This is a genomic window from Flavobacterium sp. WG21 (assembly GCF_000335775.1).
GTDB classification, from domain to species: Bacteria; Bacteroidota; Bacteroidia; order Flavobacteriales; family Flavobacteriaceae; genus Flavobacterium; species Flavobacterium tructae.
Window position 1 is genome coordinate 1 of the sequence record NZ_AMYW01000026.1, and the last position, 56,978, is coordinate 56,978.

The following is a 56,978-nucleotide window of genomic DNA, read 5'->3' on the forward strand; positions in this document are numbered from 1 at the left end:
TGCTACTACAGTGAAAGTTTATAAGAAAGTAAATAATAAATGGGTTTGGTATCTGAACTTTCCAATTACTTAAAGTTAATATTTTTAAGTAGCGATAAAGATTATGCAAAATAGTTATGCTTGTACTGATTTTGGTATTGCTGTTGGTAAATTAGGAGGGATTAATCTTCCTTCAACAAAGGCCTCTAGTTTTACTTTTAATGGTACATCTCCAGGGAATTTAGGCGAAGATGTTAGAAATGGTAATTTTCTAAATACGACAAAAACGACAACTAAAAGCAATGCTCCACAGAGAAAAGGAGATTGTAATTGATAATTTAAACTATAACAAATGAAATGTCTAAGTTTAGTACTAGTTCTGTTTCTTGGTTATTCGGTAGATTCATATGGTCAAGAGAATAATGAAATAAAGCTGATAAGAGATTTTTATAAAGCATTATATATTAATGATATTGATCCGGAAGAAATAGTTGCTAGATATATTAAATGTTCTGATGCAGATCAATGCAAGAAAGGTGTATATATGGTGATGGACTTTCGTAATCTGGCTAATGAAGAAAAGGGAAATTTCTTTTTATTAAAAAAAGATATAATGGAAAATAATTTTTTTATCTCGTCTTATAATTCTTTTCCTGAGACTGCTAAAATTAAATTCAAAAATCTAGTAGAAGACAAAAGGAAGGAAATTTATAAAGTTGATCTAAGGAATGGTGCTCCTCAGTATTTTTTAATCGAAAAAGATAAAATAGTGTCTTTTTTTGGGTTCCAAAAAGCTGGTTCCGAAGATTATACTTTTATAGTTTTTTAGTAATGTAATATTGTAGAAAGAGAATTTCGTCAAAAAAGAAAGGAGGTTGCTAAATGAAAATAAATAAATGTATGTTTTTAGTTGTCGTGTTATTATTAAAAACACCGACTATTGCATGTCAGAATAAAATAAATGAGACTGACATGGTAACTAATTTTGTGAAATCTGTTTTTTTTGAAGAGAGATCGACGAGATTTATTGCAGATAATTTTATCTGTTTTGAAACAGTAAACTCTGATGTAAAGTATTCTTTAGATGACCGAATAGAGATACTTAGTAAACATTTGAAAAAGATAAAAGAAGATAAAAAAGTGCTCTTAAATTCAGAAGATTTTTATGTGGTAGGCTATAAAGACTATAAGCATGATAAAGTTTTTTTTTCTAGAGATACTGATAAAATTTTTATTTTAATAAGTAAAAATAAACCAGTTGAATATTTCTATTTAATAGATGGCAGAATACTCTCTTTTGATTATATTCTTAAAGGAGATGAGGGGGTGTTTATAACATATTAAATTCTTATTTATAAGTTTCTTAACCTGTTCGTTAATTCGAACAGGTTTTTTGGTGAAGAAAAGAACTTTCTAAGTTAATTTATTTGTTATAATTTTTTTCCTACATTTGCAAAAATGGATTTGTGTGAAGGATATTAAAAAATTTGCCATTGTTTTAATTGTTTTAGGGCTTCCGATTTTGGTAACTCATTGGCTTTTAGTAAAAAAGAAAGAAAAGGAAAAAACGGAGAAATCTATTGCTGTTGACAAAGAAAAAGTTTGGTTGGAACAGTATCAGTCAACGGTAAAAATTGATTCTTCATTGAGAAGGCAGCATTATCATTGGGACAATAGCACACCAGAAAAACTTTTGAAAAGGACTCTGAAATAATTACTGCACCCTAAACTTCTCCCGATACTCAATAGGTTTCATGCCTACCATTTTATAAAAAACTTTCCTAAAGGCTTTCGGATCATTATAGCCCGTTTTCTCAATAATTTCAGAAATCGAAAGCTGCGTTTGTTCCAGATATTTCTTTGAACTTTCAACTCTTATATTTTGCAGGTATTCAATAGGTGGGATGCCGGTAACCTGTTTGAAACGACGCGTCATATTTCGGGTACTGGTAGGAATGTCTTTGGTGATTTCTTCCAGTTTTTCGATTGTATGATACTGACTTTCTATTTTTTGCTGCAGCATGGCAACCAAAGTATCATTGTGCAAATGATTGGGTCTAAAGGTGCTGAAATAACTCTGTTTGTATCGGTTTAAATCAATCGAAAAAATCTTTGCAATCTGAACTGCAATCTCATTTCCACAGTATTTCTGAACCAAAAGAATCAACAGGTGAAACGTTGAGGTAGAGCCTCCGCTGGTATACAAACTACCGTCGGCCGTTAAAGTTTCTTCGGGTTTCAATTTTACAAGTGGGAACGCTTTGGTAAAAGCACTGCAGGCATCGACATGAGTTGTGGCCAACTTTTCGTTAAGCAAACCGGATGCGGCAAATAAAAAGGCACCCGTACAAAAACTGGCCAGCTCGGCACCGGATTGATGGTGCTTTTTTAGCCATGGAATAAAGTTTTTGTTTTTTGCGATCATTTCGCTCATATTATCCGTAGTAAAAGCCGGAATCAGGATAAGTTCAAGGATTGTTGTTGAATCTTCAACCGGATTTACTTTATAGCCGAACAAATTTGCTTCTTTGATCTGTTCTGTCAATTGAAATACCATAATCTCAAAAGGCTTTTCGTCTTCTTTAGCAAGTTTGTTGGCGGTTTCAAAAACTTCTAAAATAGCTGCTATACTTAGTAATTTATAGTCGTGCGGAACAATTAATCCTACTTTCTTAGTCATGATTGCATTGGTTTTTGGAAAAATGATAGGTTACAAAAGTAAGTATTTTGTCTTAAATGACCCTAAAAATGACTTTTAATGTAACTTAAAGCTAATGCTAAAAAACTAAATTTGCTTTAAATAATTTGTAATTTTATAAAGAAACATCTTTGATTTTAGTAAATAAACAATGATAACCGTACAAAACATAATTAAGGAGGCCATAGACAAAGTCTGGGAGTTTTGGACAACACCAGAACATATTGTAAAGTGGAATTTCCCTTCGGAAGATTGGCATACTATTCAGGTTGAAAATGATTTGCGAGTTGACGGAAAATTCAAATATACGATGGCTGCGAAAGACGGAACTGCCACTTTTGATTTTGAAGGAGTTTATACGAGGGTGGAAACTTTTTCAGAAATAGAGTATCAACTATCTGATAACAGAACCGGAAGTGTTCATTTTGAAGCAAGTAGTGATAAAGTCATTCTCACCGAAATATTTCAACCCGAAACAGAGAATCCTGAAGAAATGCAGCAGCAATGGTGTCAGGCCGTGATTGACTGTTTTAAAGAGTATGTTGAAAATAACTAAATAAAAAACGAAACAAGAACCAATTTTAAAAGTATAACTAAAAAAAAGAAATAAAATGATAACAGTACAAAACACGATTAATGCATCAGTAGACAAAGTTTGGGAATTTTGGACAGCACCGGAACACATTACAAAATGGAATTTTGCTTCTCCGGACTGGCATACACCTCATGCTGAAAATGATCTGAGAGTTGGAGGGAAATTTACATCGACTATGGCTGCAAAAGACGGCAGTATGAGTTTTGATTTTGGAGGGGAGTACACTGTAGTAGAGCAGAATAAAGCTATTGAATACATTTTAGAAGATGGAAGAAAGGTTGAAATTACTTTTAAAGAAACACCAAGCGGAGTTGAGGTAATTGAAAAATTTGATCCCGAAACAGAAAACCCTGAAGAAATGCAGCGCGGAGGCTGGCAAGCCATCATGGATAATTTTAAAAGTTATACCGAAAGTAATTAGTTTTTTTAGGCTCAAAGGTTCAAAGAAGCAAAGTGACAAAGGTGATGACTGACATCACAGAGATAGAATTTAATTTTAAAAAGAGTTAGAATGACAAAACAAATTTGGCTGAATTTGCCGGTAAAAGAGGTGGCAAAATCAAAGGCTTTTTTTTCGGAAATAGGATTCTCTTTTAATGAAGAACACGACACACCAAAGTCAACTTGTATGGTGATTGGAGAAGGAAAATTTGTAGTAATGCTTTTTGAAGAAAAATTGTTTGCCAGTTTTTCTCATAATCAACTGACAGATACTAAGACAAGTACAGAAGTTCTGATCTCGATTGATGCTGAAAGTACTGCTGAAGTAGATGAACTGGCAAAGAAAGTTAAAGAAGCCGGAGGAACTGTTTTTGCTCCACCGTCAGAAAGTCAGGGATGGATGTACGGCTGTGGCTTTGCAGATCTAGACGGTCATCGTTGGAACATATTATTTATGGATTTTAGTAAACTATCATAGTATGGAAACTTTAGAATTTAAAATCAGAATTAAAGCCCCGGTACAAAAAGTCTGGGCAGTTTTATGGGACGAGGAAACGTATAAGAAGTGGACGGGATCTTTTTGCGAAGGTTCATACGCCATAAGTGAATGGAATCAGGGCGATAAAATACATTTCTTGTCTCCAAACGGAGAAGGAATGAATAGTGTCATTGAAACGAAAATTCCGAACGAGTATATGGCTTTTAAACATATAGGCGAAATCAAAGACTTTAAAGAATTGCCTCTTGACGAAGAAACCAAAAAGTGGACAGGTGCCATGGAAACGTATCGATTAACAGCCGATGACGAATTTACTGATTTGGTAGCGCAGGTAGATGTAGTGGAAAAATACATCGATTATTTTAAGGAAGCATTTCCAAAAGGGCTGGAGACCGCTAAAGAACTCTCAGAAAAATAAAAACAAACAACAAACAAAAAAACAAATATCATGGCAACAGCAGTAAACCCTTATTTAATTTTTAACGGAAATTGTGAAGAAGCATTTCTGTTTTATCAATCCGTTTTTGGAGGAGAATTTCCATTTCTTGGAAGATTTAATGAAATGCCGGCAGGTGAAGAAGGATGTGGTCCGGTATCTGAAAAAGATGCTAATCGAATCATGCACGTTTCATTGCCAATTGGAAACACCATTCTGATGGGAAGTGATAGCAGTGAGCAATCCGGAGACGTAACTTTTGGAGGGAATTTCTCCATCTCTATAAATGTGGACAGTGCAGCAGAAGGAGACCGTATTTTTAACGGACTTTCAGCAGGAGGAACTGTTTATATGCCAATGGCAAAAACCTTTTGGGGAGCTTATTTTGGAATGTTCAAAGATAAGTTTGATGTAAGCTGGATGGTAAACTTTGATGAAAACCAGGCAGGTTAAAAACAACTTCTTATATTTTATCACCATACAAAAGATTTCAGGGATTCACCATTTTAATCCTTGAAATCTGTGATAAAAAAACAATTCAGAGATTGAAAAAGTTAGGTTATTCCAATCCCTGAACATTATTGTTAAATTACTCCAAAAAGCACAGTATTAGGTGCTTTTTCTCTTTAAAAAACAAGCAATATCCTTTTTTATCAACATTAGATTGTCGATTTTTGTCGCTTCGTAAAATCAATAAACATAAAATGGCAACAGAAGATAAAGAGATTATTTTATTAAAAGTTTCAGGACATGATAAAATAGGAGTAACAGCAGGTTTAACCGCTGTATTGGCAACTTACGATGCAAATATTTTAGATATTGGTCAGGCCGATATTCATGATACACTTTCTCTGGGAATTTTATTCGAAATTCAGGCAGGTTCCTCTTCCGGCCCCGTTTTAAAAGATTTATTGTTCAAAGCTTATGAATTAGAAATTAAAGTAAAATTTATTCCAATTTCTATCGAGGATTACGAAAAGTGGGTGAAATCACAATCCAAACAACGTTATATCATCAATATTTTGGGCGAAAAACTAGCCGCTTCTCAATTGGCTGCCGTAACCAAAATAATGTCAGCCCAAAATCTGAATATTGATTCTATTATAAGATTAACAGGAAGAACTTCTATTGTAGATCTGGAAGAATACCCTCGTTCCTGCATACAATTGTCCGTGACCGGAGAGATCGTTAATAAGATTGACATGACAGCAAGTTTTATGGAAATTTCCAGAACGTTAAATGTGGATATATCCTTTCAGGAAGATAATATTTACAGACGAAACAGGCGTTTGGTTTGCTTCGATATGGACTCTACTTTAATTCAGACTGAAGTGATCGACGAACTGGCCGAGCTGAACGGAGTAGGAGATCAGGTTAGAGCCATCACAGAATCAGCAATGAATGGAGAGATTGATTTCAACGAAAGTTTCAAACAGCGTATGGCATTGCTCGAAGGATTGAGCGAAGATGTTTTGCAGAATGTAGCCGTCAATTTACCGATTACAAAAGGAGCGCATCGCTTAATGAAAGCCCTGAAATATTATGGATACAAAACTGCAATTTTGTCTGGAGGATTTACCTATTTTGGAGAGTATCTTCAAAAAGAATTAGGCATCGATTACGTTCATGCCAATAAATTAGAGATAAAAGACGGTAAACTTACCGGAAAATATATAGGCGATATTGTAGACGGCCAAAAGAAAGCCGAATACCTAAAAGCAATCGCCGACAAAGAAGGAATTCACATCAACCAGACCATTGCGGTTGGAGATGGCGCCAATGATTTACCAATGATCAATTTAGCAGGTTTAGGAATCGCTTTTCATGCCAAACCAAAAGTAAAAGAAAATGCAGCAACGTCAATTTCAAGTCTGGGTCTTGACGGAGTTTTATATTTATTAGGATACCATGACAGGTATATCGATATGATGTAAATCTATTTTCGGGCTGAGCGAAGTCGAAGCCCTTTTAATGCCGAAAAGAACTTTGATTTCGCTCATTTTAGTCAGGCTGAGCGAAGTCGAAGCTATGGACATGCCCCACTGAAAAAGTAGGTCGGGCTATCCGTTGCGCACGAGCGAAGTGAACTGACGTGAAAATCCTTTTGTATCAGCCACTGCAGACACAAAAGGATTTTCACTTCTATCCCTCATGCGATCAGGCAATAGTATTGGGGCTTATTTCTCTCTGGATTTCAATTCAGTCTGGATGTCTTTTAAAGTCTTAAAACTGAAAATAAGTAGTGGCAGCAAGGCAATAGGGACAATTTGAACAGCACTGAATCCTTTTAAAAAAGCAAGATAAATGTTAGAGATAAATAATAAAAGTAAAAGGATGGTAAATGCATAAGCGGCTGATTTTGAAATTTTCTCGCTTTTAACTAAATCTTCAGTAGTCATTTCGCTGTATTTTTTGGTGCTCATTTTATGTTGGTTTTTGGTTAATTGAATAGTGTATTTTGAGATTTCAAGTTGTAGGGCTGTTTAGGTTCCACCCTTTTTTAGTTAAATAATTTTTACATTTTAAGCAAAAGGCGGTTTCTTTATCTAAATGATTTTTTCCTTCAGCATCTCTCATTAAGCATGTTTTTACAGGACAATGAGGCAAGCCTTCGGTGTGACCTAACTCATGCAAAACAACTTTATAGAATTGTACTTCTTTGTTTCTTTTGCTCAGTCTAAAATCAGAAACCACACAGGATTTGCCTGGATGATAGCCTAGACCCATAACGCCCCAATCCTTGTTTTTACCTTTGGTAACGCTAATGTCGCAGTTTGATAAACCCACAATTACGGTATCTTGACCAACATTGTTTTTGATGGTTTTAATAATACTATCAGCCCTATATCTGTTTCTGGGTTTGTAGTAAGAGTTTTTTGGAAAAGGTATATTTTTCCTTAAAATAATATTAGGGTTAATCGTTTTGATTTTATTGAAGACACTTTTTGCTTGTTCAATATTGAAATCTCCTAAAGGTTGAATAACGATTATTTTTTGATGTTGCTCTTTTGTATTGGTACAAGAAATAAAAATAAAAAGTAGAATCAGAATGGCATTTTTCATTTTGTAGATTCTAAGCGCGTTAATTCGATATTCTTAATGGCTCCCAGAGGGGCAACTTTGATGGCATTGTTTTTTGGAGTCAGATAAAAATAGTAAGCACTATTCACATCGATCAAAAAAATAGTTTCTGTTTCTCCTGTGTTAAAGGTGAGTTTTTGTTCGTATTGCAGTTTATTCGACTTAATTTTTTCTGCGATTTTGTACCCTTCACCAATTCCTAAACCAAGGAAAAAACTTAACAGTCCAATTCCAATGGAAATTAAAAAAAAATGTTTCAGCTTGCTCTTGATCTCTATGTCTGAGAATTTATCGCCATCCGGTTTGGTGCCGATTATTTTTTTTGCCCAGCTTTTATTGCGATGCTTGTAGCATAAGCTGATAAAAAGTAAGATAAAAACGGCGAAAACAATTAGACTTAAAAGGATAATTGGATTCGCAGTTAAATCAGCAATGGGGCTGACAAGAATATCCATAATGGTCGAATATTTCAGAATGTTTATTTTCAATTGGAAAAAGAAAACGCATTCTTTTAAAATTCCCAGCACGACGAGAAAAAGATAACCTATTGGAAGTAAATTCTGGATTTTTTCTATTGATTTCATTCGAATTAACACGGTCTTTGGTTAAGGTCCTTATAAAAATTACATCTCTTTCAGTTGCTCCAGATAATCCCTCTGATTCGAAAGTCTTGGAATTTTATGTTGTCCGCCTAATTTGTCCCGCTCTTTTAGCCAGTCGTAAAACAGGTTCTCACGTGCCACGTTAATCACCAGAGGATTTAAAGTCATATTGTTGTGACGTTTGGCTTCGTAATCCGAATTTAAAGTTTGTAGTGTTTCGTCCAGGACCTTTTGGAAAAGCCCCACATCAGCAGGTTTCTTCTTAAACTCAATCATCCATTCGTGGGCCCCTTTTTCCTTGTCCTGCATAAAAATAGGCGCAACGGTGTAATCGATCACTTCGGTGTGAGTAAGCTGGCAGGCTTTGGCAATCGCCTGATCGGTATTTTCGACCATTAATTCTTCGCCGAACACATTAATATGGTGTTTCGTTCTGCCCGTCACTCTGATTCTGTAAGGGTTTAGAGAAGTAAAACGAACCGTATCTCCAATCAAATAACGCCATAAACCGGAATTCGTCGTAATGACAATCGCATAGTTTTTGTTTAACTCAACATCAGCCAGACGAATTACTTTTTGGTTTGGAGTGCCAAACGTATCCATCGATATGAATTCATAGAAAATGCCATAATCCAGCATCAGCAATAAATCACTCGAATTGTTTAAATCCTGAATGGCAAAAAAGCCTTCAGAAGCATTGTATATTTCGTAGTACCTGAAATCTTTGCTTGGTAAAATATTTTTGTATTGCTCTTTATAAGGAGAGAAGCTTACGCCCCCATGGAAATACACTTCCAGATTAGGCCAGATATCCAAAAGACTTTCTTTCCCCGTATTTTCTAAAACTTTATTCATTAAAACCAGCATCCATGACGGAACACCCGCAAAACTGGTTACATTTTCGTTTTTTGTTTCATTTATAATCGCAGCAATTTTAGATTCCCATTCGCTCATCAGAGAAGTTTTACTGCTTGGAGTACTGCTAAACTCGGCCCAGATAGGCATGTTTTCAATCAGAATAGCGGATAAATCTCCAAAGAACGTATTGTTGTTCTCGTAGATCTGAGAACTTCCGCCCAGACGAAGACTTTTACCCAGAAACAATTCCGAATCCTCATTGTTGTTGAGGTACAAACAAAGCAAATCTTTACTTCCTTTATAATGACAATCCTCAAGAGCTTCATTACTCACAGGAATGAATTTACTTTTGGCATTCGTAGTTCCGCTCGATTTAGCAAACCATTTTATTGGCGTTTCCCAAAATACATTCTGTTCCCCCTGACGCGTACGTTCAATCAATGGCTGAAGTTCCTCATAGGTAGCAATCGGTACCCTTTCAGCAAAAGTCTGATAAGAATTAATCGATTCAAAATCATACTGTTTCCCTATAATAGTGTTTTCTGAAGCGGTCAGCAAATTGTGCAACAGTTCTTCCTGAACTTCATTCGGATATTTTAGAAAAAGTTCTATTTGATGTATCCTTTGTTTTAGGACCCACGAAGCGAAAGAGTTGATTATTGATAAGGGCATGGGTGAAATTTATATTTTAGATTGCTGATTGTAGATTTTAGATTTTACAATTCGCGTAAAATCAGGAACCTTAAAATTTGAATATCGAAAGACAAATAGTAACTTTGCCGTTGTATCAAAAATAGTGTTTTTTTGTAAAAAATAACATGCTATTTTTATTAAACATTCCGGTTCGGCTGAATTTTAACTCTTAAAATTCAGAATTCAGACCGACAAATCTAAAATCTACAATCAGCAATCTAAATTCTAATGACATATCAAGGCGTACTTACAAAAATGCAAACTGAAATGGGGGCTCCAATTCAGTATTATTTGGTATTTGAAGACAGTTTTTTAAACATGAATCAATTACTGAACAAAGAAATTGAGATTAATTTCGTCGGGTTTGAATGTCTGAATTGCCACAAGAAGAAAAAGATCTACCGTCAGGGATTTTGTTATGAGTGCTTTTACTCAAGCCCTGCTGTTGGGGATTGGATTATGCGACCGGAACTCAGTACCGCACACTTAGGAATTGCTGACCGTGATTTGGAATACGAACAGAAAGTACAGCTTCAGCCTCATGTGGTATATCTGGCTTTGGCAAGTGAAGTAAAAGTTGGAGTAACGCGTAAAACTCAAGTTCCAACACGCTGGATCGATCAGGGAGCCACACAGGCTATTGCGATTGTTGAGGTTCCAAACCGATATTTAGCCGGAATTACAGAGGTGGCATTAAAAGACCACTATACCGACAAAACAAACTGGAGAAAGATGCTTCAAAATACAGGTGAAAGTTTCGATCTGCTGGCTGAAAAGGCAAAAGTAGAAAGTTTGATTCCGGCAGAAGTACAGGAATATTTTTATACCCAAAAAAATGATCTGTATGAACTACAGTATCCGGTTTTAAATTATCCGACTAAAGTAACCAGTCTGAATCTGGATAAAACCCCGTCATTTCAGGGGAAATTAACCGGAATTAAAGGGCAATATTTAATCTTTGAGAACGGAACTGTTTTTAATGTAAGAGGTTCGGAAGGTTATGTGGTTAGTATTGCAGTTTAACATTTAAAGGAAGAAAAGCGCTTTGTAAGGAATTGTTTATTAGTATTTTAGTATATTTATAATACAGTTTTAGTAAAATTGTAATTTGAATGTTGAAACATTTGATTACAATTTTATAATAATTATTTATTAGAAGATTTTAATTTTAAATCTAAAGAGAACCTAGTTTAGCAAAAAGCGAAATGAAAGTTTTTTTTTGAATTTCCAAGGACAAATATTTAATTAATAAATGAATTATAAAGATGAGTGTTTTAAAACGAATAAATGTGGTCAGGCGCAGCGTAATGCACCGTCTCACTAAGAACATTGGAAAGCCAAGATCAGAGCAGCATATTGTTTTAGTGGATAAAACAGAAATTAGGCGGGTCCTGATTTGCAGGCCAAATGCCAGACTCGGAAACTTATTATTGATTACGCCGCTTGTTCAGGAAGTCAACGATATGTTTCCAAATTGTAAAGTCGATTTGTTTGTTAAGGGAGCTTTAGCTCTGGTAATTTTTGGTAATTATCAAAACATCAACAAGGTAATTGGTTTACCTAAAAAACCGTTCAAAAGCTTATTGGAATACCTGAATGTCTGGATTTCAATAAAAACACAAAAATACGATGTTGCGATCAACGTAGATCAAAACTCTTCTTCAGGACGTTTAGCAGTCCAATTCTCTAATGCTAAATATAAATTTTACGGAGATTTAAATGATGAATCTCAACTTGTAAAAAAAGACTACGATCATATTGCGAAATATCCCGTTTATAACTTCCGAAATTATTTAACGAAACTTGGATTAGCAAAAAGCAACAAAATAATAGCCCCGATTGACCTTAAACTATCTTCTGCCGAAATTGCTAACGGAAAGAAAATTTTAAATGACTTAGTGCCTGATTCTAAAAGAACCATCTGTATTTTTACGTATGCGACAGGAGCAAAATGCTTGTCGGAAGAGTGGTGGGAGAACTTTTACGGGCAACTTAAAGAGGAATATAAAGACTATAATATTGTCGAGATCCTACCAGTAGAAAATGTTTCGCAAATTGCATTTCAGGCACCTACATTTTACAGTAAAGATATCCGCGAAATAGGGTCGGTAATTGCCAATACTGATTTGTTTATTGGAGCTGATAGTGGAATCATGCATTTAGCCAGTGCCGTTCAGACTCCAACGATTGGGCTTTTCTCGGTTTCAAACCTTAAAAAATATGAACCTTACGACAATTGCAGTATTGGAATAGATATTAATTTGCATACTAAAAAGGATTATGTGAAAATCATAAACTCCATCCTGAACAATGGAAAACTTAATACTATAGGACAAGCAATTTAAATGATAAGAAACAAAAAAAAGGCATCCGTAGATGCCCTTTTTTTTTGTTTAGTTTTTCTTCTTAAACAAGCCATTGATTAAGTCACTGGCTTTTTTAGTAACCTCCTGAGTTTTTTGCTCTTTTTCGGTAGCAGCAGCTTTAGTGGTATCTTTAGCTTTCGTGTTTTTATTGATAAAATCATTAAGAGCCGAAGTTCCTTTTTGAGTCAGCTTGTCTCTTTGCTGATTCGCAACCTGCGAAGCCAGACTGGTCACAGCACTTTTCATATCCGTTGATACTTTTGGGTGCGAAAAATTACCTGTAAGCACAGCATTTATTGGAATGTTTTGCAGTTTTGCAGCATCTGAAGGTGACATTTTAGCAAGGAAGGCATTGGCTTCATTTCCTAAGTATTTTGCCGGAACATCTAATTTTAAATTATAGTTCATCGTTTGATCGAAACCATGAGTTCCGCCAATTGTAATTTTAATGTCCTGATACTTGATGTCAAATGGTTTTACGCTCACTTTTCCGTTATCAAACGTTAGAGCCGCTTTAATATCATTCAGGTTTATTTTATTAGGATCAATAAATTTCAGGTTAGAAGTTAAGGCATTTATAACGGTTGAATTTTTAGAATTTACAGTAGTTGAAAGCAGCTGTCCTAAAAGATCTCCCGAGATTGATTTTAGATCCGGAGTCAATTCCTTGTCGTCTAAGTTTCCGTTTAATTTTATAGTCGAGTTTAATTTTCCGTTGATGATTCCTGCCAAAGGAGCAATTTTTTTCATCATGTCTAATTGCGTAAAAGTTTGCGCAATATCCACCTGATTGAAACCTAAATTCATATCAAAAGTAGGCACTTTTGTTTTGGTAGAAACAGCTCCGTTAAGGCCAATTGTTCCCCCAAAAATAAAGGTTTTAAAGTTTTCTAAAGTAGCTTTTTCGTCCTTAACGATTAATCGTCCCGAAACGTCTTTTAGTTTCAGATTGTCATATAAAACCGTTGTAGCTTTAGCATTTAAAGTACAATTTAAAAACGCCGGAATCTTCATCGCTTCAGTAGGTTTTGCAGCTGCTTTTTCTGTAGCAGGAGTTCCTGAAGTCATAAAATCATTCACTGCCAGCTGATTTGAACTCATATTGAAGTTTCCTCTTAGTTCTTGTTTTTTGAACATGAAACCATAGAAATTTTCCAGCACTCCGTTAATGCTTAAATCACTTTTTCCGGTTGTGGCGTCAAATTTTTTCAGGTTTATGGTACTCGGATTAAACTCGACCAATGCCGTACTGATGTTCATCGATTTATTGTTTTCGTCCGTATATTTAAATCCGGACAAACTCATGGTTCCGGCATTTTTGATATTCTGGTATTGACTTTTTTCAACAGAAGCCATATCAAATTGTGTAGTCACATCAGCTTTTAAAATACCGGCAAGAGGTTTGTCCATTTTAATTGGATACGCTTTAGAAAGATTTGCCAAATTGATGGTTCCTTTCAAGGCCGCGTTCACGATAGGGTTTTGCGTGATGTTTTTGATATTAGCTTTGGCGTTAAAAACATCCTGATCGATTCGGAAGGAAAGTTTATCCAGATTAACATAAGTATCATTCAGGATTCCCGTTTCGTTGATGATTTTCGTGTCAATTACAATATTTTGAACCGATTTTGGAAGGTTTGGATATTGAAACGAAGCATTGTTAGAAGCAATTGCCACATTAAACTTAGGAACAGTAGTCTCGGTTAATTCACCTTTAGCAAAACCGGCTACAGTAAAATCTCCGGTAGTTTTTACACCCTCCAGACTTGAAGCATACGCAGAAGGAATCAGTCCTAAGAAATTCGTAAAGGATGAAGTGGGAGTCTTAAATTTCAGATCATAAATTTGTCCGGCATCCACCATCTGAATAAACCCGTCAAACTCCAAAGGCAATTGATTGATTAAAGCTTTATTCTCTTTAAAGGTATATTTGCTTTTTTCAAGGTCAATTCCCAATACAGCGTCTAAAGTCAGTTTTACATTTTTCATGTAATTGATCTTATCCATATCCAAAGAAACATTAGCAACAGATTTTGTTGTTAAATCTAATTTTGAATTGGTGAAATCGCCCGTTCCTTCATGGTTCAAACTGTCAATTACCATTTTTATTTTAGATCCCTGATCGATGTATCTGAAAGTGAAATTTTCGATTTTATAATTTTGAATTTTCAGCGAAAGCGGTTTGCTTTTGTCGTCTTTCACGTCCTTTTCTTTATCTTTTAGGGCAATATCAAAATTACCAACACCGTCTTTGTTGAAAATAATATTCACCAGACCATTGGTAGAGCTGATTCCCTGTATGTTTAAAGGCTCTTCTTTTCCTTTGAAAAGTTCCTTAATGCTCATTTTTAAGTTTAGCTCGCCTAATGAAACCAAAGTATCTCCTTCAAATGGAGCTTTATTGATGATCACCAGTTTTTCGATTCCCACAGTGGCATTTGGAAAGTTTTTGAACAAACTTAAATCGGCATCTGTAAAACTTACCTTGGCATCAACACTTTTGTTGATGGCTTCTGAGATTTTAGCTTTTATTTGATCTTTAAAGAAATACGGAATGGCAAATAAGGCCGCTACAAGGACTACAAGAACTATAGCTGTTATTTTTAAAATTTTCTTTACCATATAAATAAATTTGAGGGGTTAAATTGCAAACTGATTGCTGCAAAAATAGTTTTTTTTGATGGAGTTCATAAATAAAGTTTTTGTTAAACCTAAGAATATACTTCTGTTTGTCCCAAACAAAAATCCGCCTGAATATAAGTTCAAACGGATTTTTAATGTTTTTATGATTGCCGATTATTTTTTAATGAAAGAAATAATCTTAGTGGCCATGATTTCTGAGATAGGCAGACTCTCATTTTTATAGCTTTCCAGATTGGCCTGATGATCTCCATCGATAATTTTCATGACATGATTCATTTTATCAACGATCAAAAGTTCAGCATTTTTATTGGCCTTCGATAAGAGTTCAGCATCTTTTACGGTCACCTGTAAATCCTGATTTCCCTGAACGATCAAAATAGGAACATTTAGTTTTTTGATTTCGTTTTGCGGATTGTATTTGAACCAGGAAACTAAATACGGCTGAATGCTTGGTCTGAAAAGAGCATTAAGCATTGGGTCTACTTTTTTTACTGTAAATCCGCTTTTCAGACTATCAATAATCGGGAAGGTTAATTCCTCTACTTGTTTGTTTTGTTTGGAAGCAATTTGCGATTTGATCAATTGGTCGGCAGATTCTCCAGCACCTGCAATTGAGATAAACTTATTGGCTTTTGCTCCGGCAATCATTCCAATCAGAGAGCCTTCGCTGTGGCCAATTACAATTACTTCAGAGAAACGGCTGTCTTGTTTTAACAGATTGATCCAGCTTTTGGCATCTTCGGTGTAATTCTCAAATACAAGAGTTTGTTCTGAGATAGCAGCCGGTTTACTTTCTGCAATTCCTCTTTTGTCGTATCGTAATGATGCAATTCCGTTTTTTGCCAGCACTTCCGCAAGCATTTTCAGAGAATTGTTTTTCATCATCGGATTGTTTCCGTTACGATCCGTAGGCCCTGAACCTGAAATGAGTAAAGCTACCGGGCACCTTTTTTCTAAATTCGGAGTGGTCAACGTACCAAAAAGCTGATCGATGTTGATTTTTAAAACAATGGGAGTTTCTGTAAAAGCAACTTCGGTTTTATTCTGAGCATTCACAAAATTCAGCAACAGAATAGCAGCAAGGGCAAATAAATTCTTCATTTTTAAAAGGAAGTTATTTAATGTTTATTCCGAATGGAAGCATGGCCTGAACTCCTTTTTGTTTTTGAAGTCTTTTTACCTGCTCAATAAGCATATAATTTTCTTCTCCGATTTCTTCCTTAATAAAAGCTTCTTTTGATTGCGCAAATGGCAGATTGGAAAGAAGGTCATTGAATGTTTTTTCGTATTCAGGATAGTTTTGTGTACTGTACGTTTTGATCTTTGCAATTTTTGCAGCTTCAGCAATAGCATCATTCAAACCTCCAATCTGATCTACTAATCCAATTTTTAAAGCTTCACTTCCTGACCAGACTCTTCCTTGTGCGATCGAGTCTACCTGTGCAAAAGTCATTTTTCGGCCTTCTGCAACGTGTGTTACAAAGGTTTTGTAAATATGCTCAACTCCTTCTAAAGTAAAGGCTTTAAATTTTTCGTCAACAGGTACAAACGGACTGTAATTTGCGGAGTTTTCATGTGTTTTTACCTGCTCTGTGTTGATTCCTAATTTATGAGCTAAAGGAGTGAAGTTAGGCAGTACTCCAAAAACACCTATAGAACCAGTAATCGTATTGCTTTCTGCAAAAATTTTGTTGGCGTTGCAGGCAATGTAGTAACCGCCTGATGCGGCATAATTCCCCATAGAAACCACAACCGGTTTTACTTTTTTGGTTATCTCGATTTCTCTCCAGATCAGGTCAGAAGTTAAAGCACTTCCTCCTGGACTGTCTATTCTCAGAACGATTGCTTTTACATCTTCATTTTTGCGCGCCTCCTGTAAAGAACGTCGCATAGAACCTTCACCAATTACATTAACATCTCCTTCGCCGCCTTGTATTTCACCCTGTGCATAAATTATAGCAATTTGATCAGTAGCAGTATTGGTCAGGGCAGTTGTAATGTTGTTTTGAGTATAATCTAAAATCGAAATTTTATTGTAATCGTCATCTCCCGTTACTTTTAGCGCTTTTTTAATCGCGTTATGGTACACATCTTCATAAGCAATAACATCTACCAGTTTTTGTGCTTTTGCCATTTCCGGAGTTCTGGCCAGTAATCCATTGGCGATTTCATTTAGTTTCGGCAGCGGAATATTTCTGCTTTTTGAAATATCAGTCGTAACCGTAGTCCAGATGGAGTTTAAAAGAGCAGTTACCTGTTCTCTGTTGGCATCACTCATTTTATTTTCCAGAAAAGGTTCAACGGCACTTTTGTATTTTCCGTGGCGAATCACTTCCATGTGAATGCCTGATTTTTCCTGAAAATCTTTGAAGAACATCACCTCAGACGAAAGACCTTTAAAATCTAAATCTCCGGCAGGATTCAAATAAATAGTATTGGCTACAGAATTTAGATAATATTCTTTTTGCGAGTACGTATTGGCATAAGCCCAAACAAACTTTCCTGATTTTTTGAAACTTTCAAGCGCATTTCTCAAATCTTTGTATTGTGCCAGACCTAAAGAAGACTCATCATTTAAAATAGAAATTCCTTTAATGTTATCATCGGTTTTCGCCGCTTCAATAGCATTGATTACATCTGTTAAACCGATGCCTTTTTTATCCGAAAAAACAGTTACCCACGGGTCTTTATATTTTCCGGCATAATCGTTTTGAATTTGTTTTAAATTTAATTCAATAACAGAATCACTTTTCACAGAAACAGCGTCGTCTCCTCCAAAAATTGCTCCAATAAGAATGACCCCAAAAAAGAAGAGGATAATAAATACAAAAATACCAATAACAGTGGCAATTACATTTCCTAAAAACTTCATAAGTATATTTTTTTTAATAAGTATCGAAAAAGGTTGGTTTGTTACAAAAGTAATCTAAAAACAAATTAATTCGAATGGTAAATTGGATGAAATGGTTGTGGCTTCTGCATTTTTAACGCATTAAATTAAAGATAAGATATTTTGTAAGATAAATATAGTTTGAGTTCGGAATATTTTATATTTGAGGAAACCAAATACTTAAATATGAAAGATAAAATAATTTTGTGGAGTCTTTTTTTCTTGGGCTTTTATGCCGGGGCTCAAAAAAATGCAAACTAAAAAAGTGGTCGTCGATAAACTGACAAAGCTTCCTCTGGAAAAAGTAAATATTTACAATCAAAAGGACAATTCAATAACGAATGAGGAAGGTGTTTTTTCTTTTATTTCCGATCAGGATGAATTGAATTTTAGTTTGATTGGATATGAAAATCTGAAACTCAGCTTTGCCGAAATAAACAAACAGGATACGATCTTTTTGCAAAGTAAAACCATTGAACTTGATGAAGTAGTGGTGGGAGAAGAAATGGCTATAATGAAAAAAGTATATGCCAAAATGAAAGAGAATTACATATTCGAACCGTACAATGAAAACTTCTTCTTGCGATGTGTCTTGAAACGAAATGATGAATTGGAAAGATTACAGGATATTTATGGTAAAGTATCGAGAAAAAGCATCTTTAAATCAAAAACACAACCGGACAATAAATGTGAAGTTGAGATTCTGAATATGAGGAAAGTTGGAATAAAAGATAAGGCTGATTTTGTGTATTTCGAATTTCAGAGTTTCGAAAAATTATTTGACATAAATGCTATGATCTCTATCAAAACGGAAGATTTCGAACTTACTAAGGAAAAAAATGTAGCCGGTGATTTTTTTAAAATTAGTTTTATCAAAAAGTCAGAAAATACAATTGCACAAAAAACCAGTGGTTATTTTATAATTAATAAGAATGACTATGCTATTGTAGAAACCTATTTTGATCTTTATGATAATGGAGAAAAAGTACCGTTTCAAAAAAAGGACAAAGTAGAATATCGAACCACCAGTTTTAAAACCACTTCAAATTATAAGAAGAGTGCCAGCACCAATAAGTATTATTTGAATAATGCAAAATCGGATGTTAGGGTGGAATTACTTGTAAGTGAAAAAAATATAAAAGCGTTTTATGATTACAGTACCAATTTTTTTGTAACCAATAGTTTTATTACCGAAAAAGCAAAGTCAAATTTGTCGATGGATAAGGATATTTTTAAAGTGAAATTTCCTTACTCAGAACAATTTTGGAAAAGCCAGAACCAACTACCCTTAACAAGCGATTTAAGTGCTTTTTTGAAGAGGGTTTCAGAAAACAAAGAGAACAAGAAAGAGTTTGAAATAGTTGGAAACTTCTAGCTCTTGAATCAAATAATGTAGTTAATTCTAAAATAGTTTTAGTTAATTTGCATTAATTATGAAGTCACAGCATCAAATCGTTTTATCAATAGGCAGCAATCAGGGAAACAGGTTAACAAACATCGAAACGTGTATCGATTTGATACATAAAGAAGTGGGGACTGTAATCAGGGTTTCAAAACTGTATGAAACTCCTGCCTGGGGGTTTGAGAGTGATGCTTTTTATAATTGTGCATTGGTTTTGCATACCTATTTATCGGCGCAAAAAGTATTAAGTCAGGTTCTGAAAGTAGAAAAAAAATTAGGCCGAATCAGATCTGAGCAACAAGGGTATCAGTCCCGAATTATCGACATTGATCTGATTACTTACGATGATGAAGTTATTGCGTCCGAAAAATTGCAGATTCCACATCCGTTAATGCAAAACAGAAAGTTTGTTCTGCTTCCTATGCAGGATTTAGGTGTAGACTGGGAACATCCTGTTTTTCAAAAATCCATTACAGAATTAATTGCACTCTCGCCAGACGATAGTGTTTGTGAAGTAGTTCAGGAATTGAAAAATCCGATACGCGAAATTGCGTTGGAGAACTTCAACTACATTGCCTTCGAAGGAAATATTGGGGCAGGGAAAACCACTTTGGTGCAAAAAATAGCGGAGGATTTTAATGCAAAAATGGTTTTAGAACGTTTTGCCGATAATCCTTTTTTGCCAAAATTTTACAAAGATCAGAACAGGTACGCTTTTCCGTTGGAAATGTCTTTTCTGGCAGACCGTTATCAGCAGTTATCAGATGATCTGGCACAATTTGATTTGTTTAAAGATTTTATTGTAGCCGATTATCATATCTTTAAATCCTTGATTTTTGCTAAAATTACCCTTGCCGAAGACGAGTATCGATTGTATCGAAACTTGTTTGATATTATCTATAAAGAAATGCCAAAACCGGATTTGTATGTTTATTTGTATCAGAATTCTGAAAGGCTGCTGCAAAACATCAAGAAACGCGGACGCAACTACGAACAGAATATTGAGGCAGGTTATCTGGATAAAATCAATAATGGTTATTTAGAATATATTAAATCCCAAACTGATTTAAACGTGTTGATTATTGATGTTTCTGATCGTGATTTCGTGAAAAATCATAAAGATTACCTTTTTATCTTGGACGAAATCCAGAAGAAGATTTTTAATTAGAAAATTAGATAATGGGGCAATTATCACATTATCTAATTATCTAAATTGACGCATTATCTATTTGGGCCAGTTTAATTTTTGAAATAAATCCCAAACCACAATTCCCGCGCTTACGGCAATATTTAAAGAGTGTTTGGTGCCTAATTGTGGAATTTCGATACAGCCATCACAAAGCGCAACTGCTTCCTGAGCAACTCCGTAAACCTCATTGCCAAAAACCAATGCATACTTCTGATTTTTCTCCGTTTTAAAATCCTGAAGGAAAATAGAGCTTTCCACCTGTTCGATGGCAAGTGTCAGTACATTTTCTTTTTTAAGATTTTCGATTACTTCCAATACATTTTCGTGATGTTCCCATGCAACAGTCTCAGTCGCGCCAAGAGCCGTTTTGTGAATTTCTTTATTGGGTGGAGTGGCGGTAATACCACACAGGATTATTTTTTCAATTAAAAATGCATCAGCGGTCCTGAACACAGATCCAATATTGTGCAGACTGCGAATATCATCTAAAACTAAAATCAAAGGAGTTTTGTCTGATTTTTTAAAATCCTCTATTGATTTACGGTCCAGTTCGCTATTTTCAAGTTTTCTCATAGGTTTATTCAGGTCATAAAAAAAGCTTCCAAAGTTAAGGAAGCTTTTTGAATTATTCTATTTTACTTTTTAGATTAGCTTTTTACCGGATCTGGTAAAACAGTACCTTTAATAGTAAGTACTTTTGTTGGTTGTCCTTCAGCATTAGAAGTTACAGTTACAGTTTTTGTAAAAGCACCAACTCTGTCAGTAGCATATTTTACACCAATAATACCTTTAGCACCAGGAGCGATTGGCTCTTTTGGAGTTGTTGGTACTGTACAACCGCAAGATCCAGTTGTGTTTGTGATGATAAGAGGTTTAGTTCCATTGTTTACAAAAACAAATTCACGTTTCCCATCTGCATTATGAGCAATAGTTCCATAATCAATGGTTTCTGTTTCGAAAGCCATTCCTGCACCTTCTACTTTGGCAATTTTTCCTTTTTTATTGCTTTGAGCATTAGAAGCTGTAATTCCAACTACAGCTAACATAGCGATTAAAATTATTTTTTTCATCTTTTTAGAGTCTTTTTTAATTAAGACAAATCTATGTAAAATTCTTATATCTCAACTTAAAAAAAGCTTAAAATATTTTAATTTTTGCACTACTTCGATATTCCTTCAAAATGTCATAAATTCGCTGTCTTAATTTTTTCATTTAAAATACAATAATTTGGCAGCGAAAGAGAAAGTGGTTAAAGAGACACCTTTAATGAAACAATACAATGAAATCAAGAGAAAATATCCTGATGCCTGTTTGCTTTTTAGAGTAGGAGACTTTTATGAAACCTTTGGAGAAGATGCTATTAGAGCCTCAAAAATTCTGGGAATAACATTAACCAAAAGAGGCGCCGGTTCTGATACAGAAACCGCTTTGGCCGGTTTTCCGCATCACTCTGTCAATACGTATTTGCCAAAATTAGTCAAAGCCGGACTTCGTGTGGCGATCTGTGATCAGCTGGAGGATCCAAAAATGACTAAAACTATTGTGAAAAGAGGTGTTACTGAATTGGTAACTCCCGGAGTTTCTTTAAACGACGAAGTTTTACAATCTAAATCAAATAACTTTTTAGCATCAGTTTATTTTGCTAACAAAAATATCGGAGTTTCCTTTTTGGATGTTTCTACAGGAGAGTTTTTAACGGCTCAGGGAAATGCAGAGTACATCGACAAATTGCTGCAAAACTTCAACCCGAGTGAGGTTTTGGTCCCGAAACAGAATAAAAGTGACTTTAAAGATGCTTTTGGAGATGATTTTCATAGCTTTTATTTAGAAGACTGGATTTATAAGGAAGATTATGCTCTGGAAACGCTGACGAAGCACTTTCAGACCTCTTCCTTAAAAGGTTTTGGAGTAGAAGAATTAAGAGAAGGAATTATTGCTTCCGGAGCAATTTTGTACTATCTGTCAGAAACGCAGCACAATCGTGTGCAGCATATTACAGCGATTCAGCGTATTGCCGAAGATGCTTATGTCTGGATGGATCGTTTTACCATTAGAAACTTAGAATTGTATCACAGTTATAATCCAAATGCGGTTACCCTTTTGGATGTGATTGACAGAACGCTTTCGCCAATGGGAGGGCGTTTGTTGAAACGCTGGCTGGCTTTGCCTTTGAAAGACAGTGGTAGGATAAAAAGCCGTCATGATGTGGTTTCTTATTTAAGGGCCAATTCAGAGGTTTTGCAAAGTATCCAGTATCAAATCAAGCAAATCTCAGATTTAGAGCGTTTGATTTCTAAAATAGCAACAGGAAAAGTCTCACCACGTGAGATTGTATATCTGAAAGAATCGTTGGATGCGATTATTCCAATTAAAACCCTGGCACTTGAAAGTCCGCAGGAAGCGGTGAAGGTAATAGGAGATAGTCTGCATGCCTGTGATTTGTTAAGAGAAAAGATTAAAAATACTTTAAATCAGGATGCGCCTGTCGCGGTGGCTAAAGGAAATGCTATTGCAAAAGGAATCAGTGAAGAGCTGGATGATTTGCGTGCTATTTCTACTTCCGGAAAAGAATATTTGGAGGGAATTGAAAAAAGAGAATCGGAGCGTACCGGAATTTCTTCGCTTAAGATCTCGTTCAATAATGTTTTTGGTTACTATATTGAAGTTAGAAACACACACAAAGATAAAGTTCCTGAAGAGTGGATTCGTAAACAGACGTTGGTTAATGCAGAGCGATATATTACCGAGGAATTAAAAGAATATGAAACTAAAATTCTGGGAGCAGAAGAGAAGATCTACAAGATAGAAACAGAGCTTTTTGAGCAATTGGTGATCTGGATTGGAACTTATATCAAGCCAGTACAGATGAATGCTAATTTGGTGGCACAGCTGGACTGTTTGTGTTCGTTTACACAATTGGCTATAGAGAATCAATATGTATGTCCTGAAATTGATGAAACGTTTGAGTTAGAGATCAAAAACGGACGTCATCCGGTTATTGAAAAGCAATTGCCGGTTGGAACGCCTTATATTGCTAATGATGTTTATTTAGACAGAGAGACGCAGCAGCTAATTATGATTACCGGTCCTAACATGTCCGGTAAGTCTGCTATTTTGAGACAAACGGCTTTAATTGTATTGTTGGCTCAAATGGGAAGTTTTGTTCCTGCTGATAGTGTAAGAATGGGAATTGTAGATAAGATTTTTACCAGAGTAGGTGCTTCGGATAATATTTCGATGGGAGAATCTACTTTTATGGTAGAGATGAATGAGACCGCTTCTATTTTGAATAACATCTCAGATCGCAGTTTGGTACTTCTGGATGAAATTGGAAGAGGAACCAGTACATATGACGGGATTTCGATTGCCTGGGCGATTGCCGAATTTTTACACGAACACCCGGGAAGACCTAAGACTTTGTTTGCAACGCATTATCATGAATTGAATGAAATGACAGAATCGTTGCCAAGAATTCAAAATTATAATGTTGCGGTAAAAGAGTTAAAAGACAACGTGCTTTTTATTCGTAAACTGGTAAAAGGAGGAAGTGCTCATAGTTTTGGAATTCATGTAGCAAAAATGGCCGGAATGCCTCAGATTGTAATTTTGAAGGCGCAAAAGATGTTGAAAAAACTGGAGAAAAACCACTCAAGTGAAGCGTTAAATGGTGTAAAGTCTGAAAATGATGAAATGCAGATGAGTTTCTTTAATTTAGACGATCCTTTGCTGGAGGAGATAAAAGAAGAAATTTTGGGGCTTGATATTAATGCGATCACACCGGTTGAAGCATTGATGAAACTCAATGAGATTAAAAGAATGTTAGTACGAAAATAAATTTCATATTTAAAGTTTAGGTTATCAGAAAGTTATAAAATAAGTAGATTTTTTTTTCAAAAAACGCTTGTGTAATTGAATAAATGTCCTAAATTTGCACTCGCAATACAGAACAAATCAAGTGTTGCAGTTCTTAATTAGAATTTGAAATGCGAAAATAGCTCAGTTGGTAGAGCGCGACCTTGCCAAGGTCGAGGTCGCGGGTTCGAGCCCCGTTTTTCGCTCTATATCATCTAATGCTCGGATGGTGAAATTGGTAGACACGCTGGACTTAAAATCCAGTGAACAGCAATGTTCGTGCGGGTTCAAGTCCCGCTCTGAGTACTAAAGCCTCTTCTTTTGAAGAGGCTTTTTTTATGGTGTAAATCCAGAAGTTCTAAAATAAATCTGCGAAGCAGATTTATTTTAGAGAATCTAAGAATCTAAGAATCTAAGAATCTAAGAATCTAAGAATCTAAGAATCTAAGAATCTAAGAATCTAAGAATCTAAGAATCTAAGAATCTAAGAATCTAAGAATCTAAGAATCTAAGAATCTAAGAATCTAAGAATCTAAGAATCTAAGAATCTGAAATCAATAATCTAAAATTTAAAATCTAAAATAATAATATGGGTGCCTTTGTAATTAGTAAACGTTTTAATGATGAATATAAATTCGTATTTACTTCGAGAAAGGGCAAGGTGATATTTACGAGTCTTAGTTATGAATTGAGGTTTGAGTGCGAAGAAGATATCGAGAAGTTTAAGGTGAATATTGAGATAGCTCGGTTTTTAAAGTTTAAAGGAGCTGGGGGAAGGTATTTTTTTAAATTGATGTTGGGAGAGCTTCATTTTGCTACAAGTCGAAAATACACAACGGAATTGCTTTTGCAGAAAGGAATCAAGGAAATTGTGACTTATGCTTCTAGAGCTGAGATTTTGGATTTTTCCTCAAGTGAATCTATTTTTGAAGATGAAGTTGTGGGTGAGGAAGTGGAAGTGGAGGATTAGGAAATAAAAGAGTGTCTTTTGTTTTCTAGGTTTTGGTAATTGTATAAAGGCCTGGTGAGTTTTGAAGACTTATCAGGTCTTTTTTTATAGTGTGTGTTGTGGTTTTGTTTTTGTTGATTATAAGGCATAAAAAAAAGCTATCTGCAAAGAGATAGCTTTTTATTTTTTTGAGTAATTTAGAATTACTTTTTAGCAGGAGCAGCAGCTTCTTCAACTTTTGCAGCAGCAGAGTCAACTTTTGCAGCAGCAGAATCAACAGTTGCAGCAGCAGAATCAACTACAGCAGCAGCAGAATCAACAGCAACAGCAGTAGAATCTACAGCTTCAGTAGCTGCAGCGTCAGCTTTTTTACAAGATACAACAGTTAAAACAGCAACAACAGCTAAACTTAAAAATACTTTTTTCATCTTACTTTATTATAAAAGGTTAATTATTAATTCGTGGCAAAGATATAAATTTTTAATATGTAAAATATTTTTTATTTTTTTTAAAATATTTTCATTGCTCACGATTATCTTATTTATCAAACAATGTGCCAAATTAATAATAATATGTTAAATTATGGTATATTTTGTCTAAATTATTTTTTATTGAAGATTCAATAAGAGAATTGGGGGTTTTTACACTCTTGGTTGCAGTTTGTTTTGTGTTTTTTAGAATATTAGGTAGTGCTGAAAAAAAACAAAAGAGCTTAAATAAGCCCTTTTGTGTGTAATGTTGTTTCTGAATCACGTGCGATTCGTATAAAAAGGTTACGCGACGATATTCATGATGCTGTTTGTAGCTCCTTTATTGTTCTGAATATACGATTTGCAAATTTGACTCTTTTCTTCTAAAAACGCTTTGTCCTGAAGCAAACGATCAAGAGTTTGCTTTAATTCCTGATTATTCGAGATGACAAGGCATCCCTTGAGCGCTACCAGTTCAGTTGCTTCGGCAAAATTCGAGTAGTTGGGACCAATTACAATTGGAATTCCAAAAGTAGCAGGTTCTAATATATTATGGATTCCGGGATTTCCAAATCCGCCGCCAACATAAGCAATTGTCCCGTAACTGTAAATTTTAGTCAGTAATCCAATAGTGTCTATAATAAAGACATTGTAACTAGATAAATCGGCATTTTCTTTTTCAGAGAATAATATTGTTGATTTAGTAATTTGCGCTTTCAGGCTTGAGATCTGATCACTCTTAATGTTGTGAGGTGCAATGATGAATTTTACATCTTCGGATGCCTGGTTGATGTATTCTGCTAATAATACTTCATCTTTAGGCCAAGAGCTGCCTATAATGATGGTTGGGGTATTGTTTTTGAATTTTTCGATAAAATCCAAAGTGTTGTCTCTTTCTAAAATAGCATTTACACGATCAAAACGAGTGTCTCCTGAAACAATAACATTGTCAAAGCCAATACTCTTTATTTTTTCTTTTGAATTTTCGTTCTGAACAAAAAAGTAAGTGAATGCTTTTAATGCTTTTCTGTAAAAACCACCGTACCATTTAAAAAACATCTGATTGTCTCTGAAAATTCCGGAAATTAAATAGGTCGGGGTTTGGCTTTTCTCTAATTCATTTAAGTAATTCAGCCAAAATTCATATTTTATGAAAAATGCCAACTCAGGATGAGCAAGCTTTAAGAATTTCTTGGCGTTGCTTTTAGTGTCCAGTGGAAGGTACAGTGTAACAGCTGCGGTGGTATTGTTTTTTCGGACTTCGTAGCCTGAGGGAGAGAAAAAGGTAACGATGATTTTGTGCGCAGGGTATTTTTCTTTGATTTTTTCGATTACCGGAAGGCCTTGTTCGTATTCACCAAGCGAGGCCGAATGAAACCAGATGGTTTTATCTGAAGGCTTTATCTTTTCTTCAAGAATCGTGAAAACATTTTTACGACCTTCGACAAAAAGCTTAATTTTCGGACTAAAAAGTGCTACAATTTTCAGAAAAAAGCCAGCAATAGAAATAACTAAATTATAGAGAAAAAGCATCTGTTTGTTTTTGTGGCTAAATTACGGTTCTTTCGATTATTTTCATTGGTTTGAAGGTATTAAATAACTATTTTTGTTCCTCCTTTTAGAGACGCTGAATGAAATGCAAGTCTTTAATTTTAAAATATATTGAAAATGAAAAAAATTCAAATGGTTGACCTAAAAAGTCAATACGAAAAAATAAAAACTACAGTTGATGCCTCTATTCAGGAGGTCTTGGATACCAATACTTACATAAATGGCCCTTTAGTACACCAGTTTCAAAAAAATCTGGAAGACTATCTGGGGGCAAAACACGTGATTCCGTGTGCAAACGGAACCGATGCTTTGCAAATTGCCATGATGGGATTAGATTTGAAACCGGGCGATGAGGTAATTACGGCCGATTTTACTTTTGCAGCTACTGTTGAGGTAATTGCTTTGCTACAATTGACGCCGGTTTTAGTAGATGTTGATGTTGTAAATATGAACATCGATATTGAAGCGCTTAAAAAAGCAATTACACCAAAAACAAAAGCAATTGTTCCGGTACATTTATTTGGACGTGCAGCAAACATGGATGCTATTATGGAAATTGCTGCCGAACATAATTTATATGTAATCGAGGACAATGCACAGGCAATTGGAGCAGATTATATTTCTAAATCAGGAGCAAAAAGCAAAGTTGGAGTAATTGGTCATGTAGCGGCAACTTCATTTTTCCCGTCTAAAAATTTAGGCTGTTATGGAGATGGAGGAGCAATTTTTACAAACGATGATAAACTGGCGCACATCATTCGCGGGATCGTAAATCACGGAATGTACGAGCGTTACCACCATGATGTTGTAGGAGTGAATTCACGTTTGGATAGTATTCAGGCCGGAGTTCTAAATGCAAAATTGCCATTGTTAGACGAGTACAATGCAGCACGTCGTTTAGCAGCAACAAAATACAATGCAGCTTTTGCCGGAAACACACATATTATTACACCGGAATTTGATGCAAGCCAAAATGATCATGTTTTTCATCAATATGTATTGAGAATTATTGATGCAGATCGTAATGCTTTGATGGAGCATTTATTGGATAAAGGAATTCCGTGTGCGATTTATTATCCGATTCCGTTGCATTCACAAAAAGCTTATGCTGATTCTCGTTACAAAGAAGAGCAGTTTCCGGTGACCAACCAATTGGTAAAGGAAGTAATTGCTTTGCCAATGCATACAGAACTGGATGATGAGCAAATTAAATTTATAACCGATTCTGTTTTGGAATTTTTGAATAAATAATAAAGATTAAACCAAATAAACAACAGCACAAAATAACCACAAAATGAAAGTATTAGTAACAGGAGGATTAGGATTTATTGGTTCTCACACCGTTGTAGAATTGCAAAATGAAGGTTTTGAAGTAGTCATTATTGACAACCTTTCCAATTCTACAGAAGATGTTTTAAAAGGAATTACGTCCATTACAGGAAAAACACCTTTGTTCGAAAAGTTGGATTTAAGAGAAAAAGCGTCGGTTCGGGAATTTTTTAAAAAGCATAACGATGTTACCGGAGTAATTCATTTTGCGGCTTCAAAAGCAGTTGGTGAAAGTGTTGAAAATCCATTGTTGTACTATGAAAACAATATTGCTTCATTAGTATATTTATTGCAGGAATTGCAGCAAAAACCTGAAGCGAGTTTTATTTTTAGCTCGTCTTGTACCGTTTATGGTCAGGCCGAAAAAATGCCAATTACTGAAGATGCTCCGGTACAGGCGGCGATTTCGCCTTACGGAAATACGAAACAGATAGGCGAAGAAATTATTACGGATACCGCTAAAGTAACCAATATCAGTGCAATTTTATTGCGTTATTTTAACCCGGTTGGAGCTCATGCAACGACTGAGATTGGCGAATTACCAATTGGTGTTCCTCAAAATTTAGTACCTTTCATTACACAAACAGGTGTAGGACTGCGTCAGGAATTATCGGTTTTTGGAGATGATTATCCAACTCCTGATGGTACGGCAGTTCGTGATTATATTCACGTAGTAGATTTGGCAAAAGCGCACGTAATTGCCTTACAGCGTTTGTTGGCTAAAAAGAATTTACAAAAAGTAGAAACTTTCAATCTAGGAACCGGAAAAGGAAGTTCGGTTTTAGAAGTGATTCATAGTTTCGAAAAAGTAAGCGATAAAAAATTACCTTATAAAATTATGCCGCGTCGTGAAGGTGATATTACAGAAGCTTACGCAAATACAGATAAAGCAAATAATGTTTTAGGCTGGAAAGCCCAATTAAGTTTAGACGAGGCCATGGCAAGTGCCTGGAAATGGGAACAGAAAGTTCGTTCTTAACTTTTTTTAGACCAAAATAAAATATAAGAAAAGCCCAGATAATCTGAAAAATTATTTGGGCTTTTTGTTTTTGGCTTAATTTATTTTTTAAATTTGTAAGAATAAATTGTAGGAATTATGCAAAAGAAAAAAGAAGAAGTTAGAGCTAGCAAGGTGGAAGAGCCTGCTGTAGAATATGAAGTTCAAAAATCTAAATTTAAAGGAATTGATCAGGAAACTTTTGATTTTGATGCCGAGTTTGCAAAAGGACTGACTTCAGAGGAATTTAAAGCTGAAATGTTTAAGAGAATTCAAGCTTATCCGTGGAAAAAGTAATTTTTGAAAAAGAAGTTCTTGACTATTTTGATGATTTAGTTTTTGCACTTTTTAAAGAGGAGTATTTTGGTTTTCCTGAATCAGCTCAGAATTATGTAGATAAGATAGTTGTTTTATTATTTCAGATATTTCGAGTTTTCCTCACAAGAAAACACCAAAATTACTCCAATATTTAGGTTCAAATTATATTTTTTACAAACCCAATGCCAAGCCAACCTGGTATATCTTCTTTGAAAAAAGAAATCAAAATTATTTGATAACCGGAATTGTAAATAATTACAGTGCAGAAGCAAAAGGGTTATAAAAAACAAAATCCTCATAAACAATCTTGTTCATGAGGATTTTTTTTATGGAGTGAGTAACTGAAAACTGTTACTGAGACTAAATACTAATTATGCATTCGCAGTAACCGCTTCTTTGTCAATTTTGTTGATCAAACCTGCTAACACTTTTCCCGGACCAACTTCAGTGAATAAAGTAGCGCCGTCAGCGATCATTTGCTGAACAGATTGTGTCCATTTTACCGGAGCAGTCAATTGTATGATTAAGTTCTTTTTGATTTCGTTTGCATCCGAAACAGCATTTGCGGTTACGTTTTGGTAAACCGGACAAACAGGAGTTGAGAATGTAGTGGCTTCAATTGCAGCAGCTAATTCTTCTCTTGCTGGTTCCATCATCGGAGAGTGAAATGCTCCTCCAACAGGTAAAATTAAAGCACGTTTTGCGCCGGCAGCTTTCATGGCTTCGCAAGCTTTTTCAACAGCTGAAGTTTCTCCAGAAATTACCAATTGTCCCGGACAGTTGTAATTTGCCGCAACAACGATTCCATCAATAGAAGCACAAACTTCTTCTACAATATTATCAGCTAAACCTAAAACCGCAGCCATTGTTGATGGAGTGATTTCACAAGCTTTTTGCATAGCTAAAGCACGTTGAGAAACTAATTTAAGACCGTCTTCAAAAGACAAAGTTCCGTTGGCAACCAAGGCTGAAAATTCTCCTAAAGAATGTCCTGCAACCATTTCTGGTTTAAAATCGTCTCCTAAAGTTTTAGCTAAAATAACGGAATGTAAAAATACCGCAGGCTGTGTAACTTTAGTTTCTTTTAGTTCTTCGGCAGTACCTTCGAACATGATATCTGTAATTCTAAAACCTAAAATTTCATTAGCTTTTTCGAACAATTCTTTGGCTAAAGCCGATGTTTCATATAAGTCCTTGCCCATTCCTGTAAATTGTGCGCCCTGACCCGGAAATACGTATGCTTTCATTTGTCTAATTTAAAGATTGAATTTTTTTGAATTGAAAATTAGTTTCAATTGAAAGGCAAAAGTAGCATTTTTTTACTTCGTATAATCCTTAAACATGTAAATCCATGCTAATCTTGAAAATCGAAGATTGAAAGAAGTGAGCAGGGTAATGACGACAGCGATAATCGGAATGATTCTTAAATCGAAATTCTTTTCGAAGAAAAATTGTGCAATACAGTACGTTGCAATTCCCTGAGCGACTGTTAATCCGTAGTTTACATACATAGCGCCAAAGAAATAACCAGGCTCTTTTTGAAACTTATAATTACAGTGACTGCAAAATTCGTTCATCTTTGGAAGGCCAAAAGTGAAAAAAATATTTTTATCTGTAAAAACCTTTCCTTTATGACAAATGGGACATTCGTTGCTTAAAATATGAGTTAATGCACTTGACATGATCTTGTTGTTTTTTATTTATACAAAGGTAATTCAGAACAGGATTAAAGTCTTTTTTATATCTTCGCTACTTATAGCACAATAAAGACATTTATTATGATATCGCCTACCTTAAACGAATTTGTAAACGAAAAACAGGATTGGGCGATCGCATATATGACCAGTAAAAAATAAATTCTACTTATATGAAAAAATACCCGGTTTATAGTGTTCAGAATTTTAGCTGTAATGATATTCATCGTGATTTTTATGTCAATACCTTCAAAGAGCATTTAAAAAGTCACAGTTTTGTAGAAGAACCACACCGGCATGATTCATATTTGATGGTGTTTTTTACGAAAGGCTCGGGACAGCACGAAGTTGATTTTGATCAGTTTGAAATCAAAAAAGGAAGCTTGTTTGTGCTGCAGCCGGGACAAATGCATCATTGGAGTTTATCTGAAGATGTTGAGGGCTTTGTGATTATTTTTTCGCAGGAGTTGTATAATTTATATTTCGGACAGAAAAAAATCAACGAATATAATTTTTACCATTCGATTCACAATCGGCCGGAAATGGTTTTTGAAGAAAAAGGAATTACTAAAATCCGTCCTTATTTTGACTTATTAATTCAGGAAAGTACTCAGGAGGGGCGATATCAACTGGATAAAATGTTGAATTTGCTGGATTGTATTCATATTGAAATAGCCCGCAAATACAACGAAACCTATTCGCATCAGGCGCATTCGTATAACATTAAAATTGACAAGTTTGAAATGCTTTTGGAGCACTATTTCAAACAAGAAAAATTACCGTCTTTTTATGCTGAAAAGTTAAGTATTACTTTAAAACATTTAAACCGTATCTGCAATGAAATTCTGCAAAAAACGGCCACAGAAGTGATTACGGACCGAGTGATTCTTGAAATTAAAAGAATGTTGATTGACAAACAATTAGCGGTTAACGAAGTAGCGTTTAAAGTAGGCTACGAAGATTATTCGTATTTCTCCAGATTCTTCAAAAAACAAACCGGACTATCGCCAACGGAATTTAGGAATAAGAAGTAAAAAAGAGTTGGGCTTCGACTTCGTTCGGCCTGACACTTGAGCTTTAAAGTTATCAAATGTCAGGCTGAGCGAAGTCGAAGCCTCGTCCCTACAAACAAAGCCCTGCAGATGCAGGACTTAATAACCAATCAATTAAATTCTGGGATATTGAATTAAGCTTGTTTTGCAAACTGTAATTCAATGTTTAATTTTACTTCTTCTCCAACCAGAACACCGCCGGTTTCAAGAGCTGAGTTCCAGTTTAGGCCCCAATCTTTACGGTTTATTTTTCCTTCGATATTTAATCCGACTTTTGTGTTTCCCCATGGATCAGTCATAGTTCCGCTAAACTCTACCGGAAAAGTCACTGATTTTGAGATACCTTTAATGTTTAGATCTCCGGTTAATTCATAGCTCCCTTCATTGATTTTTTTGAAAGAAGAACCTTTGAAAGTTAGTTTTGGATGATTCTCAGCATCAAAGAAATCACCACTTCTTAAGTGATTGTCTCTGTCTGTATTTGCAGTGTCAATAGAAGTAATATCTCCTGAAAATTCGATTGCAGCATTCTCGAAGTTGTCTCCTTCTGTGTTGATTGTTGCATCGTAAGTTCCAAATTTACCTGAAACATTTGTAAACATCATATGTTTAACTTTAAAACCAATTTCTGAATGTGTTGGGTCTATTGACCATTTTGTAGTTGTCATAATTTTATCTTTTAAATAATTAATTTCATTTTGATAGGACAAAGTTACGGTGGTAGTGAGCGTAAGGGACTTAACCTAGATTAAGAAATAAAAAATGCGATGACTTTTTGAGTATCGCATCTTTTATTGTTGCTCTGAGTTCCCCGGTTAGAGAGAAGAGTCTTCGGTTTTTTTGCCAAGGATTAAAGGATTTTTATGGATTGGTACGTTTCAATTCAGAAAAAATCTCTTTCATCTGTCGTAAGAAAATTAGCTTTTGTCATTCATGTAAAAGCTCAATGCTCCCGATGGGCATTTGTGAATGGTTGAAATAATTTTTTCTGTTGTAGAGCCTTCAGGAATGATCCATGGTTTTTCTTTTGGGTGAAAAACATCGGGATTGTTTTTTACACAATTGGCAGAATGAATGCATTTTCCGGACTGCCATACAATGGTTACTTCTCCATTGCTATATTCTTTCGTAAGGTCATTTGGATTCATGATTGAAAATTTTAGCGGTTAATTTTAGTTTTAAATTCAGACCAATTTTCTATTAATAAATTTAATACTTCTTTTTGATTTTTTTGTGCTTTGAGAAAAAAAAGAAACGATAACATGCTGTGATACAGAATGGTTATCGTTTCTTTTGAAGTGTATGTGATGTGTCTTACAAATTAGTAATTCATAGGAACTTCCATCAGCAGGAATTCGGCCTCAGTGTTGGCTTTGATGTTTAAAGTTTCAAAATCAGAGATTCCCATTGCATCACGAGTGTTCAATTCCTGACCGTTTATCGTTACATTTCCTTTTAAGATAAAAACGTAGACTCCGTTTCCTTCTTTTTTTAATTTATAAGTTGTAGCGATTCCGGAATCGAAATTTCCCATATGAAACCAGGCATCTTGATGGATCCAGACTCCTTCATCATCAGCATTTGGAGATAAAACCTGAGACAGTTTGTTGTGTCTGTCGGCAACATCTAAAGTGATTTGTTGGTAACGCGGCGTTACATTTCTTTGGTTAGGAAATAACCAGATTTGTAACAACTTAGTCTGTTGATCAGCATTTGGATTGAATTCACTATGTTGGATTCCGGTTCCGGCACTCATCACCTGAATGTCACCATTTTTAATGATTTCGGTATTCCCCATGCTGTCTTTGTGTGCTAAATCACCTTCTAACGGAATGGTAATGATTTCCATATTATCGTGAGGATGAGTTCCAAAACCCATTCCGCCTGCAATAGTATCGTCATTCAGAACGCGAAGCGCTCCAAATTGAATTCTTTCTGGGTTGTACCAGCTCGCAAAGCTAAAACTGTGATAGGCATTAAGCCATCCGTGATTTGCATTTCCTCTTGTTTCTGCTTTGTGTATTACTATATTTTCCATGATGATAATTGTTTTGTTATTTTTTATAGTACAAATTTACGATCAACATGCCTGAAAAGCACTTAATGTAGATTAAGAAAAGGTTCTTAGGTTCTGAGTTGCTAAGGGGCTAAGGTTTTTAGTTGCAAAGGGACAAAGGTACAGAGGGTTTTGCGACGACTGAGATTGGCTTGATTTCCGTGTTTATGATCTAAACATTCTAATAATCAAATAGTTAAATGATCTAAGGATTCAATAATCCAACAATCCAACGATCTAAGAAGTCTAACAATCTAAAAAAAGACTAGCTGTATTGCGAAATAAACTGCTGTACAACAGCATCTGTATTCTCGTGGCGTTTTTTCTTTTCCAATGCGATAGGCGGAGCGGCTCTTTCGAGGCAGTCTTTTACATCACAGGTTTCGCAGGTGACCCCTACAATTCGTTTGACAAGTGGTTTTCCTTCGATGAATTTGAATTTCTTTTTCATGGTTGGATTAATTAAAATACCAACCGAAATACTGCGTATGTTGTCTTTGATGAAAGGATCTTTTGTGGCCGATGAAAAAACCAGATATTCATTTCCGCTATGGATATAACTTGAGATCTGAGCATCAAAAAAGTGTGGTTTGTTTTGTTTTATAGCTTCGTCTATGGTTTTTACCGAAACCCATCTTCTGCAATAATGCTCGTTGGTTTCGTTTGCATGTGGTTCTTGTTGATTGGTAATGTGTAATTCCTTTTTGATTTGGTAAAAATCAGAACCAATTTTATGCGACATTCTTAAAAAGAATAAGTTCTTTAAATGGAAATCTTTTGGGAGTAAATTGGTTAATCTTTGATAAAAAGATTCCGGTGAAACTTCAAAACTTTCGATCAGCGTTACAAATTCTTCTGGATTTGGCTTTTCGTTATTTAAAAAGTCATTGATTCTATTTACTAACAACTGTCTTGGCAGTAGTAAAGCACCTGCGAAATAAGAAGCATAGAAATTATGCAATACCTGGTCAAAGTTTTCAAACTTGATCCAGCTGAACGTCAGTAAACGATCGGATAAGTTCAGATAATTATAAGCAATTTCTTTGGCCAGAATAAAAGCTTTTTGCGGATCGTCGATTTCTGTTGAAAGTAAGAGGGTTTTGCTTTTTGGTACGTAGATGGAACGCAGATCTTCTAAGGCTTCCTGATCAGTGAAGGCAATTTCTTTTATGGTGTAGTCAAATTCCTCTTTAAGAATGGCTTCCAGTTCTTTAATAGTGATCTTAGAGTCTAAATTAATTTGAAAGGACTTAGAAAAAGCAATGACCTTCTCTTCTAAATCTTCAAAATAATTACTGTGAGCCTCCTGATACGAGCGTAAGGCAGCCAGGAAAAAACTCTCTCTGCTCAGATTGTAATGCTGGGCAATTTCGATAATGGTGCTGATAAACGCATTGACCTTGGCAGGGGCATTGGCAATAATATCAATTAAATCTGCTTCCTGAATGCCAAAAAGCTCCAGAGGAATCTCTTTTAAAATTCCTGATTTTAAGATTTCTCCAATCGGGGCGAGGTTATTATCGAGTTTTAGCGAAACCATTTGGTCGTAAGTGACGTCCAGATGTTCGCATAAAAGCAAAATTTTATCGGTTTTGGGATATTTTTTTCCTTTCTCAATCTCGTTCAAATACGATTTTGAAAGATTGGTCAGTTTCGCCAAACCAAAAAGAGAGAGGTTTTTCTGAGTACGAACCTGCTTCAGTTTTAGCCCAAAAATCAGCTTTATATAGTCTTTTTCGATATCCATAATATCAAATGTAAGTAATCTAAAAATAATCGCCAAAAAAAGTTTTTTATAAATTTAGCGAACGTTCGCTTGTTTTGTAAAAAACTTTTTTTCTAATATTGTGGTGTAGAAAATATTAACGGTCAGATTGTTATAATAGAAAAGATCTTTTATTAGCAAAAAATGACGAATAATGAAGAACTAATCAAAAGCAACAGCGATGAAAAACCAATTAGAGATTACCGAGACGGCTATGGAGTTTTTGGCCGAAAAGAAGCTTTCTTATCCAAAGATCTGGACAGAAGAGGCAATTGTTTTTATAACCGAACTGCATCGAAAATTCGATTCGCAACGAAAATTATTGTTACTGCAACGCGAACAAAAACAAACCGCTTTTGATCAGGGAGTCATGCCGTCTTTTCCTTCAGAAACCAAAACCGTCAGAGAAAGTAATTGGGTGGCAGGAGAAATTCCAAAAGATTTACAGGATCGTAGAGTTGAGATTACGGGACCGGTTGATCGCAAAATGATTATCAATGCGTTGAATTCAGGAGCGAAAACTTTTATGGCGGATTTTGAAGACAGTACTTCTCCGACCTGGCAAAATTTAATGGACGGACAAGTGAATTTGATTGATGCGGTTAACAAGACGATTTCTTATACCGATTTGATTAAGCATAAATCGTATCACCTGAATGAAAAGATTGCGACATTGATTGTGCGCCCACGTGGATTGCATTTACCGGAAAAACATCTTTCGATTGATGGGAATGCGGTTTCAGGTTCTTTAGTAGACTTTGGTTTGTATGTTTTTCATAATCATAAGAGACTTTTAGAAAATAACTCAGGACCTTATTTCTACATTCCAAAATTGGAACATTATCTGGAAGCACACTGGTGGAATACCGTAATCGATTTTACCGAAGATTATTTGAAGTTAGAAAGAGGGACGATCAAGGTTACTGTTTTAATTGAAACCATCACAGCAAGTTTTCAGCTGGACGAAATTATTTTTGAATTGAAGGAGCATATTGTGGGATTGAACTGTGGGCGTTGGGATTATATTTTCTCTTACATTAAAAAATTCCGCAAGCATTCCAAGTTTATTGTTCCGGACCGTGATCAGGTCAATATGACTTCGCCTTTTATGAACGCTTATTCGAATTTGGTGATTCAAAGGTGCCATAAACGGGGTATTCATGCCATCGGAGGGATGGCTGCTCAAATTCCGATTAAAAATAATGAGGAGGCAAATGCAATTGCTTTCGCAAAGGTAAAAACCGATAAAGAACGTGAAGTAAAGAATGGTCACGATGGAACGTGGGTAGCGCATCCGGATTTGGTTGCTCTGGCTAAAAATGTTTTCGATGCCGGAATGCCAACTCCCAATCAAATTCATGTTAAAAAAGAATATCGCAAAATAACAGAAGCAGATTTGATAGAGCCGCCAATTGGAATTATAACAGAAAATGGGGTTCGTAAAAACATTAATGTTGGGGTTTTGTATTTGGCTTCATGGCTGAACGGACAAGGCGCCGCAGCCTTACACAATTTGATGGAGGATGCTGCTACGGCCGAGATTTCAAGATCGCAATTGTGGCAGTGGCTTCAGAATAAGGTGACTTTGGATAACGGACAAATACTGAATCTGACGTATTATCATGAGTTGGCTTTAGATGAATTCAAAAAAATTAAAGACGAGCTGGGAGAGGAAAATTACGAAAACCGTCAATTCCCGTTAGCGGAGAAAGTTTTGGAAAGACTGGTTGTAAATCCCGATTTCGTTGATTTTTTAACCCTTCCATGTTACAAATATTTATAACAAACGTTGCGCTGATCATTAAAAATCTGCGTGAAAAATAAACCTTTTACAAGTCACAGTCAGAACTGTAAACTGCGACTGCAAACTATTTACTTACTAACTAACTTAACTTATATTTTTATGAAAACAACAGAAGACAGAATTCAGGAATTGATTAACGATTGGATCACAAACCCAAGATGGAAAGGTGTTGAACGTCCGTATACCGCTACTGAGGTGGTTACGCTTCAGGGCTCTTATCATATTGAGCATTCTATTGCTAAAATGGGGGCGGAGAAATTATGGAGAAAGTTAAAAAGTCAGGATTATGTTGCTGGTTTAGGTGCTTTAACAGGAAATCAGGCGATTCAGGAAGTCGATGCTGGTTTAGAAGCGATTTATTTGAGTGGCTGGCAAGTGGCTGCCGATGCAAATCTGGCAGGAGAAATGTATCCTGACCAATCGCTTTACCCTGTGAATAGTGTACCGATGGTAGTTAAAAAAATTAATAGTGCCTTGTTGAGAGCTGATCAGATTCAGGTGGTAAACCAGGTTGAAGATAAAAAAGATTATTTGGTTCCGATTGTAGCCGATGCAGAAGCCGGTTTTGGCGGAAATTTAAACGCTTTCGAATTGATGAAATCGATGATTGAAGCGGGTGCTTCTGGTGTTCATTTTGAAGATCAGTTGAGTTCTGCTAAAAAATGCGGGCATTTGGGCGGGAAGGTTTTAGTACCTACTCAGGAAGCGATCAACAAACTGATTGCGGCTCGTTTGGCTGCTGATGTTATGGGAGTTTCGACATTAATTGTAGCCAGAACAGATGCGGATGCAGCTAATTTGCTAACCAGCGATGCCGATCCGAGAGATGCAAAATTTATTACCGGAGAAAAGACCAATGAAGGTTTTTTCTATGTAAACAGCGGAATCGATCAGGGAATTGCAAGAGGTTTGAGTTATGCTCCTTATGCTGATTTGATCTGGATGGAAACTAGTAATCCTGATTTGGTTTATGCCAAGAAGTTTGCAGACGCAATGAAAAAAGAGTTTCCGGGTAAAATGTTGGCCTATAATTGTTCTCCGTCTTTCAACTGGGCGGCAAAATTATCAGTAGCAGAAATGGAAACTTTCAGAGAGGATCTGGCGGCTATGGGGTATAAATTTCAGTTCATTACTCTGGCAGGATTCCATGCTTTAAATACCAGTATGTTCGAATTGTCTAAAGCGTATAAAGAACGTGGTATGGCAGGATATTCTGAATTGCAGGAAAGAGAATTTGCTTTGCAGCAAAATGGATTCAGAGCAGTAAAACATCAGGCTTTTGTAGGGACTTCTTATTTTGATGCGGTTCAAAATACGGTAACAATAGGAAGGTCTTCCACTACTGCAATGAAGCATTCAACAGAGGTTGAACAGTTTTAATTCTTTGTTTTTACCATTAAGATATTAAGAAAGTTAAGCTTTATGTTCTTAAAAAATAAGAAAGATTAAGTCTAGCTTAATGTATCTTAATATCTTAATGGTTTAATTTTACTTTTTTAAAAGCCTTGCTTTCATTTTGCTGAAAAATTCAGGTGTGACGCCAATAAAAGAAGCAATTTGTTTTTGAGGTACTTTATGAACCAATGTGCCATATTTTGCACAAAATTTTTCAAAGCGTTCTTCTGCCGTCAGACTTAAATTATCCATTAAGCGTTGTTGATTGGCTACCAGAGAATTTTCAATTAAAATTCTGAAAAAACGTTCTAATTTAGGAATATCAAGATACAGTTGCTCTTGATTTTCTTTGGATAAAGAAACGACTTCCGCATCTTCTAAAACTTCTATAAAAAGTTCTCCCGGTTTCTGTGAAAAATAGCTGTACATGTCACTCATCCACCAGCCCTGACAAGCAAATGCCAGAACATGCTCGACAATATTATCATTGATGTTGAAGCTTCTTAGAATTCCCGAATTTACAAAATACGAATGGGTACACACTTCGCCGGCATTCAGTAAAATGGTTTTCGCCTTGTAAAAATGGGTTTCTGTTTTGGATAAAAAATGAGCCTGCTCTTCGGGAGTCAATGAAACGTGTTTGGCTATATTTTCAAGAATTAATGCCATTATTTTTCTTTTATCAGTGTGAAAGAGCTTACTTTAAAGCGATCATTCTCTACTTTTCCAATAACTGAAGCTTTGCGAACGGCATTGCAAAAACCATCTTCTGCATGTGCATCACCATGTTCGTCAATTGTTGTTCCGTCTACAAAATACGTTTTACCGTCAATGCGAACGGCTAAATCACAGCTTTTGCCTTTCATTCCAAATTGACATTCACCACAAGCGGTTTCTACAATTACAGGTTTTTCATTTGTTTTCTTATCCTGAGCCTGAGTTGAAATTCCGGTAAGCAGGAACAGTGCAAATAATGCGTTTTTCATTTTTTAAGAGTTTACGGTTATTAGTTTTGAAGTTGTTTTGGCACGTTCTGTAATTTCGTCGATTGGTGTTGTTAGGGTATCATGACTTAAAACAACTCCCATTCGACGGTAAGGTCTTGAGGTTGGCTTTCCGAAAATTCTGAAATCAGTTTTAGGTAAAGCTGCTACTTTTTCAATTCCGGTAAAAGTTGGATTTGTCGAGTCTTCTGAGGCCAGAATCACGGCACTTGCACCGGCTTTTTCAAGAGTGATTTCGAAGATTGGCAAGCTTAAAATAGCTCGCAAATGCAATTCGAATTCATTAAAATTTTGTGTTCCGGCAAGAGTTACCATTCCGGTATCGTGTGGGCGTGGGGAGAGTTCTGAGAAATAAACACCCTCGTTGGTTAAGAAAAATTCAACACCAAAAAGGCCTGCTCCTCCCAGGGCTTCGGTAATTTTTTCAGCCATGTCCTGCGCTTCATATAAATCGGCATCAGAAATTTTTGCAGGCTGCCAGCTCTCCTGATAATCCCCGCGTTCCTGACGGTGTCCGATTGGAGCGCAAAAAAGTGTTGGATTGTTATTTTGAGTAATAGTTAAAAGTGTAATCTCAGAATTGAAATCTACAAAAGCTTCTACGATAACTTCGATGACATCACCACGTGAACCTGCAACGGCATATTGCCAGGCTTTTTCAATATCTTCTTCCGTTTTGATAGTAGATTGTCCTTTTCCGGAAGAAGACATTAAAGGTTTTACTACGCAGGGAATTCCAACTTCCTGAACGGCTTTTTGAAGTTCTTCTGCCGAAGTTGCATATTGGTATTTTGCGGTTTTTAATCCCAGTTCTTTCGAAGCGAGATCGCGAATCGCTTTTCGATTCATGGTAAAGTTGGCTGCTTTCGCAGATGGAACAACAGTAATGCCTTGTTTTTCGTAATCGTAAAAACGTTCTGTTCGGATAGCTTCTATTTCAGGAACGATAAAGTCGGGCTGGTGTTTGGCTACGATTCGGTCCAGTGCTTCGCCGTCGAGCATGTTGATGACTTCGAAGCTGTGTGCTACCTGCATGGCCGGAGCATTTTCGTAATTATCGACAGCAATTACAGTTTGTCCGATTCGTTGAGCGGCAATGACAAATTCTTTGCCCAGTTCACCCGAACCTAGGAGTAGTATTTTCATTTTGGATTAATTGTGTTGTTGGAGAAGTAAAAGTAGCGAAAAAAGAGTTTAACCGCAAAGTTCGCAAAGAATTACGCAAAAGACGCTAAGGTTTTGTTTTTTAGATAAACTAACCATGTAGTTTGTCGTTTCGAGTCTCGTTCTTCGAAACGACAGTATGAGGTAATTGTGCTCTTAAAAGTTCTTGTTAGCTCTTTTGCGTGAGGGATAGAAGTGGAAAGCCCGCAGCCTGACGAAGGAAGTGCGAGGACTTGCAGCGGATAGCCCGACCCGGAGGGACACGCCCAAAATAAAAAACCGATACTTCTTTTGAAAGTATCGGTTTGTATATTAATGAAAATGATCTTCTTCTATTTCGAATTCTGCATCTTTTTCCCAGATTTCCATTTCACAAGGTTTGCAGTTGAATTTCAGTTTGTATTCTAATTCTCCTTGTTTTAAAACCAGAGGTTCTTTTACCTTAACACCTGCTATATCTTTTTGGTGTATCGGACATTTCTTTAATTCGTATTTGATGCAATACTTAGTGGTCATCACACGAGATTTTCCCGGATCCCATTGTAGTTCGAATGCTTTTTCAATTTCGGTAACGCCATGACGCTCGTAGAATTTACGGGCTGTTTTGTTGGAAACATTGTACATGAAATCCAATTTAGTTTCCGGATAAGGATGTGATGTTTTAACTAACTGGTGTTCTTCACGTTTGTAATTGGCCAGACGAATTTCAGTCAACTGATCGTAAACGGTTCTTCTCATTTCGTTGATTTTTGAAATAGGAAGGAACCAGTTTTGAGAGAACATTACATTAATTTCATCGGCGGTGTAAGGTGTGAAACCTGTTTTTGCCAATTGTGTTTTAATGTTCTCTTCGATAGATTCGCCGGTTTTAGTTTGCTCTTTCGCATGCTCCAGAGTAACAGTGCTTACATTACCGTCTTCATCCGTTGCGATTAGTTCAAAACCGTTTTCTGTTTCGGTAAGTAATAAAGTGGTGCTCAATTTACGAACGGCACTGTCTTCTCTTTCTACAATTTTGATAAAAGCGGCGTCATTATTTCTGTAAATAAAAGTTCCGTCTTTTACTTCTTTTAAAACGTTTGGATAAATTTTCCCGTTTTCGGCTTTGTTTACATAGATTCCGTCAGCTTCATTGTTTTCATTGATGAAACAAAGTCCGTCACCGTTGTTGAGTAATTCACCATTTTCGATTTCGTAGGCGTTTCCAACCGTTCGGATTAATTTACCAATATATTGACCTTTTGATTTTGGGCTTTCCCAAGAACCAATGGAACTGTGTCTTTCGTTTACGAAATAATCCGTATAACCACGGTTGAAAGTTCTGCTTAAAGAAGAATCAAAAGTATAGGTACATGTTCCTGATGATGCTTTCATATACTTATCACTTCCGGCGCCTTCTAAATAGCTGTCTAGTTTTTGACGTAAATAAGAAACGTTGTTTTTAACGTAAACGACATCTTTTAAGCGGCCTTCGATTTTGAAAGAAACGATTCCGGCTTCAATTAGATTCGGAATCTGATCTGAAATGTCTAAATCTTTGATCGAAAGCAAGTGACTGTTTCTGATTAGGGTTTCTCCGTTTCCATCGATTAAGTTGTAAGGTAAACGGCAGTTTTGTGCGCAGGAACCTCGATTGGCACTGCGTTCTCCGTTGGCTACACTCATGTAACAGTTTCCGCTAAAGGATACGCATAAAGCTCCGGTTACGAAAAATTCTAATTCAACATCAGCTTCGTCGTATATCGTTTTAATTTGATGCAGGTTCAATTCACGGGCTAAAACCACACGTTTGATTCCGGCATCTTTAAGGAATTTAATTTTATCAGCATCACGATTATTGGCTTGTGTGCTGGCGTGAAGTACGATAGGAGGTAAGTCCATTTCCATGATTGCCATATCCTGAATAATCAGGGCATCAACACCAATGTCGTACAATTCCCAGATCATTGAACGGCAAGTTTCTAGTTCGTTGTCGTACAAAATGGTATTCATAACCACAAAAACCTGAGCATTGAACAGGTGTGCATATTGTACCAGTGCCGCTACATCTTCGATAGAATTGTTGGCGTTTGAACGTGCTCCAAATTGTGGTGCACCAATATAAACAGCATCGGCGCCACTGTTTATGGCTGCCATTCCTCCAATTAAATCCCTGGCAGGAGCTAATATTTCAATCTTCTTCTTCATTTTAAGTACTTTAGGCTTTTGTGGTATTCACGCAAAAAAGTTTGCAAAGTTCTTATAAATATTTCGAGTTTGCTAATGCTGAAGTGACTTTTTTTGAAATAGTTAGGTTATATGGAATGATGATAAATGGAGTTTTTATTTAACGGGTTCGTAAATAAGCTGTATTACACCCGATTTAAAAATATTGGTGGTCAGTAACTTTAATTCTAATCTTTCTTTTAAGTCTTCAAATAGTGGTTTTCCGCTTCCCAGAGCTATTGGATGAACTGATATTCTATAGGTATCAATAAGATTGAATTGAATAAAAGTTTTAATAAGGCTCGCCCCGCCATATAACCAGATATCTTTTCCCGATTGTTTTTTGATTTCGTTTGCCTTAGTTGCGATGTCAGAATTGATAAAAGAGGCATTGTCGTCTTCTCTGTTTTGACTGGAAAAAACATATTTGTTCTTTGCATGTACTTCTTTCCAGAGTGACTTTTCAGCAGGACTTGCATTTTCATCCGGCTGATAATTTCCCCACATATCATAGCTCACTCTGCCATAAAAAATGGTGTCTATACTGGATAAGAATCCATCAAAATTCATATCATCATCCATGATGCACCAATCTGTTTCTCCGTTGGGACCTTCAATAAAACCATCTAAAGTTACAGCCAGATCTAAAATTATTTTTTTCATTTGGGAATGTTTTTCTGTTAAGCGTAACTGTAAAAATAATCTAAAAAATAATGCTCGTTAGAAAAAAGGATACCATAAAATTTGAACAACTACTGTTTTTTGTTTTGTAACCTAAAGTGGAGTGATATCGTCAAAAGAAGAATCAACCCTTAATTAGATTATCAGATGAGAGTAATTTTTAGAATTTTTATTGTCTCCTTTCTATTTTTTCATTCTTTTGTTTTTGCTCAGAATTTAGAAACAAAAATAGACGGTTTGTTAACGGCTAAATTTAAACCTGAAAATCCCGGGGCTGTTTTTCTGGCGGTTAAAAAAGGAAAAGTAGTGTATCGAAAAGCTTTTGGAATGGCCAATTTAGAAATGAATGTTCAAATGAAACCCGAGTCTGTTTTTGAAATCGGGTCGATGACCAAGCAATTTACGGCTGTTGCTGTTTTGATGTTAGCAGAGCTGGGGAAGCTTAAACTTGATGACGAAATCACGAAATTTATTCCCGATTACCCAACGAACGGTAATGTAATAACAGTTCATCATTTGCTAACACATACTTCCGGAATTAAAGATTTTACCGGTATGAAAGCTGTAAAAGATATAGCCCGACGAGATTTGTCGCCAAAAGAATTAGTTGATTTCTTTAAGAGTGAACCGGTTGATTTTAAACCCGGGGAACAGTATAAGTATTGCAATTCCGGCTATGTTCTTTTGGGATATATCATTGAAATTGCATCAGGTCAGACGTATGAAGAATTTGTAACGCAACATATTTTTAAGAAAATAGGGATGGAAAATACCTATTACGCGAGCCATGATAAAATGATTAAAAACAGGGCTTCCGGTTATCGGGACAGGAATGGTTTTAGTAATGCCAATTATATCAGTTTCTCTATTCCGTATGCTTCGGGATCGATTATGTCAAACGTCGATGATTTATGGAAGTGGCAAAATGCAGTAAAGAGTAATGCCTTATTGAGCCCTGCTTTCACAGTAAAAGCTTTTACGAATTATCAGTTGAACAACAAAACGAATATAGATTACGGCTACGGCTGGCATTTAGAAAAAGTAAAAAATAAAATGGTGCATGAGCATGGTGGAAGCATTTTTGGATTTAAATCGATGGGGATTTACGAACCGACAGAACAGGTTTATGTAGTAGGGTTAAGTAATTGCGATTGCAATTCGCCGACTGCAATTACAAAAGAGATCGCTTCGCTTTTAATCGACTAGATAAAAAAAAGGGTGTTTTCGGAAAGAAAACACCCTTTTGGTTATTGTTTGTATGGCATTATGCAGTCAAAGCTTCTTTGATTCTGCGCAAAGCTTCTTTTAAAATATCGTCGCTTGTAGCATAAGAGAAACGGATACAATTTGGGTTTCCAAAAGCATCACCTGTTACCGTTGCTACATTAGCCTCAGCCAATAAATACATAGAAACATCGTTTGCATCTTTAATTTCGGTTCCTCTTAATGTTTTTCCGAAGAAAGAAGATACATCAGGGAAAACGTAGAAAGCTCCTTCCGGAACGTTGATTTTTACACCAGGAATTTCTTTAAGCAATCCAACAACTAAATCTCTACGAGTGTGGAAAGCCTGAACCATGTGGTTTAATACACTTGGATCGGCTTCTACAGCTGTAATTGTGGCACGTTGTGCTACAGAATTTGCACCAGAAGTTACTTGTCCCTGGATTTTTACGCACGCTTTTGCAATGAATTCAGGAGCTCCGATATAACCAATTCTGTATCCTGTCATAGCAAATGCTTTTGCAACTCCGTTTACAGTGATCGTTTTTTCTAACATTCCAGGAATTGATCCGATGCTGCAGAAAGTCCCTGAGAAATTGATGTGCTCATAAATTTCGTCTGAAACTACATAAATATTTGGATGTTTTTCCAACACTTTTGCAAGCGCTGTTAATTCTTCTCTGCTGTATACAGATCCGGATGGGTTGCAAGGAGAAGAGAACCACATCATTTTTGTTTTTGGTGTGATGGCAGCTTCTAATTGCTCAGGCGTCATTTTGAAATCAGTATCTACAGAAGTAGGAACTTCAACCGGAACTCCGCCTGAAAGTTTTACGATTTCAAAGTAAGAAACCCAGTAAGGTGCCGGTAAAATAACTTCGTCACCATCGTTTAACATTACTTGGGCAATATTGTATAAAGATTGTTTTGCACCTGTAGAAACCACAATTTGAGATGGTTTGTATTCTAATGCATTGTCTCTTTTGAATTTTTTGCAGATTGCTTCTCTCAATTCTAAATAACCTTCTACCGGAGAATAAGTACTGTAGTTTTCGTCTACTGCTTTTTTAACTGCTTCTTTAATGAAATCCGGCGTATTGAAATCCGGTTCTCCTAAACTTAAACTGATAATGTCTTTTCCCTGTGCTTTTAATTCGCGTGCTAAAGCAGCCATTGCTAAAGTTTGTGATGTCGCTAAGTTGTTGATTCTGTCTGAAAGAATATGATTCATTATAAAATTTTTGAATGTCTTTAATTTCAACTTTAATTAAAGACGGTTAATGATTAATAGTTTCTTATTTTATGCTAGCTCGGGTTTTATTCCAAGATCTCTTAAGTGTCTGTAATGTGCTAATACAGCTCCTCTCATCGTTTTGAATTCATGATAAGGCAAGTTGCATTCGATGGCCGTTTGTTTTACAATTTCGGCAATTTTTCCGTAGTGAATATGACTGATATTTGGAAAAATGTGATGCTCGATCTGGTGGTTTAATCCTCCGGTAAACCAGTTGACAACTTTGTTTTTTGGTGCAAAATTAGCGGTGGTGTACAACTGATGAATTGCCCAGGTGTTTTCTATTTCCCCGTCTTCATTCGGAACAGGATTTGAAGTTTCTTCTACTACGTGTGCCAATTGAAAAACGATACTTAAAATTAATCCGGCTGTGTAATGCATTACGAAAAACCCGATCACGACTTTCCACCATATTACCCCCAAAATCATTGGTAAAGCGATCCAGATTAAAATATAAATTATTTTTGTGATCACAAGAACGGTCCATAATTTGGTCGGACTTTGCGGCGCTCCGTAAGATAATTTTCTTTTAATATAGTCTTTCATTTGCTTGAAATCGGTTGTTAAGGCCCAATTGAAAGTCAATAGTCCATATAAGAAAAAAGAATAGTAATGTTGAAATTTATGAAAACGACGCCATTCTGCGTTTTGTGTAAAGCGGATAATTCTTCCGGCATCCAGATCTTCATCATGACCGTGAATGTTTGTATACGTATGGTGAAGTACGTTATGCTGAACCTGCCAGTTGTGAACATTTCCGGCTAGGACATAAATACTTCCTCCCATGATTTTATTGATCCATGATTTAGAAGAGTACGACCCGTGATTTCCATCGTGCATGACATTCATACCAATTCCGGCCATACCAACTCCCATAAGGATATTTAGGAGCAATTGTGCCCAGAAAGGCATGTTAAGCGTTAATATTAAAAAATAGGGCGTTAAAAAAACGGCGAAAAGAATAATGGCTTTTAAATGCAGCTTCCAGTTTCCTGTTTTCTGAATATTGTTCTCTTTGAAGTAATTGTTTACTCGTGAGTTAAGCGTTCTGAAGAACTTCAGATTGTCTTGCTTCGCAAATGTAGGCGCAGTGTTATTCATAATTATTTTAAATAGGTTTCAAAGGTAATTATTATAAATTTTCAATTTGCAAAATTGAGTTAAATATTTCAATCGTAAAGTACTACTTTTGTTAAAAAAATTAGAGCAATGGATGAGATATTGAAATATTTTCCGGATTTGACTGAACTTCAAATCCAGCAATTTCAAAAGTTAGACTTTTTATACCACGACTGGAATGAAAAAATCAATGTTATTTCAAGAAAAGATATTGATGCCTTATATACAAAACACATTTTGCACTCGCTTGGAATTGCTAAAATTATGAAGTTTGAACCAGGGGCAACAGTTTTGGATGTAGGTACCGGAGGTGGTTTTCCCGGAATTCCGTTGGCCATTCTTTTTCCTGAAACCCGTTTTTATCTGATTGATGTCATAGCAAAAAAAATTAAGGTGGTTCAGGGAGTTGTAGACGCATTAGAATTGAAAAATGTTAAAGCAGAACAAAAGCGTGCTGAATTGGTAAAAGGTGATTTTGATTTTATTGTAAGTCGTGCCGTAACCAATATGCCGGATTTTGTTTCGTGGGTAAAAGGTAAAATAAAGAAGCAGCATAAACACACTTTGAAAAACGGAATTCTATATTTAAAAGGAGGAGACTTAACAGAAGAATTGGCAGCTTTTCCAAAAGCTACTTTATATGATTTGTCGACTATTTTTGAAGATGAATTCTTTGAAACTAAAAAAGTGGTCCATTTGCCTTTAAAGTTTACTGTTTAGAAGCTATAAAAGAACCCAATAATGTTTGTCTGTTTTCAGAGCATTATTGGGTTTTGTATTTAAAATAGTATTAGTACATCATAATTAGGAAACTTTTTGTGATAGTTGAAGAAACGGATTGCTTTTTTGATCTGAATTTTGGATGTATTTATTCACCGCTTTTTCTGATGCCATAATGGTATATCGAAATTTAGGATTAAAGAAAAAATCGCGGCAAATTACAGATTCGTTATGAGAATCGTATACCTTTTCATCCGTTCCATCAAGATCTTCATTTGCATATGGACACGGATACAAATAAGTTAATTGTATAATGGTATTGTTGAACCAATTGTCAAAAACGTTTTTCTTAGGCGTTATATGACGGGCAAGCAGTACCAGTCCTAAAATTTCATTTTGTAAAAAGTAAGATCCTTTTCTATATCTTACATCGATCATTCTCACGGTCATATGTGCTACCCATAATGGACCGTTTATAGGGCCTGAAGCCGGGATGTCAAAATTAGTGTCAAATAATAAAGGACTTGATAACTCCGGATCTTTAATTGAGCACCAAAGTGCTTCGATGCGTTTTTCGGTATCAGTGATACTTGTATTATGGCCTATAAAACGCCAGTAGATCCACTCCAGTAAAGCAGCACTAAGTCCTACCGTTGCTTTATGATTAATATTTAACAATGTAGTTTCGAGTTCTTTGTATTCATCCAGAGGATCTAAGAACTTTTCCATCTTCTTCTTATTCCATTTGAAATCAATTGGATGCCCAATATGTTTTGATTTTAGAATAATCTGCGGAGCATTTTTCAAGCTTTTCATAAGTCAATTGTTGATTTTTTTTAGTTGATTCCTTTGTTAAAACTGGATTGTATAGTAATTGTTTATGAAGTTTATTTCTCGGTTTTTTGTGGTTAAGATTTATGTTTTTTCTTGAGGTTATACTGCAAATTTATGTTGGGTTTTTCTTTTTTAATGTAACGTCAGGACATATAAATAACATGATAAGACAAAGCTTTAATTTATAATTGTTTTAAATAAACATGAAAGAAAAAACATATGTTTTTTGTTGATCGCTGGTTTGTTTTGTAAGTAAAAACATGTTTACTCAATTTTTTTATGAAATTAAAAAAAAACAGATAAAAGCCTGGTCTGATTTAAGATCCGGTTTTTATCTGTTTTATGTGTTAATTTAGGAAAGAACGTCATTTGTCTACAGTTATCTTTCGCTTATGTACTTTTATTTGCTCAATCTCTGTTAGTGGAATATCTTTACTACAGCATAACAATTTTTGGCTCGAGAATAATGGTAAAATTATCTGCATATTGGAAAATTCAGTTCATTGGGTGGATGGCAACCTCTTTGTATTGGGGAGTTTCGGCTTTTTTTGGCAGTAGTTTTATGTGGACAATTGGCATAGCTGATTTTGTATTAGATGTATTTATTGGTATTTCATTAACGCATCTTTACAGAAATTTTGCTTTGAAAAGAGGTTGGAATAAGTTCAGTCTGAAAAAATTGGTTCCAAGAATGGTGTTGAGTGTTCTTATACTTTCTGTGTTGTACATGCTTTTGATTGTGGGGAAACTTTACCTTGTGCGACTATTTATTTTAAAAAGCACATCAATTTCATTCATTTCGTTTTTACAATCCACGCAGTTGCAGGTTTTTATTACTGGTACCAGACTAATGTCTATTTGGGTGCTGGCTTATCATTTGTATCATTATTCAAGATTAGAGATTGAAACCGTAAAAGAAAATGCGAGATTGTCTATTATATTAAAAGAAGCACAATTGAATAATCTGAGTACACAGCTTAATCCACATTTCTTTTTTAATTCACTGAACAGTATTAAATTTTTGGTGTTAGAAGATCCGCATTCGGCACGACGGGCGATTGACCTTTTATCTGATTTGCTTCGGAATTCTTTAAATAATAATATAGGAAATTTAGTAGCCTTAAGCGATGAAATCAGTCTGGTTAGGGATTATTTGGAGTTGGAAAAAATACGATTTGAAGAACGTCTACAGGTACAAATTGAAGTAGATAGCAATCTATCTGATCATTTAGTTTTACCTTTAAGTATTCAGGCACTGGTGGAGAATGCCATAAAACATGGAATTGAAAAAAGAAAAGAAGGAGGAGCTGTTACCGTAAAAGTAGAGCAGGAGGACAATTTTATAAAAATCAGTGTTCAAAATTCGGGGAAGCTTCATAAAGAGATTAAAGATTTTTCAGGTATTGGATTGACTAATCTGAAAGAGAGATTGCTGTTGCAATACAAAGGAAGAGCTTCTTTTGAAATTAAAGAAATGGAGAGTGAAACCGTTTTGGCAACTATTTTATTCCCATCAGAATGAGAAAGATAAAAGTTATAATAGTAGACGATGAACGTTTGTCCAGAGAAGAACTAAAAAGGGCACTAAAACCGCATGAAGATTTTGTTCTTGTAGGAGAAGCAGGAAATGCTGATGAAGCCAAAAGTCTGATTGAAGCCAAAATGCCGGATCTGATCTTTTTAGACATTCAGATGCCTGAAAAATCCGGTTTCGATTTACTGGAATCTCTCGATAATGCACCGGCAGTACTTTTTACAACGGCTTATAATGAATATGCTGTGCGGGCTTTCGAAGTAAATGCTTTAGATTATTTAATGAAACCGATTAGGGAAGAACGTTTTGCAAAAGCAATTGATAAAATAAGAAATACTTTATCCGGAAAGTATTCTTTGGGAGATGTTGCAGTAAAAGACCGTAAGATTTTCATTAAAGATGGAGAGAAAAGATTCTTTATTCAGCTGGATGAAATTTATCTGATCGAATCTCTTGAAAATTATACCAGACTTTTTTTTCAGGATAAAAAAGCTCTTCAGAGACGTTCCCTTCGCCAATGGGAAGAAATGCTGGATGCGAATGTTTTTTTTAGAATAAACAGAACCGAAATTATAAACCTTAATCACATTCGGGAAGTTAACAGAACCGCTAGCGGCAAACTGGAAGTAACGTTAAAAACGGGAGAATTCTTAGAAGTTTCAAACCGTCAGGCCGTTAAGTTTAAAAATCTCAATGGGATTTAATTAAAAAAAGAAAAACTCATTCTTTTTAAATCGCTATAGCAAAAGAAGAGGTAATACAAATGAAGCCGTTTTTAGAGGTACTGAAAACAGCGGGACGCAGTGTGTTGTTTTTGGATTAAAATTCCGGAAAAATAAAACCCAGATCTGACATGACTGATTCGTTTAAAATTACAACAGAACTACTTAAATCAAATAACTCAATGAGACTAATTTTAAAATTGGTGTTTTTTATTTTTTCAGTAATCAACACCTATGCACAACAGACAAGTGTGACAAGATCAAAAGATCTGGAAAGCGCTTATGACATTCAGGATAGTGTGATGATTAAAACCAGAGACGGTGCTTTAATATCAGCAATCGTTGTTCGGAAAAAGGGAGATTTAACTCCCAAGCCGGTTATCTATCAGCATACCATTTATGCCAGAGAAAAAGGCAGAGATCTCAAATCTTTAAAAGCAGCGGCAGATAAGGATTATATAGGGGTCATGTCGTATTCACGCGGGAAACGATTTAGTCCTGATGAAATAACGCCTTATGAAAACGAGACGAATGATACTTATGATGTTATCGACTGGATTAGTAAACAGGAGTGGTGCAACGGAAGTGTCGGGATGTATGGCGGAAGTTATAACGGGTTTACGCAATGGGCAGCGTGTAAAAAAATGCACCCTGCACTTAAAACGATAGTTCCGTATGTCGCTTCCAGACCGGGAATGGGGTTGCCTATGGAAAATAACGTTTTTATAAATCCTAATTATGAATGGGCATTTTACGTTGGAAATAACAAATATCTGGATACGGTTGCGGGAAACGACAGACAGCGCTTCAGGAATATGCAGTTTAAGTGGTGGGAAACCGGTGTGGCTTACAAAAAAATGGATAGCATTGACGGCAGCCCGAACCAGTCCTTTCAAAAGTGGATCAAACACCCGTCATTTGACGAATACTGGCAGAAAATGGCGCCATACGGAAAAGAATTTTCTCAGATAAATATTCCGGTTTTAGCCATTGATGGTTACTATAATGATTCTCAAAATTCAGGATTGTATTATTTGAGAGAATTGGAGAAATACAATCCTAAAGCCGATTCTTATTTAATCATTGGCCCGTACGGTCATTTTGGTGCGCAAGTAGGGGGTGATGCTGTTCTGAATGGTTACAAAGTGGATGAGGTGGCTCTAATTAATACCTATAAAATAACCTATCAATGGTTTGATTATATTTTGAAAGGTAAACCCAAACCGGCAATTTTAAAAGACAGAATCAATTATGAGGTAATGGGAGCTAATGAGTGGAGAAGTGCTCCGTCTATTGCTAAAATGAGTAATAGTTTGCTAACGTTGTATCTCACCAATGATCCGGTAGAGAAAGGAAAATTTTACTCGTTGAATGCCTTAAAACCTGCTAAAAAAAGTTATTTGCCGCAGGAAGTTGATTTTGCAGACCGACAAACCATTAATAACGATTATTATCCCGATCCCATTATTGATAACGAAGTAGATACGTCCAATGGGTATGTTTTTATAAGCGAACCTTTTAGTCAGTCGATAGTGGTAAATGGAGCATTTTTGGGAGAAATAAAGGCCAGCATCAATAAAAAAGACATGGATATTGGAGTTACCTTGTTTGAAGTAACGCCAGACGGAAAATATTTTGAGCTGTCTTATTTTATAGGAAGGGCAAGTTATGCGAAGGATATTACGAAAAGAAATTTGCTTCAGTCCAATAAAATAGAAAGTATTCCTTTTTCAAACACTCGTGTGGTGAGTAAACAATTGGGTAAAGGAAGCAGATTGTTGATTACTTTGAATGTAAACAAAAATGCTTTTTCGGAATTGAATTATGGGACGGGGAAGGAGGTCAGCAGCGAAACAATTAAAGATGCCAAAGAACCTTTGAAAATCAAATGGTACAACGATAGTTTTGTACAGATTCCAATTTGGAAATAAAACAAAGAATCCCAATCTTATTTGTTTTAAGATTGGGATTCTTTTATTTCAGTAAAGCGGTATCTAAATGATGTAACCAATTTTCTTTGTAGCTATTTCCTATTGGTATTGCTACTGTATTTATTTCAACTTCATTCTTAGAATAAGCGGTTAGTTTTTTGATCTGAATGATATAAGAACGGTGAACACGCACAAAATTGGAATCTAATTGTTTCTCAAAAACAGAAATATTCTGCTTAATATGATGTGATTTTCCGTTTTCGAGATGAATGGTAATATAGTCTTTCAGGCTTTCAATAAATAAGATTTCATCAAATACAATTTTAATATTTCTGCTTCCGCTGGTTACAAAAACATGATTTTCAGAGTCTGATTTTGTTTCCTTTTTTAATGGCTGTACTTGTTTGAATTTTTCTATCGAGACAAAAAAACGATCAAAAGTGATAGGTTTTAAGAGATAATCAATGACATTAAGTTCATAACCTTCTATGGCATATTCCCGATAAGCCGTTGTGAAAATTACCTTAGGCGGATTTTTTAATTTCTTTAAAAATTCATTGCCTTTTAAGAGTGGCATTTCTATATCTAAAAAAATCAAATCGACTGTGTTTGTTTCTAAAAAAGTATAAGCATTCAGTGCGTTTTCGAAAGAATCGATTAGTTCGAAATTTTGAAAATTCACTAAATGAGAAGCAATTAATTCTCTTGCCAAAGGTTCGTCGTCAATGATTATGCATTTGTATTTCATTAAAAAAAGAATATTTTTTAGAAAATCTAATTTATGGGTTTTGAATAAGCTTTGGTTATAGCTCTAAAAAAATCTTAGGAGTTTTCATTTTGTAAGCTTAAAATTAAATGTTGAGGTAAAGTTTAACAGCATAAGTAATTTGCGTTTCTTCAATTTCTAATTGATGTTTTTTAGGATATAATAAATCCAATTGTTTGCGAACATTGACTAAACCAATTTTAGATTTATCCGAAGTTTTACCAAAATCGTTTTTAGGTTTTGTGTTGTCAATGCTAAAAATGATTTGTTGTTTTTTGCTTTCTAAATGCAAAGAAATTATTGCTTTTTCAGTTTCGTTAATTACACCATGTTTAAAGGCATTTTCGATAAAAGTTAATAGAATTAAAGGAGATATCTTATTGCTCACTTCAATGTTTTTTGTAAATGAAATAGTCAGTCTGTTTTCGCTGTAGCGTAATTTTTCCAGACCAATATAATTTTCAATTAACGTAATTTCTTTTTCGATCGATACATAATCTTCGTTACAGCGATATAAAACAAAATCTAAAATTTCAGATAATTTAGCGATAACTTCCGGTGCTTTATTATCTTTTTTTAAGGTTAAAGTGTAGAGATTGTTCAATGTATTAAAGAGGAAATGTGGATTCAGTTGATTTTTTAGGATCTTCAGTTCCATTGATTTTTTTTCTTCTTCTAATTTTAAAAGCCGTTGTTGTTTGCGGTTAAAACTTATAAAGCCTAAAATAATAACAGGATAGGTAAGGAATGAGAATTCTCTCAGCATCAATTTAACTGAAGTTAATCTTTCAATAACGGTCATTTTATGACCAGGCCAGTAATCAAAGAAACCCGGGAATTTTGGTTCGAGATAATAAAATTTTAAAATCATTAAAAGGGCAAAAACGAAATAAAGCCAGCCTAATGCGGAAACTGTAAAAAGTAAATATTTCTTTTTGTTTAATGTCTGAGGAATAATCCAATAAATCAGACCATACCCAACAGCTGCCTGTGCTACAATTTTCCAGGAATATATAAATAGAAAAGCATAAGAATCTTCGTTATCAGCTTTATTCGAAAAATAAAAAAATAAAAAGAAAATCCAGTAAAAACAATGAAGTGCTGCTCTTTTTAAATCAATTTGTTTGATGAAATTCATTAGCATATTTTAAATAGGAGCAAGATAACAAAATATAGAAATAAGCTCTGTTTAGGACTATAAATAATGAGATTTTGCCCTCAATAACAGCATTTCAGCATACGAATACAACAGAATTGAATTATTCATTATTTGATTGCTAAAACAGCCTTTTCAGTTGCGCTTGTAATTATCAGAAGTTCTTGCAATTATATTCGCTTAAAAATAATTATGATCAAATTTATCCTTGTATTGATTCTATTTCTAAGCAACATGTTGAAATAAAATCTCCTTAAAATAATAAACGGACCTAAAACGAAATGAAAAAAATGATTAAACACACAATTGGTATTCTGATTTTAATAAGTTCTTTAAACTTATTTTCGCAGGAAAAAAAACAAGAAATTAAATACAACGAGACTTCTAAAGTAATCAGGCCTGATTTGTTTGCAGACTTAGGCGAAACTTGCCAAACTCCGGACGGAATGGCTCTTGATAAGAAAGGAAATTTATTTCTTTCGATTACAAATGCAATTTCATTTGAAAAGTACGGCAGTAAAATTTTAACTTTCGATAAGAATGATAAACCGATAACCTGGTTCGACAAATTACCATTGCATCCTGTTACACAAAAAGTACATCCGATGGGAATGGAGTTTGGCCCTGATGGGAATCTATATATTATGGACAATCAGTTTTTTGCTGGGAAAGAGAATTTCTCCAGATTACTAAGAATTATCGTAAAAGACGGAAAGCCAATAAAAGCTGAGGTTTTAGCCGAAGGATTTAATTTTGGAGAAGCCGTAAGATGGTTTAAAAACCGAATTTACATTACAGATGCTTTATTTGAAAATCGAAGAGAAAGCGGAATTTATAGTTTTTCGTTAGAGGAATTAAACAAGAAAAAGATTGCTCTGGATTCATCAAATAAGAAAAATTATCTGATTGCAACTTTTATCTTAAAACCTGAAGTTACCAAGAGTACCATTGGGATTGATGGAATTGCTTTTGATAAAAAGGGAAATCTATATGCAGGAAATTTTGGTGATGGAGTAATTA

Annotated in this window: 56 protein-coding genes and 2 tRNA genes (1 of these 58 running past the window's edge); 30 read left to right on the forward strand and 28 right to left on the reverse strand. The window is 35.4% G+C overall.

Annotation, left to right across the window (positions count from 1 at the left end; translation table 11 throughout):
• Positions 1-103 precede the first annotated feature (103 nt).
• The 4 genes from C245_RS0116620 to C245_RS0116635 all read left to right on the forward strand — a co-directional run bounded on the left by C245_RS0116620 (position 104) and on the right by C245_RS0116635 (position 1,693).
• A complete protein-coding gene (locus tag C245_RS0116620) occupies positions 104-313 on the forward strand; it encodes a hypothetical protein (RefSeq protein WP_017497737.1) in 210 nt (69 codons plus the stop codon).
• A gap of 18 nt (positions 314-331) precedes the next feature.
• Complete coding sequence (locus tag C245_RS0116625; RefSeq protein ID WP_017497738.1) at positions 332-808, forward strand: hypothetical protein; 477 nt, start codon at positions 332-334, stop codon at positions 806-808.
• Between the two features lie 53 nt (positions 809-861).
• Positions 862-1,323 (forward strand): hypothetical protein, encoded by a 462-nt coding sequence (locus C245_RS0116630; RefSeq protein ID WP_017497739.1) that lies wholly within the window; start codon positions 862-864, stop codon positions 1,321-1,323.
• 124 nt (positions 1,324-1,447) lie between these two features.
• A complete protein-coding gene (locus C245_RS0116635; protein WP_017497740.1) occupies positions 1,448-1,693 on the forward strand; it encodes a hypothetical protein in 246 nt (81 codons plus the stop codon).
• Here the strand turns inward: C245_RS0116635 and C245_RS0116640 are convergent, their stop codons facing one another.
• Complete coding sequence (locus C245_RS0116640) at positions 1,694-2,659, reverse strand: GlxA family transcriptional regulator (RefSeq protein ID WP_017497741.1); 966 nt, start codon at positions 2,657-2,659, stop codon at positions 1,694-1,696.
• Between the two features lie 169 nt (positions 2,660-2,828).
• Here C245_RS0116640 and C245_RS0116650 point away from each other — a divergent pair, with 169 nt between their 5' ends.
• The 6 genes from C245_RS0116650 to serB all read left to right on the forward strand — a co-directional run bounded on the left by C245_RS0116650 (position 2,829) and on the right by serB (position 6,582).
• Entirely contained in the window at positions 2,829-3,233 is a 405-nt protein-coding gene (locus tag C245_RS0116650) for an SRPBCC domain-containing protein (protein WP_017497742.1), read from the forward strand.
• A gap of 55 nt (positions 3,234-3,288) precedes the next feature.
• A complete protein-coding gene (locus C245_RS0116655; protein ID WP_017497743.1) occupies positions 3,289-3,693 on the forward strand; it encodes an SRPBCC family protein in 405 nt (134 codons plus the stop codon).
• Positions 3,694-3,783: 90 nt separating this feature from the next.
• Positions 3,784-4,191 carry a VOC family protein gene (locus C245_RS0116660; protein WP_017497744.1) on the forward strand — a complete coding sequence of 136 codons (408 nt, stop codon included), beginning with the start codon at positions 3,784-3,786 and terminating at the stop codon, positions 4,189-4,191.
• Position 4,192: 1 nt separating this feature from the next.
• Positions 4,193-4,630, forward strand: coding sequence for an ATPase (locus C245_RS0116665; protein WP_017497745.1), 438 nt, complete (start codon positions 4,193-4,195; stop codon positions 4,628-4,630).
• 30 nt (positions 4,631-4,660) lie between these two features.
• Positions 4,661-5,101, forward strand: a complete 441-nt coding sequence (locus C245_RS0116670; protein WP_017497746.1) for a VOC family protein — start codon at positions 4,661-4,663, stop codon at positions 5,099-5,101.
• A gap of 251 nt (positions 5,102-5,352) precedes the next feature.
• Positions 5,353-6,582, forward strand: coding sequence for a phosphoserine phosphatase SerB (gene serB, locus C245_RS0116675; protein ID WP_017497747.1), 1,230 nt, complete (start codon positions 5,353-5,355; stop codon positions 6,580-6,582).
• Positions 6,583-6,825: 243 nt separating this feature from the next.
• On the opposite strand, the gene C245_RS0116680 is transcribed toward serB, so the two are convergent.
• Genes C245_RS0116680 through C245_RS0116695 form a run of 4 tightly spaced genes read right to left on the reverse strand, consistent with a single transcriptional unit; the run spans position 6,826 to position 9,861 of the window.
• A complete protein-coding gene (locus C245_RS0116680) occupies positions 6,826-7,071 on the reverse strand; it encodes a hypothetical protein (protein WP_017497748.1) in 246 nt (81 codons plus the stop codon).
• A 43-nt stretch (positions 7,072-7,114) separates the two neighbouring features.
• Positions 7,115-7,711, reverse strand: coding sequence for a hypothetical protein (locus tag C245_RS0116685; protein WP_017497749.1), 597 nt, complete (start codon positions 7,709-7,711; stop codon positions 7,115-7,117).
• A complete protein-coding gene (locus tag C245_RS0116690) occupies positions 7,708-8,313 on the reverse strand; it encodes a hypothetical protein (protein ID WP_017497750.1) in 606 nt (201 codons plus the stop codon). The genes C245_RS0116685 and C245_RS0116690 overlap by 4 nt, the downstream gene beginning before the upstream one ends.
• Before the next feature lie 39 nt (positions 8,314-8,352).
• The gene (locus C245_RS0116695; protein WP_017497751.1) at positions 8,353-9,861 is read right to left on the reverse strand and encodes a GH3 auxin-responsive promoter family protein; all 1,509 of its coding nucleotides are present in this window, start codon (positions 9,859-9,861) and stop codon (positions 8,353-8,355) included.
• A 249-nt stretch (positions 9,862-10,110) separates the two neighbouring features.
• Here C245_RS0116695 and C245_RS0116700 point away from each other — a divergent pair, with 249 nt between their 5' ends.
• Positions 10,111-10,905, forward strand: coding sequence for a DUF2797 domain-containing protein (locus tag C245_RS0116700; RefSeq protein WP_017497752.1), 795 nt, complete (start codon positions 10,111-10,113; stop codon positions 10,903-10,905).
• 242 nt (positions 10,906-11,147) lie between these two features.
• Positions 11,148-12,227: a glycosyltransferase family 9 protein gene (locus C245_RS0116705; protein ID WP_026110120.1), complete on the forward strand. Its 1,080-nt coding sequence runs from the start codon at positions 11,148-11,150 to the stop codon at positions 12,225-12,227.
• A gap of 48 nt (positions 12,228-12,275) precedes the next feature.
• On the opposite strand, the gene C245_RS0116710 is transcribed toward C245_RS0116705, so the two are convergent.
• The 3 genes from C245_RS0116710 to sppA form a co-directional block, all read right to left on the reverse strand.
• Positions 12,276-14,870 (reverse strand): AsmA family protein, encoded by a 2,595-nt coding sequence (locus C245_RS0116710; RefSeq protein WP_017497754.1) that lies wholly within the window; start codon positions 14,868-14,870, stop codon positions 12,276-12,278.
• 174 nt (positions 14,871-15,044) lie between these two features.
• A complete protein-coding gene (locus tag C245_RS0116715) occupies positions 15,045-15,992 on the reverse strand; it encodes an alpha/beta hydrolase (RefSeq protein WP_017497755.1) in 948 nt (315 codons plus the stop codon).
• Between the two features lie 13 nt (positions 15,993-16,005).
• Positions 16,006-17,763: a signal peptide peptidase SppA gene (gene sppA, locus C245_RS0116720; RefSeq protein WP_017497756.1), complete on the reverse strand. Its 1,758-nt coding sequence runs from the start codon at positions 17,761-17,763 to the stop codon at positions 16,006-16,008.
• Positions 17,764-18,031: 268 nt separating this feature from the next.
• On the opposite strand from sppA, the gene C245_RS0116725 reads away from it, so the two are divergent.
• Positions 18,032-19,156 (forward strand): carboxypeptidase-like regulatory domain-containing protein, encoded by a 1,125-nt coding sequence (locus C245_RS0116725; RefSeq protein ID WP_157495890.1) that lies wholly within the window; start codon positions 18,032-18,034, stop codon positions 19,154-19,156.
• A gap of 58 nt (positions 19,157-19,214) precedes the next feature.
• On the forward strand, positions 19,215-20,351 hold the full coding sequence (gene folK / locus C245_RS0116730; protein WP_017497758.1) for a 2-amino-4-hydroxy-6-hydroxymethyldihydropteridine diphosphokinase: 1,137 nt from the start codon (positions 19,215-19,217) through the stop codon (positions 20,349-20,351).
• Positions 20,352-20,408: 57 nt separating this feature from the next.
• Here the strand turns inward: folK and C245_RS0116735 are convergent, their stop codons facing one another.
• Together C245_RS0116735 and C245_RS0116740 are read right to left on the reverse strand one after the other, a co-directional pair.
• Positions 20,409-20,945, reverse strand: coding sequence for an RNA methyltransferase (locus C245_RS0116735; RefSeq protein ID WP_017497759.1), 537 nt, complete (start codon positions 20,943-20,945; stop codon positions 20,409-20,411).
• Between the two features lie 74 nt (positions 20,946-21,019).
• Positions 21,020-21,442: a DUF1573 domain-containing protein gene (locus tag C245_RS0116740; RefSeq protein ID WP_017497760.1), complete on the reverse strand. Its 423-nt coding sequence runs from the start codon at positions 21,440-21,442 to the stop codon at positions 21,020-21,022.
• A gap of 157 nt (positions 21,443-21,599) precedes the next feature.
• On the opposite strand from C245_RS0116740, the gene mutS reads away from it, so the two are divergent.
• The 4 genes from mutS to C245_RS0116760 all read left to right on the forward strand — a co-directional run bounded on the left by mutS (position 21,600) and on the right by C245_RS0116760 (position 25,194).
• Positions 21,600-24,206, forward strand: a complete 2,607-nt coding sequence (gene mutS, locus C245_RS0116745; RefSeq protein ID WP_017497761.1) for a DNA mismatch repair protein MutS — start codon at positions 21,600-21,602, stop codon at positions 24,204-24,206.
• A gap of 151 nt (positions 24,207-24,357) precedes the next feature.
• Positions 24,358-24,430, forward strand: a tRNA-Gly gene (locus C245_RS0116750).
• Between the two features lie 14 nt (positions 24,431-24,444).
• Positions 24,445-24,530 (forward strand) — tRNA-Leu (locus C245_RS0116755).
• 283 nt (positions 24,531-24,813) lie between these two features.
• A complete protein-coding gene (locus C245_RS0116760; protein WP_017497762.1) occupies positions 24,814-25,194 on the forward strand; it encodes a hypothetical protein in 381 nt (126 codons plus the stop codon).
• Positions 25,195-25,376: 182 nt separating this feature from the next.
• On the opposite strand, the gene C245_RS0116765 is transcribed toward C245_RS0116760, so the two are convergent.
• Positions 25,377-25,601 (reverse strand): hypothetical protein, encoded by a 225-nt coding sequence (locus C245_RS0116765; RefSeq protein ID WP_017497763.1) that lies wholly within the window; start codon positions 25,599-25,601, stop codon positions 25,377-25,379.
• Positions 25,602-25,946: 345 nt separating this feature from the next.
• The gene (locus tag C245_RS0116770) at positions 25,947-27,176 is read right to left on the reverse strand and encodes a 3-deoxy-D-manno-octulosonic acid transferase (RefSeq protein ID WP_017497764.1); all 1,230 of its coding nucleotides are present in this window, start codon (positions 27,174-27,176) and stop codon (positions 25,947-25,949) included.
• A 135-nt stretch (positions 27,177-27,311) separates the two neighbouring features.
• Here C245_RS0116770 and C245_RS0116775 point away from each other — a divergent pair, with 135 nt between their 5' ends.
• The 3 genes from C245_RS0116775 to C245_RS0116785 all read left to right on the forward strand — a co-directional run bounded on the left by C245_RS0116775 (position 27,312) and on the right by C245_RS0116785 (position 29,817).
• Positions 27,312-28,445, forward strand: a complete 1,134-nt coding sequence (locus C245_RS0116775) for a DegT/DnrJ/EryC1/StrS aminotransferase family protein (protein ID WP_017497765.1) — start codon at positions 27,312-27,314, stop codon at positions 28,443-28,445.
• Positions 28,446-28,488: 43 nt separating this feature from the next.
• Positions 28,489-29,502 (forward strand): UDP-glucose 4-epimerase GalE, encoded by a 1,014-nt coding sequence (gene galE / locus C245_RS0116780; RefSeq protein ID WP_017497766.1) that lies wholly within the window; start codon positions 28,489-28,491, stop codon positions 29,500-29,502.
• A 117-nt stretch (positions 29,503-29,619) separates the two neighbouring features.
• Positions 29,620-29,817 (forward strand): hypothetical protein, encoded by a 198-nt coding sequence (locus tag C245_RS0116785; protein ID WP_017497767.1) that lies wholly within the window; start codon positions 29,620-29,622, stop codon positions 29,815-29,817.
• A gap of 392 nt (positions 29,818-30,209) precedes the next feature.
• On the opposite strand, the gene fabD is transcribed toward C245_RS0116785, so the two are convergent.
• Complete coding sequence (gene fabD, locus C245_RS0116795; protein ID WP_017497769.1) at positions 30,210-31,085, reverse strand: ACP S-malonyltransferase; 876 nt, start codon at positions 31,083-31,085, stop codon at positions 30,210-30,212.
• Positions 31,086-31,157: 72 nt separating this feature from the next.
• Positions 31,158-31,520: a hypothetical protein gene (locus tag C245_RS0116800; protein WP_017497770.1), complete on the reverse strand. Its 363-nt coding sequence runs from the start codon at positions 31,518-31,520 to the stop codon at positions 31,158-31,160.
• Positions 31,521-31,705: 185 nt separating this feature from the next.
• On the opposite strand from C245_RS0116800, the gene C245_RS0116805 reads away from it, so the two are divergent.
• The gene (locus tag C245_RS0116805) at positions 31,706-32,566 is read left to right on the forward strand and encodes a helix-turn-helix domain-containing protein (protein ID WP_017497771.1); all 861 of its coding nucleotides are present in this window, start codon (positions 31,706-31,708) and stop codon (positions 32,564-32,566) included.
• 152 nt (positions 32,567-32,718) lie between these two features.
• Here the strand turns inward: C245_RS0116805 and C245_RS0116810 are convergent, their stop codons facing one another.
• The 4 genes from C245_RS0116810 to C245_RS0116825 form a co-directional block, all read right to left on the reverse strand.
• Positions 32,719-33,252: a YceI family protein gene (locus C245_RS0116810; protein WP_026110121.1), complete on the reverse strand. Its 534-nt coding sequence runs from the start codon at positions 33,250-33,252 to the stop codon at positions 32,719-32,721.
• A gap of 249 nt (positions 33,253-33,501) precedes the next feature.
• Entirely contained in the window at positions 33,502-33,732 is a 231-nt protein-coding gene (locus C245_RS0116815; protein WP_017497773.1) for a (4Fe-4S)-binding protein, read from the reverse strand.
• A gap of 173 nt (positions 33,733-33,905) precedes the next feature.
• Complete coding sequence (locus C245_RS0116820; protein ID WP_017497774.1) at positions 33,906-34,622, reverse strand: pirin family protein; 717 nt, start codon at positions 34,620-34,622, stop codon at positions 33,906-33,908.
• A gap of 283 nt (positions 34,623-34,905) precedes the next feature.
• Positions 34,906-36,387, reverse strand: a complete 1,482-nt coding sequence (locus C245_RS0116825; RefSeq protein ID WP_017497775.1) for a helix-turn-helix domain-containing protein — start codon at positions 36,385-36,387, stop codon at positions 34,906-34,908.
• A gap of 199 nt (positions 36,388-36,586) precedes the next feature.
• On the opposite strand from C245_RS0116825, the gene aceB reads away from it, so the two are divergent.
• Together aceB and aceA are read left to right on the forward strand one after the other, a co-directional pair.
• Positions 36,587-38,188 carry a malate synthase A gene (gene aceB, locus C245_RS0116830; protein ID WP_017497776.1) on the forward strand — a complete coding sequence of 534 codons (1,602 nt, stop codon included), beginning with the start codon at positions 36,587-36,589 and terminating at the stop codon, positions 38,186-38,188.
• 120 nt (positions 38,189-38,308) lie between these two features.
• The gene (aceA, locus tag C245_RS0116835) at positions 38,309-39,589 is read left to right on the forward strand and encodes an isocitrate lyase (RefSeq protein WP_017497777.1); all 1,281 of its coding nucleotides are present in this window, start codon (positions 38,309-38,311) and stop codon (positions 39,587-39,589) included.
• A gap of 108 nt (positions 39,590-39,697) precedes the next feature.
• Here aceA and C245_RS0116840 read toward each other — a convergent pair whose 3' ends face one another.
• From C245_RS0116840 to C245_RS0116860, 5 genes are all read right to left on the reverse strand, one after another.
• Complete coding sequence (locus tag C245_RS0116840) at positions 39,698-40,273, reverse strand: Crp/Fnr family transcriptional regulator (RefSeq protein WP_017497778.1); 576 nt, start codon at positions 40,271-40,273, stop codon at positions 39,698-39,700.
• A complete protein-coding gene (locus C245_RS0116845; RefSeq protein WP_017497779.1) occupies positions 40,273-40,590 on the reverse strand; it encodes a DUF6370 family protein in 318 nt (105 codons plus the stop codon). Before C245_RS0116845 ends, C245_RS0116840 begins: the two co-directional genes overlap by 1 nt.
• Positions 40,591-40,593: 3 nt before the next feature.
• Entirely contained in the window at positions 40,594-41,754 is a 1,161-nt protein-coding gene (purT, locus tag C245_RS0116850; protein ID WP_017497780.1) for a formate-dependent phosphoribosylglycinamide formyltransferase, read from the reverse strand.
• A gap of 330 nt (positions 41,755-42,084) precedes the next feature.
• On the reverse strand, positions 42,085-43,959 hold the full coding sequence (locus C245_RS0116855) for a U32 family peptidase (protein WP_017497781.1): 1,875 nt from the start codon (positions 43,957-43,959) through the stop codon (positions 42,085-42,087).
• Positions 43,960-44,094: 135 nt separating this feature from the next.
• Positions 44,095-44,640, reverse strand: a complete 546-nt coding sequence (locus C245_RS0116860; protein WP_017497782.1) for a dihydrofolate reductase family protein — start codon at positions 44,638-44,640, stop codon at positions 44,095-44,097.
• Positions 44,641-44,805: 165 nt separating this feature from the next.
• On the opposite strand from C245_RS0116860, the gene C245_RS0116865 reads away from it, so the two are divergent.
• On the forward strand, positions 44,806-45,864 hold the full coding sequence (locus tag C245_RS0116865) for a serine hydrolase (RefSeq protein ID WP_017497783.1): 1,059 nt from the start codon (positions 44,806-44,808) through the stop codon (positions 45,862-45,864).
• A 58-nt stretch (positions 45,865-45,922) separates the two neighbouring features.
• Here C245_RS0116865 and C245_RS0116870 read toward each other — a convergent pair whose 3' ends face one another.
• Positions 45,923-47,113, reverse strand: coding sequence for a pyridoxal phosphate-dependent aminotransferase (locus tag C245_RS0116870; RefSeq protein ID WP_017497784.1), 1,191 nt, complete (start codon positions 47,111-47,113; stop codon positions 45,923-45,925).
• Between the two features lie 69 nt (positions 47,114-47,182).
• Positions 47,183-48,277: an acyl-CoA desaturase gene (locus C245_RS0116875; RefSeq protein WP_017497785.1), complete on the reverse strand. Its 1,095-nt coding sequence runs from the start codon at positions 48,275-48,277 to the stop codon at positions 47,183-47,185.
• A 108-nt stretch (positions 48,278-48,385) separates the two neighbouring features.
• On the opposite strand from C245_RS0116875, the gene rsmG reads away from it, so the two are divergent.
• On the forward strand, positions 48,386-49,015 hold the full coding sequence (rsmG, locus tag C245_RS0116880) for a 16S rRNA (guanine(527)-N(7))-methyltransferase RsmG (protein WP_017497786.1): 630 nt from the start codon (positions 48,386-48,388) through the stop codon (positions 49,013-49,015).
• Between the two features lie 84 nt (positions 49,016-49,099).
• Here rsmG and C245_RS0116885 read toward each other — a convergent pair whose 3' ends face one another.
• The gene (locus C245_RS0116885; protein ID WP_017497787.1) at positions 49,100-49,831 is read right to left on the reverse strand and encodes a hypothetical protein; all 732 of its coding nucleotides are present in this window, start codon (positions 49,829-49,831) and stop codon (positions 49,100-49,102) included.
• A gap of 484 nt (positions 49,832-50,315) precedes the next feature.
• Here C245_RS0116885 and C245_RS0116895 point away from each other — a divergent pair, with 484 nt between their 5' ends.
• From C245_RS0116895 to C245_RS0116905, 3 genes are all read left to right on the forward strand, one after another.
• A complete protein-coding gene (locus C245_RS0116895; RefSeq protein ID WP_017497789.1) occupies positions 50,316-51,371 on the forward strand; it encodes a sensor histidine kinase in 1,056 nt (351 codons plus the stop codon).
• Positions 51,368-52,087 (forward strand): LytTR family DNA-binding domain-containing protein, encoded by a 720-nt coding sequence (locus C245_RS0116900; RefSeq protein WP_017497790.1) that lies wholly within the window; start codon positions 51,368-51,370, stop codon positions 52,085-52,087. The genes C245_RS0116895 and C245_RS0116900 overlap by 4 nt, the downstream gene beginning before the upstream one ends.
• A 200-nt stretch (positions 52,088-52,287) precedes the next feature.
• Positions 52,288-54,036 (forward strand): CocE/NonD family hydrolase, encoded by a 1,749-nt coding sequence (locus C245_RS0116905; protein WP_157495891.1) that lies wholly within the window; start codon positions 52,288-52,290, stop codon positions 54,034-54,036.
• Between the two features lie 43 nt (positions 54,037-54,079).
• Here C245_RS0116905 and C245_RS0116910 read toward each other — a convergent pair whose 3' ends face one another.
• Entirely contained in the window at positions 54,080-54,784 is a 705-nt protein-coding gene (locus C245_RS0116910) for a LytTR family DNA-binding domain-containing protein (protein ID WP_017497792.1), read from the reverse strand.
• A gap of 103 nt (positions 54,785-54,887) precedes the next feature.
• A complete protein-coding gene (locus C245_RS23215; protein ID WP_017497793.1) occupies positions 54,888-55,940 on the reverse strand; it encodes a sensor histidine kinase in 1,053 nt (350 codons plus the stop codon).
• A 308-nt stretch (positions 55,941-56,248) separates the two neighbouring features.
• On the opposite strand from C245_RS23215, the gene C245_RS0116920 reads away from it, so the two are divergent.
• Positions 56,249-56,978, forward strand: the 5' portion of a protein-coding gene (locus tag C245_RS0116920) for a hypothetical protein (RefSeq protein WP_157495892.1). Its footprint extends 344 nt past the window's final position; the window shows 730 of its 1,074 coding nt (coding positions 1-730); its start codon is at positions 56,249-56,251; its stop codon lies beyond the right edge, outside the window.

Excerpts from the sequence above, each read along its gene's own strand:
- C245_RS0116785 (WP_017497767.1), top strand. The coding sequence starts at position 29,620 with ATGCAAAAGAAAAAAGAAGAAGTTAGAGCTAGCAAGGTGGAAGAGCCT.
- C245_RS0116625 (WP_017497738.1), top strand. The coding sequence starts at position 332 with ATGAAATGTCTAAGTTTAGTACTAGTTCTGTTTCTTGGTTATTCGGTA.
- purT (WP_017497780.1), bottom strand. The coding sequence starts at position 41,754 with ATGAAAATACTACTCCTAGGTTCGGGTGAACTGGGCAAAGAATTTGTC.
- C245_RS0116680 (WP_017497748.1), bottom strand. The coding sequence starts at position 7,071 with ATGAGCACCAAAAAATACAGCGAAATGACTACTGAAGATTTAGTTAAA.
- fabD (WP_017497769.1), bottom strand. The coding sequence starts at position 31,085 with ATGAAAGCATACGTATTTCCGGGTCAGGGCGCACAATTTACAGGAATG.
- C245_RS0116900 (WP_017497790.1), top strand. The coding sequence starts at position 51,368 with ATGAGAAAGATAAAAGTTATAATAGTAGACGATGAACGTTTGTCCAGA.
- C245_RS0116815 (WP_017497773.1), bottom strand. The coding sequence starts at position 33,732 with ATGAATCCAAATGACCTTACGAAAGAATATAGCAATGGAGAAGTAACC.
- C245_RS0116845 (WP_017497779.1), bottom strand. The coding sequence starts at position 40,590 with ATGAAAAACGCATTATTTGCACTGTTCCTGCTTACCGGAATTTCAACT.
- C245_RS23215 (WP_017497793.1), bottom strand. The coding sequence starts at position 55,940 with ATGAATTTCATCAAACAAATTGATTTAAAAAGAGCAGCACTTCATTGT.
- C245_RS0116895 (WP_017497789.1), top strand. The coding sequence starts at position 50,316 with ATGGTAAAATTATCTGCATATTGGAAAATTCAGTTCATTGGGTGGATG.
- C245_RS0116725 (WP_157495890.1), top strand. The coding sequence starts at position 18,032 with ATGCAAACTAAAAAAGTGGTCGTCGATAAACTGACAAAGCTTCCTCTG.
- C245_RS0116820 (WP_017497774.1), bottom strand. The coding sequence starts at position 34,622 with ATGGAAAATATAGTAATACACAAAGCAGAAACAAGAGGAAATGCAAAT.
- galE (WP_017497766.1), top strand. The coding sequence starts at position 28,489 with ATGAAAGTATTAGTAACAGGAGGATTAGGATTTATTGGTTCTCACACC.
- C245_RS0116885 (WP_017497787.1), bottom strand. The coding sequence starts at position 49,831 with ATGAAAAGCTTGAAAAATGCTCCGCAGATTATTCTAAAATCAAAACAT.
- aceA (WP_017497777.1), top strand. The coding sequence starts at position 38,309 with ATGAAAACAACAGAAGACAGAATTCAGGAATTGATTAACGATTGGATC.
- C245_RS0116640 (WP_017497741.1), bottom strand. The coding sequence starts at position 2,659 with ATGACTAAGAAAGTAGGATTAATTGTTCCGCACGACTATAAATTACTA.
- rsmG (WP_017497786.1), top strand. The coding sequence starts at position 48,386 with ATGGATGAGATATTGAAATATTTTCCGGATTTGACTGAACTTCAAATC.
- folK (WP_017497758.1), top strand. The coding sequence starts at position 19,215 with ATGAAGTCACAGCATCAAATCGTTTTATCAATAGGCAGCAATCAGGGA.
- serB (WP_017497747.1), top strand. The coding sequence starts at position 5,353 with ATGGCAACAGAAGATAAAGAGATTATTTTATTAAAAGTTTCAGGACAT.
- C245_RS0116650 (WP_017497742.1), top strand. The coding sequence starts at position 2,829 with ATGATAACCGTACAAAACATAATTAAGGAGGCCATAGACAAAGTCTGG.
- C245_RS0116765 (WP_017497763.1), bottom strand. The coding sequence starts at position 25,601 with ATGAAAAAAGTATTTTTAAGTTTAGCTGTTGTTGCTGTTTTAACTGTT.
- C245_RS0116630 (WP_017497739.1), top strand. The coding sequence starts at position 862 with ATGAAAATAAATAAATGTATGTTTTTAGTTGTCGTGTTATTATTAAAA.
- C245_RS0116800 (WP_017497770.1), bottom strand. The coding sequence starts at position 31,520 with ATGTCAAGTGCATTAACTCATATTTTAAGCAACGAATGTCCCATTTGT.
- C245_RS0116695 (WP_017497751.1), bottom strand. The coding sequence starts at position 9,861 with ATGCCCTTATCAATAATCAACTCTTTCGCTTCGTGGGTCCTAAAACAA.
- C245_RS0116690 (WP_017497750.1), bottom strand. The coding sequence starts at position 8,313 with ATGAAATCAATAGAAAAAATCCAGAATTTACTTCCAATAGGTTATCTT.
- C245_RS0116715 (WP_017497755.1), bottom strand. The coding sequence starts at position 15,992 with ATGAAGAATTTATTTGCCCTTGCTGCTATTCTGTTGCTGAATTTTGTG.
- C245_RS0116870 (WP_017497784.1), bottom strand. The coding sequence starts at position 47,113 with ATGAATCATATTCTTTCAGACAGAATCAACAACTTAGCGACATCACAA.
- C245_RS0116810 (WP_026110121.1), bottom strand. The coding sequence starts at position 33,252 with ATGACAACTACAAAATGGTCAATAGACCCAACACATTCAGAAATTGGT.
- C245_RS0116655 (WP_017497743.1), top strand. The coding sequence starts at position 3,289 with ATGATAACAGTACAAAACACGATTAATGCATCAGTAGACAAAGTTTGG.
- C245_RS0116910 (WP_017497792.1), bottom strand. The coding sequence starts at position 54,784 with ATGAAATACAAATGCATAATCATTGACGACGAACCTTTGGCAAGAGAA.
- C245_RS0116705 (WP_026110120.1), top strand. The coding sequence starts at position 11,148 with ATGAGTGTTTTAAAACGAATAAATGTGGTCAGGCGCAGCGTAATGCAC.
- C245_RS0116710 (WP_017497754.1), bottom strand. The coding sequence starts at position 14,870 with ATGGTAAAGAAAATTTTAAAAATAACAGCTATAGTTCTTGTAGTCCTT.
- C245_RS0116760 (WP_017497762.1), top strand. The coding sequence starts at position 24,814 with ATGGGTGCCTTTGTAATTAGTAAACGTTTTAATGATGAATATAAATTC.
- C245_RS0116875 (WP_017497785.1), bottom strand. The coding sequence starts at position 48,277 with ATGAATAACACTGCGCCTACATTTGCGAAGCAAGACAATCTGAAGTTC.
- C245_RS0116620 (WP_017497737.1), top strand. The coding sequence starts at position 104 with ATGCAAAATAGTTATGCTTGTACTGATTTTGGTATTGCTGTTGGTAAA.
- C245_RS0116840 (WP_017497778.1), bottom strand. The coding sequence starts at position 40,273 with ATGGCATTAATTCTTGAAAATATAGCCAAACACGTTTCATTGACTCCC.
- C245_RS0116770 (WP_017497764.1), bottom strand. The coding sequence starts at position 27,176 with ATGCTTTTTCTCTATAATTTAGTTATTTCTATTGCTGGCTTTTTTCTG.
- C245_RS0116805 (WP_017497771.1), top strand. The coding sequence starts at position 31,706 with ATGAAAAAATACCCGGTTTATAGTGTTCAGAATTTTAGCTGTAATGAT.
- C245_RS0116825 (WP_017497775.1), bottom strand. The coding sequence starts at position 36,387 with ATGGATATCGAAAAAGACTATATAAAGCTGATTTTTGGGCTAAAACTG.
- C245_RS0116665 (WP_017497745.1), top strand. The coding sequence starts at position 4,193 with ATGGAAACTTTAGAATTTAAAATCAGAATTAAAGCCCCGGTACAAAAA.
- C245_RS0116660 (WP_017497744.1), top strand. The coding sequence starts at position 3,784 with ATGACAAAACAAATTTGGCTGAATTTGCCGGTAAAAGAGGTGGCAAAA.
- aceB (WP_017497776.1), top strand. The coding sequence starts at position 36,587 with ATGAAAAACCAATTAGAGATTACCGAGACGGCTATGGAGTTTTTGGCC.
- C245_RS0116855 (WP_017497781.1), bottom strand. The coding sequence starts at position 43,959 with ATGAAGAAGAAGATTGAAATATTAGCTCCTGCCAGGGATTTAATTGGA.
- C245_RS0116740 (WP_017497760.1), bottom strand. The coding sequence starts at position 21,442 with ATGAAAAAAATAATTTTAATCGCTATGTTAGCTGTAGTTGGAATTACA.
- C245_RS0116905 (WP_157495891.1), top strand. The coding sequence starts at position 52,288 with ATGAGACTAATTTTAAAATTGGTGTTTTTTATTTTTTCAGTAATCAAC.
- C245_RS0116685 (WP_017497749.1), bottom strand. The coding sequence starts at position 7,711 with ATGAAAAATGCCATTCTGATTCTACTTTTTATTTTTATTTCTTGTACC.
- C245_RS0116735 (WP_017497759.1), bottom strand. The coding sequence starts at position 20,945 with ATGAGAAAACTTGAAAATAGCGAACTGGACCGTAAATCAATAGAGGAT.
- C245_RS0116865 (WP_017497783.1), top strand. The coding sequence starts at position 44,806 with ATGAGAGTAATTTTTAGAATTTTTATTGTCTCCTTTCTATTTTTTCAT.
- C245_RS0116775 (WP_017497765.1), top strand. The coding sequence starts at position 27,312 with ATGAAAAAAATTCAAATGGTTGACCTAAAAAGTCAATACGAAAAAATA.
- C245_RS0116700 (WP_017497752.1), top strand. The coding sequence starts at position 10,111 with ATGACATATCAAGGCGTACTTACAAAAATGCAAACTGAAATGGGGGCT.
- C245_RS0116860 (WP_017497782.1), bottom strand. The coding sequence starts at position 44,640 with ATGAAAAAAATAATTTTAGATCTGGCTGTAACTTTAGATGGTTTTATT.
- C245_RS0116670 (WP_017497746.1), top strand. The coding sequence starts at position 4,661 with ATGGCAACAGCAGTAAACCCTTATTTAATTTTTAACGGAAATTGTGAA.
- sppA (WP_017497756.1), bottom strand. The coding sequence starts at position 17,763 with ATGAAGTTTTTAGGAAATGTAATTGCCACTGTTATTGGTATTTTTGTA.